This window comes from Rhodococcus sp. 14-2483-1-1, from assembly GCF_002259335.1.
In the GTDB taxonomy this organism is placed as follows: Bacteria; Actinomycetota; Actinomycetes; order Mycobacteriales; family Mycobacteriaceae; genus Rhodococcoides.
In genome coordinates this window covers 517,567-573,809 of sequence record NZ_NPFX01000014.1, presented here as the reverse complement: position 1 = coordinate 573,809, position 56,243 = coordinate 517,567, and the positions used below count along the sequence as shown (strand labels likewise).

General features: G+C 64.3%; 61 protein-coding genes and 2 riboswitches (2 of these 63 only partly in view). Of the genes, 22 read left to right on the top strand and 39 right to left on the bottom strand.

The genetic code is table 11. The features are described from left to right. Positions 1-579 carry the 3' end of an LLM class flavin-dependent oxidoreductase gene (locus tag CH294_RS14030; protein ID WP_094738277.1) on the top strand. 750 nt of this gene lie to the left of the window's left edge, so 579 of the gene's 1,329 nt are visible here — the last part of the coding sequence; the start codon falls outside the window, past its left edge; the stop codon is at positions 577-579. Between the two features lie 47 nt (positions 580-626). Here CH294_RS14030 and CH294_RS14025 read toward each other — a convergent pair whose 3' ends face one another. The 12 genes from CH294_RS14025 to CH294_RS13970 all read right to left on the bottom strand — a co-directional run bounded on the left by CH294_RS14025 (position 627) and on the right by CH294_RS13970 (position 12,808). Next, positions 627-1,073 (bottom strand): nuclear transport factor 2 family protein, encoded by a 447-nt coding sequence (locus CH294_RS14025; RefSeq protein WP_170944718.1) that lies wholly within the window; start codon positions 1,071-1,073, stop codon positions 627-629. Continuing rightward, positions 1,070-1,498: a nuclear transport factor 2 family protein gene (locus CH294_RS14020; protein ID WP_094738275.1), complete on the bottom strand. Its 429-nt coding sequence runs from the start codon at positions 1,496-1,498 to the stop codon at positions 1,070-1,072. The genes CH294_RS14025 and CH294_RS14020 overlap by 4 nt, the downstream gene beginning before the upstream one ends. Next, entirely contained in the window at positions 1,495-2,436 is a 942-nt protein-coding gene (locus CH294_RS14015; protein ID WP_094738274.1) for an NADP-dependent oxidoreductase, read from the bottom strand. Before CH294_RS14015 ends, CH294_RS14020 begins: the two co-directional genes overlap by 4 nt. A gap of 39 nt (positions 2,437-2,475) precedes the next feature. Beyond that, a complete protein-coding gene (locus tag CH294_RS14010) occupies positions 2,476-3,600 on the bottom strand; it encodes an LLM class flavin-dependent oxidoreductase (RefSeq protein WP_094738273.1) in 1,125 nt (374 codons plus the stop codon). After that, the gene (locus tag CH294_RS14005) at positions 3,597-4,337 is read right to left on the bottom strand and encodes a DUF1684 domain-containing protein (RefSeq protein WP_094738272.1); all 741 of its coding nucleotides are present in this window, start codon (positions 4,335-4,337) and stop codon (positions 3,597-3,599) included. The genes CH294_RS14010 and CH294_RS14005 overlap by 4 nt, the downstream gene beginning before the upstream one ends. Next, entirely contained in the window at positions 4,334-5,689 is a 1,356-nt protein-coding gene (locus CH294_RS14000) for an NtaA/DmoA family FMN-dependent monooxygenase (protein WP_094738271.1), read from the bottom strand. The genes CH294_RS14005 and CH294_RS14000 overlap by 4 nt, the downstream gene beginning before the upstream one ends. Further along, positions 5,686-6,762, bottom strand: coding sequence for an LLM class flavin-dependent oxidoreductase (locus CH294_RS13995; protein WP_094738270.1), 1,077 nt, complete (start codon positions 6,760-6,762; stop codon positions 5,686-5,688). The genes CH294_RS14000 and CH294_RS13995 overlap by 4 nt, the downstream gene beginning before the upstream one ends. Next, positions 6,755-8,353, bottom strand: a complete 1,599-nt coding sequence (locus CH294_RS13990; protein WP_094738269.1) for an ABC transporter ATP-binding protein — start codon at positions 8,351-8,353, stop codon at positions 6,755-6,757. The genes CH294_RS13995 and CH294_RS13990 overlap by 8 nt, the downstream gene beginning before the upstream one ends. Continuing rightward, complete coding sequence (locus tag CH294_RS13985; RefSeq protein ID WP_094738268.1) at positions 8,350-9,243, bottom strand: ABC transporter permease; 894 nt, start codon at positions 9,241-9,243, stop codon at positions 8,350-8,352. Before CH294_RS13985 ends, CH294_RS13990 begins: the two co-directional genes overlap by 4 nt. Beyond that, entirely contained in the window at positions 9,236-10,216 is a 981-nt protein-coding gene (locus CH294_RS13980; protein WP_094738267.1) for an ABC transporter permease, read from the bottom strand. The genes CH294_RS13985 and CH294_RS13980 overlap by 8 nt, the downstream gene beginning before the upstream one ends. Positions 10,217-10,220: 4 nt before the next feature. Then, positions 10,221-11,801 (bottom strand): ABC transporter substrate-binding protein, encoded by a 1,581-nt coding sequence (locus tag CH294_RS13975; RefSeq protein WP_249305299.1) that lies wholly within the window; start codon positions 11,799-11,801, stop codon positions 10,221-10,223. Between the two features lie 255 nt (positions 11,802-12,056). Next, positions 12,057-12,150: riboswitch (SAM riboswitch) on the bottom strand. 103 nt (positions 12,151-12,253) lie between these two features. Next, positions 12,254-12,808 carry a hypothetical protein gene (locus tag CH294_RS13970; protein ID WP_094738265.1) on the bottom strand — a complete coding sequence of 185 codons (555 nt, stop codon included), beginning with the start codon at positions 12,806-12,808 and terminating at the stop codon, positions 12,254-12,256. Between the two features lie 312 nt (positions 12,809-13,120). On the opposite strand from CH294_RS13970, the gene CH294_RS13965 reads away from it, so the two are divergent. Continuing rightward, positions 13,121-14,920 carry an HNH endonuclease signature motif containing protein gene (locus CH294_RS13965; RefSeq protein ID WP_094738264.1) on the top strand — a complete coding sequence of 600 codons (1,800 nt, stop codon included), beginning with the start codon at positions 13,121-13,123 and terminating at the stop codon, positions 14,918-14,920. Positions 14,921-15,070: 150 nt separating this feature from the next. Continuing rightward, positions 15,071-15,409, top strand: coding sequence for a TfoX/Sxy family protein (locus tag CH294_RS13960; RefSeq protein ID WP_094738263.1), 339 nt, complete (start codon positions 15,071-15,073; stop codon positions 15,407-15,409). Positions 15,410-15,480: 71 nt separating this feature from the next. On the opposite strand, the gene CH294_RS13955 is transcribed toward CH294_RS13960, so the two are convergent. The 7 genes from CH294_RS13955 to CH294_RS27480 form a co-directional block, all read right to left on the bottom strand. Next, positions 15,481-16,005: a GNAT family N-acetyltransferase gene (locus CH294_RS13955; protein ID WP_094738262.1), complete on the bottom strand. Its 525-nt coding sequence runs from the start codon at positions 16,003-16,005 to the stop codon at positions 15,481-15,483. A gap of 16 nt (positions 16,006-16,021) precedes the next feature. Next, positions 16,022-17,050 (bottom strand): FAD-dependent oxidoreductase, encoded by a 1,029-nt coding sequence (locus CH294_RS13950; RefSeq protein WP_094738261.1) that lies wholly within the window; start codon positions 17,048-17,050, stop codon positions 16,022-16,024. A gap of 7 nt (positions 17,051-17,057) precedes the next feature. Then, positions 17,058-18,035 (bottom strand): ABC transporter substrate-binding protein, encoded by a 978-nt coding sequence (locus CH294_RS13945; protein WP_094738260.1) that lies wholly within the window; start codon positions 18,033-18,035, stop codon positions 17,058-17,060. 34 nt (positions 18,036-18,069) lie between these two features. Next, positions 18,070-18,861 (bottom strand): amino acid ABC transporter ATP-binding protein, encoded by a 792-nt coding sequence (locus CH294_RS13940; protein ID WP_094738259.1) that lies wholly within the window; start codon positions 18,859-18,861, stop codon positions 18,070-18,072. Next, entirely contained in the window at positions 18,858-19,754 is an 897-nt protein-coding gene (locus CH294_RS13935) for an amino acid ABC transporter permease (RefSeq protein ID WP_230592365.1), read from the bottom strand. Before CH294_RS13935 ends, CH294_RS13940 begins: the two co-directional genes overlap by 4 nt. A 186-nt stretch (positions 19,755-19,940) precedes the next feature. After that, a riboswitch (SAM riboswitch) is annotated at positions 19,941-20,038 on the bottom strand. Between the two features lie 83 nt (positions 20,039-20,121). Beyond that, positions 20,122-21,486: an LLM class flavin-dependent oxidoreductase gene (locus CH294_RS13930; RefSeq protein WP_094738258.1), complete on the bottom strand. Its 1,365-nt coding sequence runs from the start codon at positions 21,484-21,486 to the stop codon at positions 20,122-20,124. Positions 21,487-21,584: 98 nt separating this feature from the next. Continuing rightward, complete coding sequence (locus tag CH294_RS27480; RefSeq protein WP_170944717.1) at positions 21,585-21,734, bottom strand: hypothetical protein; 150 nt, start codon at positions 21,732-21,734, stop codon at positions 21,585-21,587. Here CH294_RS27480 and CH294_RS13925 point away from each other — a divergent pair. The 4 genes from CH294_RS13925 to CH294_RS13910 all read left to right on the top strand — a co-directional run bounded on the left by CH294_RS13925 (position 21,733) and on the right by CH294_RS13910 (position 25,075). Then, positions 21,733-22,029, top strand: a complete 297-nt coding sequence (locus CH294_RS13925) for a WhiB family transcriptional regulator (protein WP_094738257.1) — start codon at positions 21,733-21,735, stop codon at positions 22,027-22,029. The genes CH294_RS27480 and CH294_RS13925 overlap by 2 nt on opposite strands. 120 nt (positions 22,030-22,149) lie before the next feature. Then, positions 22,150-22,908: an HAD-IIA family hydrolase gene (locus tag CH294_RS13920; protein ID WP_068053998.1), complete on the top strand. Its 759-nt coding sequence runs from the start codon at positions 22,150-22,152 to the stop codon at positions 22,906-22,908. After that, complete coding sequence (locus CH294_RS13915) at positions 22,908-23,981, top strand: isochorismate synthase (RefSeq protein WP_094738256.1); 1,074 nt, start codon at positions 22,908-22,910, stop codon at positions 23,979-23,981. Before CH294_RS13920 ends, CH294_RS13915 begins: the two co-directional genes overlap by 1 nt. A gap of 152 nt (positions 23,982-24,133) precedes the next feature. Continuing rightward, entirely contained in the window at positions 24,134-25,075 is a 942-nt protein-coding gene (locus CH294_RS13910; RefSeq protein WP_037148901.1) for a TauD/TfdA family dioxygenase, read from the top strand. A 5-nt stretch (positions 25,076-25,080) separates the two neighbouring features. Here the strand turns inward: CH294_RS13910 and CH294_RS13905 are convergent, their stop codons facing one another. Genes CH294_RS13905 through CH294_RS13890 form a run of 4 tightly spaced genes read right to left on the bottom strand, consistent with a single transcriptional unit; the run spans position 25,081 to position 28,218 of the window. Then, positions 25,081-26,295, bottom strand: a complete 1,215-nt coding sequence (locus CH294_RS13905; RefSeq protein WP_094738415.1) for an O-succinylhomoserine sulfhydrylase — start codon at positions 26,293-26,295, stop codon at positions 25,081-25,083. 41 nt (positions 26,296-26,336) lie between these two features. Continuing rightward, complete coding sequence (locus CH294_RS13900; protein WP_037172108.1) at positions 26,337-26,750, bottom strand: rhodanese-like domain-containing protein; 414 nt, start codon at positions 26,748-26,750, stop codon at positions 26,337-26,339. Positions 26,751-26,795: 45 nt separating this feature from the next. Continuing rightward, on the bottom strand, positions 26,796-27,323 hold the full coding sequence (locus CH294_RS13895; RefSeq protein WP_094738255.1) for a hypothetical protein: 528 nt from the start codon (positions 27,321-27,323) through the stop codon (positions 26,796-26,798). 34 nt (positions 27,324-27,357) lie between these two features. After that, complete coding sequence (locus CH294_RS13890; protein WP_037148919.1) at positions 27,358-28,218, bottom strand: TauD/TfdA family dioxygenase; 861 nt, start codon at positions 28,216-28,218, stop codon at positions 27,358-27,360. A 307-nt stretch (positions 28,219-28,525) separates the two neighbouring features. Here CH294_RS13890 and CH294_RS13885 point away from each other — a divergent pair, with 307 nt between their 5' ends. Beyond that, complete coding sequence (locus CH294_RS13885) at positions 28,526-29,911, top strand: FAD-dependent oxidoreductase (protein WP_032401549.1); 1,386 nt, start codon at positions 28,526-28,528, stop codon at positions 29,909-29,911. Positions 29,912-30,011: 100 nt separating this feature from the next. On the opposite strand, the gene CH294_RS13880 is transcribed toward CH294_RS13885, so the two are convergent. Next, on the bottom strand, positions 30,012-30,881 hold the full coding sequence (locus CH294_RS13880; RefSeq protein ID WP_242459121.1) for an SMP-30/gluconolactonase/LRE family protein: 870 nt from the start codon (positions 30,879-30,881) through the stop codon (positions 30,012-30,014). A 55-nt stretch (positions 30,882-30,936) separates the two neighbouring features. Here CH294_RS13880 and CH294_RS13875 point away from each other — a divergent pair, with 55 nt between their 5' ends. Beyond that, a complete protein-coding gene (locus CH294_RS13875) occupies positions 30,937-31,683 on the top strand; it encodes an amidohydrolase family protein (protein ID WP_032402007.1) in 747 nt (248 codons plus the stop codon). Between the two features lie 4 nt (positions 31,684-31,687). Here CH294_RS13875 and CH294_RS13870 read toward each other — a convergent pair whose 3' ends face one another. Both CH294_RS13870 and purT read right to left on the bottom strand, forming a co-directional pair. Then, on the bottom strand, positions 31,688-32,170 hold the full coding sequence (locus CH294_RS13870; protein WP_094738254.1) for a DUF456 domain-containing protein: 483 nt from the start codon (positions 32,168-32,170) through the stop codon (positions 31,688-31,690). Between the two features lie 24 nt (positions 32,171-32,194). After that, on the bottom strand, positions 32,195-33,391 hold the full coding sequence (purT, locus tag CH294_RS13865) for a formate-dependent phosphoribosylglycinamide formyltransferase (protein WP_094738253.1): 1,197 nt from the start codon (positions 33,389-33,391) through the stop codon (positions 32,195-32,197). Positions 33,392-33,445: 54 nt separating this feature from the next. Between purT and CH294_RS13860 the strand changes: the two genes are divergently transcribed. Beyond that, the gene (locus CH294_RS13860; RefSeq protein WP_170944716.1) at positions 33,446-34,564 is read left to right on the top strand and encodes a CaiB/BaiF CoA-transferase family protein; all 1,119 of its coding nucleotides are present in this window, start codon (positions 33,446-33,448) and stop codon (positions 34,562-34,564) included. Between the two features lie 13 nt (positions 34,565-34,577). On the opposite strand, the gene CH294_RS13855 is transcribed toward CH294_RS13860, so the two are convergent. After that, the gene (locus CH294_RS13855; RefSeq protein ID WP_094738252.1) at positions 34,578-36,059 is read right to left on the bottom strand and encodes a PLP-dependent aminotransferase family protein; all 1,482 of its coding nucleotides are present in this window, start codon (positions 36,057-36,059) and stop codon (positions 34,578-34,580) included. 91 nt (positions 36,060-36,150) lie between these two features. On the opposite strand from CH294_RS13855, the gene CH294_RS13850 reads away from it, so the two are divergent. Further along, the gene (locus CH294_RS13850; RefSeq protein WP_032402005.1) at positions 36,151-36,675 is read left to right on the top strand and encodes a methylated-DNA--[protein]-cysteine S-methyltransferase; all 525 of its coding nucleotides are present in this window, start codon (positions 36,151-36,153) and stop codon (positions 36,673-36,675) included. 68 nt (positions 36,676-36,743) lie between these two features. On the opposite strand, the gene CH294_RS13845 is transcribed toward CH294_RS13850, so the two are convergent. Together CH294_RS13845 and CH294_RS13840 are read right to left on the bottom strand one after the other, a co-directional pair. Next, positions 36,744-37,184 (bottom strand): LGFP repeat protein, encoded by a 441-nt coding sequence (locus CH294_RS13845; protein ID WP_032401544.1) that lies wholly within the window; start codon positions 37,182-37,184, stop codon positions 36,744-36,746. Between the two features lie 164 nt (positions 37,185-37,348). Then, positions 37,349-38,638, bottom strand: coding sequence for an adenylosuccinate synthase (locus tag CH294_RS13840; RefSeq protein ID WP_032380192.1), 1,290 nt, complete (start codon positions 38,636-38,638; stop codon positions 37,349-37,351). 202 nt (positions 38,639-38,840) lie between these two features. Between CH294_RS13840 and CH294_RS13835 the strand changes: the two genes are divergently transcribed. Both CH294_RS13835 and CH294_RS13830 read left to right on the top strand, forming a co-directional pair. Beyond that, positions 38,841-39,506, top strand: coding sequence for a hypothetical protein (locus CH294_RS13835; RefSeq protein WP_170944715.1), 666 nt, complete (start codon positions 38,841-38,843; stop codon positions 39,504-39,506). 16 nt (positions 39,507-39,522) lie between these two features. Then, positions 39,523-40,296: a site-2 protease family protein gene (locus CH294_RS13830; RefSeq protein WP_094738251.1), complete on the top strand. Its 774-nt coding sequence runs from the start codon at positions 39,523-39,525 to the stop codon at positions 40,294-40,296. A gap of 1 nt (position 40,297) precedes the next feature. On the opposite strand, the gene CH294_RS13825 is transcribed toward CH294_RS13830, so the two are convergent. Next, positions 40,298-41,239: a YafY family protein gene (locus tag CH294_RS13825; protein ID WP_094738250.1), complete on the bottom strand. Its 942-nt coding sequence runs from the start codon at positions 41,237-41,239 to the stop codon at positions 40,298-40,300. A gap of 53 nt (positions 41,240-41,292) precedes the next feature. Here CH294_RS13825 and CH294_RS13820 point away from each other — a divergent pair, with 53 nt between their 5' ends. Next, complete coding sequence (locus CH294_RS13820; protein ID WP_037148951.1) at positions 41,293-41,760, top strand: pyridoxamine 5'-phosphate oxidase family protein; 468 nt, start codon at positions 41,293-41,295, stop codon at positions 41,758-41,760. Here the strand turns inward: CH294_RS13820 and CH294_RS13815 are convergent. From CH294_RS13815 to CH294_RS13805, 3 genes are all read right to left on the bottom strand, one after another. Continuing rightward, a complete protein-coding gene (locus CH294_RS13815; RefSeq protein WP_094738249.1) occupies positions 41,750-42,673 on the bottom strand; it encodes a cation diffusion facilitator family transporter in 924 nt (307 codons plus the stop codon). The two genes, CH294_RS13820 and CH294_RS13815, sit on opposite strands and share 11 nt — an antisense overlap. 95 nt (positions 42,674-42,768) lie before the next feature. Then, positions 42,769-43,863, bottom strand: a complete 1,095-nt coding sequence (locus CH294_RS13810; RefSeq protein WP_032380739.1) for an FUSC family protein — start codon at positions 43,861-43,863, stop codon at positions 42,769-42,771. A 37-nt stretch (positions 43,864-43,900) separates the two neighbouring features. Then, positions 43,901-44,317: a DUF3151 domain-containing protein gene (locus CH294_RS13805; RefSeq protein ID WP_032380738.1), complete on the bottom strand. Its 417-nt coding sequence runs from the start codon at positions 44,315-44,317 to the stop codon at positions 43,901-43,903. A 148-nt stretch (positions 44,318-44,465) separates the two neighbouring features. Here CH294_RS13805 and CH294_RS13800 point away from each other — a divergent pair, with 148 nt between their 5' ends. Continuing rightward, positions 44,466-45,287 carry a hypothetical protein gene (locus CH294_RS13800; RefSeq protein WP_141216509.1) on the top strand — a complete coding sequence of 274 codons (822 nt, stop codon included), beginning with the start codon at positions 44,466-44,468 and terminating at the stop codon, positions 45,285-45,287. 88 nt (positions 45,288-45,375) lie between these two features. Here CH294_RS13800 and fbaA read toward each other — a convergent pair whose 3' ends face one another. Then, positions 45,376-46,416 carry a class II fructose-bisphosphate aldolase gene (fbaA, locus tag CH294_RS13795; protein WP_032380186.1) on the bottom strand — a complete coding sequence of 347 codons (1,041 nt, stop codon included), beginning with the start codon at positions 46,414-46,416 and terminating at the stop codon, positions 45,376-45,378. 161 nt (positions 46,417-46,577) lie between these two features. On the opposite strand from fbaA, the gene CH294_RS13790 reads away from it, so the two are divergent. Together CH294_RS13790 and CH294_RS13785 are read left to right on the top strand one after the other, a co-directional pair. Next, entirely contained in the window at positions 46,578-47,309 is a 732-nt protein-coding gene (locus tag CH294_RS13790) for a VTT domain-containing protein (RefSeq protein ID WP_032380736.1), read from the top strand. 73 nt (positions 47,310-47,382) lie between these two features. Next, on the top strand, positions 47,383-48,048 hold the full coding sequence (locus CH294_RS13785) for a DedA family protein (RefSeq protein WP_032380735.1): 666 nt from the start codon (positions 47,383-47,385) through the stop codon (positions 48,046-48,048). A 3-nt stretch (positions 48,049-48,051) separates the two neighbouring features. On the opposite strand, the gene CH294_RS13780 is transcribed toward CH294_RS13785, so the two are convergent. From CH294_RS13780 to CH294_RS13765, 4 genes are all read right to left on the bottom strand, one after another. Continuing rightward, entirely contained in the window at positions 48,052-49,188 is a 1,137-nt protein-coding gene (locus CH294_RS13780; RefSeq protein ID WP_037148952.1) for a glycoside hydrolase family 76 protein, read from the bottom strand. 61 nt (positions 49,189-49,249) lie between these two features. Then, positions 49,250-49,930 carry an RNA methyltransferase gene (locus tag CH294_RS13775; RefSeq protein ID WP_094738247.1) on the bottom strand — a complete coding sequence of 227 codons (681 nt, stop codon included), beginning with the start codon at positions 49,928-49,930 and terminating at the stop codon, positions 49,250-49,252. After that, positions 49,927-50,526: a DUF6636 domain-containing protein gene (locus tag CH294_RS13770; RefSeq protein WP_349290433.1), complete on the bottom strand. Its 600-nt coding sequence runs from the start codon at positions 50,524-50,526 to the stop codon at positions 49,927-49,929. Before CH294_RS13770 ends, CH294_RS13775 begins: the two co-directional genes overlap by 4 nt. A 146-nt stretch (positions 50,527-50,672) precedes the next feature. Then, on the bottom strand, positions 50,673-51,461 hold the full coding sequence (locus CH294_RS13765) for an SDR family oxidoreductase (RefSeq protein ID WP_032380733.1): 789 nt from the start codon (positions 51,459-51,461) through the stop codon (positions 50,673-50,675). 89 nt (positions 51,462-51,550) lie between these two features. Here CH294_RS13765 and CH294_RS13760 point away from each other — a divergent pair, with 89 nt between their 5' ends. Then, positions 51,551-52,003 carry a hypothetical protein gene (locus CH294_RS13760; RefSeq protein ID WP_094738246.1) on the top strand — a complete coding sequence of 151 codons (453 nt, stop codon included), beginning with the start codon at positions 51,551-51,553 and terminating at the stop codon, positions 52,001-52,003. Here the strand turns inward: CH294_RS13760 and CH294_RS13755 are convergent. Beyond that, positions 51,971-52,609: a lysoplasmalogenase family protein gene (locus CH294_RS13755; protein WP_037148953.1), complete on the bottom strand. Its 639-nt coding sequence runs from the start codon at positions 52,607-52,609 to the stop codon at positions 51,971-51,973. The genes CH294_RS13760 and CH294_RS13755 overlap by 33 nt on opposite strands. 131 nt (positions 52,610-52,740) lie before the next feature. On the opposite strand from CH294_RS13755, the gene CH294_RS13750 reads away from it, so the two are divergent. The 4 genes from CH294_RS13750 to CH294_RS13735 all read left to right on the top strand — a co-directional run. After that, a complete protein-coding gene (locus tag CH294_RS13750; RefSeq protein ID WP_094691067.1) occupies positions 52,741-53,340 on the top strand; it encodes a hypothetical protein in 600 nt (199 codons plus the stop codon). A 79-nt stretch (positions 53,341-53,419) separates the two neighbouring features. Continuing rightward, on the top strand, positions 53,420-53,881 hold the full coding sequence (locus CH294_RS13745) for a MarR family winged helix-turn-helix transcriptional regulator (RefSeq protein ID WP_052058227.1): 462 nt from the start codon (positions 53,420-53,422) through the stop codon (positions 53,879-53,881). Continuing rightward, the gene (locus CH294_RS13740) at positions 53,878-55,104 is read left to right on the top strand and encodes an MFS transporter (protein WP_094738245.1); all 1,227 of its coding nucleotides are present in this window, start codon (positions 53,878-53,880) and stop codon (positions 55,102-55,104) included. The genes CH294_RS13745 and CH294_RS13740 overlap by 4 nt, the downstream gene beginning before the upstream one ends. A gap of 274 nt (positions 55,105-55,378) precedes the next feature. Continuing rightward, a protein-coding gene (locus CH294_RS13735) for a hypothetical protein (RefSeq protein WP_094738244.1) crosses the window boundary here: on the top strand, positions 55,379-56,243 show its 5' end (the start). The gene runs 980 nt beyond the window's last position; the window shows 865 of its 1,845 coding nt (coding positions 1-865); it begins with the start codon at positions 55,379-55,381; its stop codon lies beyond the right edge, outside the window.

Below are 56,243 nucleotides of genomic sequence, written 5' to 3'. Positions count from 1 at the left end.
GCCCGGGCAGCCGCTGTCGGTCGAAACCCCGACCACATCAAGATCCTGCCCGGTATCGTCCCGGTCATCGGCTCGACCGAGGCCGAGGCTCACGCACTCGAACTCGAACTGGACCGGCTCATCGTGCCGGAATACGCGCTTGTTCAGCTCGCCAAAACGCTTAAAGTGGATCCATCGGCTCTGCATCTGGACGAACAGCTTCCTGAGCAGCTACTGCCCGAGGACGCTATCGAAGAGGCCAAGAGCCGCTACACCCTCATCGTGGAACTAGCTCGACGCGAACAGCTCACGGTGCGCGAGCTGATCGGACGCCTCGGCGGTGGACGTGGGCACCACACGTTCACCGGTACGCCGCTGCAGGTGGCCGACGCCATCGAACAGTGGTTCCTCGGCGGAGCCGCAGACGGCTTCAACATCATGCCGCCGGCGCTTCCCTCCGGGCTTGAGGTGTTCGTCGACGAGGTGGTCCCGATTCTGCGGGCACGGGGACTGTTCCGAACCGAGTACACCGGATCGACGTTGCGTGAGCACTACGGCCTGCCGCGGCCGGTGAACCAATTCGGTTTGGTGACTGTCTGATCGGCGGCTGGTGGGCCTCGGTCACCGTCCACCAGCCGCAGTTCCCGTCATCCCCTCCAGGACACGAAAGTGAATGTCCTGCTCGACGGACCACCGGGGTCGTCGCGTCGACGGTTTCCCCGGCTCGCGACTCGGTGCGCGATTCTCCAGCCACGGTCGGTGTGCACCAGCGTGTCCTGGTAGTCGCCGCTGCCCGCGGTGCCGTCGGTTCGAACGATGACGAACTTGCTCCACGCCCGGATGGTTCCGTCCGGGCGGCGGGTGAGGATGGTATTGGACGTGTGGTGTGGGTGATACGGCCGAACGTTCTCGACCATCTCTCGCACGGCCGAAATGCCCTGCAGTGCCGCCTCTCCGGCCCCGAAGACCACATCGTCGGTGAACACCGTCCGGGCCTGATCCCAGTCCCGGTTGTCTATCACCTGGGCGTAGCGGGAGAGGACGCCCAGGATCTCGGCCGCAGTGTCGGGATCGACGCGAACTTCCGTGGTCACGACCGAGCCCAGCTCGCGAACGACTCCGCCTCGTGTTGCACGACGTCCGGTCGATTGCGAACGGTGATGCGCCGTCGCGCGATGCGCGCACCGTCGGCAGTCGCCACCACCTCATCGACGTAATCACCGGTGAGAGAGGTGGCGTCGAACTCGACCACGATGAACCGACTCCACACCCGCGCTACATCACCGTCGATATCGGTGATGGTGTTGAGTGTGTGATGAGATCGCTTCGGATCGAACGACTCCAGATACCCCCGGATACCGTCGAGTCCGATGATCAGGTTTTTCTCTGCCTCCAGCGTTGCATCGGGAGTGAAGACCGACGCCAACTCTTCCCACTCCTGATTGTCCACCACGTGCGCGTAGCGCGCGAGTACCTCCGCGACGGCCCAATTATCAAGTCCATCAACATTTTCTGTCACGGAATCAACACGAACTTTCCGCGCGGGTGATCCCTTTTCAGTTCCAAGTGCGCTGTGGCTACATCGGCCAACGGGAACGTCTTCGCGACGACGACCTCGAAATCACCCTCACCTGCCTGTTGCACGAGTGACAGGGCCGCCGTCTTACGCCGTTCCGCGCTCTTCGGGTTACCGCCACCCACTGAGGGGAAACCCTCGTTGGCGGCCCTCTCGAAGGCAGCGATCGTGACCAAACGGGCTTTGTCCGTCAACAATTCGAGGGATACATCCACGGCCTCATCGGTGCCGACCGTGTCGATCGCCGCATCGATGCCGTCGGGTGCCACGGCCCTCACACGATCGAGCAATCCCTCGCCGTACTCGATCGTCACGGCACCGTATTTCTGCAGAGCGTCATGGTTCTCCGCACGCGCTGTGGCGATCACGGTCGCACCACGGGCCTTGGCCAACTGCACGACGATGGATCCGACTCCGCCGGCCCCGCCGTGTACGAGCACGGTGTCGCCGGTCGACACAGCGACCGTTTCGAGCGTGTCGTACGCAGTACCGGCGACGACGAGGAGGCCGGCAGCGACATTCCAGTCCAGAGAGGCCGGCTTCGGCAGTACCGCGTCCGCAGGAACGAGAATCTTCTCGGCGTATGCCCCCTTCGCGCCGGACACGATCACCTCGTCGCCCACTCCTATCGGCCCACCCGGGCCTTCCGCAGCGTTACCGACAGCGACGACGACGCCGGCCGCTTCGCTACCGAGCGACAGCGGAAGCTTCGACGCGTCGGTACCGAATGCACCGCTGTAGCTCTTGTAGTCGAAGGGGTTGACGCCGATTGCCCTGACCTCGACCAGAACCTGCCCTGCTGCAGGCTTGGGCAGAGCCCGATCGACGATCTCGACGACCTCTGGTCCACCAAATGATGTTGCTACCGCTACTCGAGTCATTCCGCCCTCAACTGTTCTCTCACATCGTTTTGTTCCCGACTACACGCGTAATCGCGGTAGTCCCCATTCCTTACCGAGCAGTTCGTACGAAAGCAACCGGTCGGCGTGGTCGTGGGTCATCGAGGTGACAACCAATTCGTTTGCGCCGGTAGCCTTCTGCAAACCGTCGAGCTTCTCGCACACCGTCGCCGCCGAGCCGGTGAATTGGGTGTCCACGCGATCGGCCACAAGTGCGTACTGCTCGTCGGACAGCGGTGTGACACTCCTGGGATCCGGATACTCGACGGCACCGTGACCGCTCCGAATGCTGTACACCCACTGGGGGAACGACGCCGCCAACTCATGCGCTCTGGAATCCGAATCTCCCACAACCACATCAGCTGACACTGCAACATACGGATGGGACAACGTGTCGGATGGCACGAATGTACTCCGGTACTCGTCGATTGCGTCGAGTGTCGTTCCGGGACTGACGTGGTAATTCGCGACGAACGGTAGTCCACGGGCACCCGCCTCTCGAGCACTGGGCCCTGCACTGCTTCCGAACAACCACACTTGCACCTGGGCACCCGCACCGGGACGGGCCGACAAGGGCACGCCGTTTCGCTCATAGGTATCGGACAGCAGCGCCACGATATCGTCGAGCTGATCACCGAAGTCCGGTGAGATCGCCTCGGGCTGCTGGAGGGCACCCAGCGAGGCTGCCAATCGGGCCGACTTCAGCAGTGCAACCGGTGAATACGGAACTGGAAACAGCACCCCGTCGATCGTTCGCGCAGCGCGAGGCCGCTCGGGTACCGGGGCACCGGACAACACTTCGGCACGCCGCTGCCCGGATCGACCCACACCCAGATCGATACGGCCCGGATACAACGCGTCCACCGTTCCGAAGGACTCCACAACGGCAGCAGCTGTGGTGAAACCGAGCTGGACCGCAGCCGATCCAACACGAATCCGGTTGGTGGCAGCGGCAATCAGACCGATCAACACTGCGGGTGAAGAACTGGCCGCCGCCACGAAGTGGTGCTCGGCCACCCAATAGCGCTCGTACCCCCACTCCTCGGTCTGGCGCGCCAGATCCAGGGTGTTACGAAGCGCTTGCTGGACGGTCGACCCCTCGCTGATCGGGGACAGATCGAGAACGGACAACGGAACTCGCGTCATCTCGGGTTCTTCTCCCCTGCCTCGACGGCGACGGTCAGTCTGTTCTCGGCCGGCGCGACGGGGCACGTCGCGTAGTCGGTGAACGCACACGGAAGATTCGATGCCCGGTTGAAATCGAGAACGACGGTTCCGTCTACCGGAGCGGGCACTGCCAGGATCCGCGCAGCCGGATAGGTCGTCACCCCGCTCGTGGCATCGGTGAACAGGACCTTCAGACCGTTGCCGATGCCGCCGAACGCAATCAGTTGCGCAGCGGTACCGGCCACCTCGAAGTCGAGAGTGCCCACAGCCGTGTGATGGTGTTCGAGTCCTTCCACCACGGCTCCGGTCGTGACGGTCACCGGCGAGTCGTACGGGGTGAACTTCCCGGTGGCGACGAACTTCTCGCTCGGCTCGTAGGCCGGGATACCGTTGTAGGACTGGAGGGTCTGAGCTTTCGGGTCGTGTACCCGCAGCGCGACAGAACCGGTCCGACGGATCACCTCGATACGTCGATCTCCGTCCTCGACCAGGATGCCCGGTGCGCCCTCCACCGGATTCAGAGTCGTCACGCCGTCGAACCCTTCGACAGTCACCGAATCGGCGTCCGCCTTCCACCGGCCGGGAAGGTCCGCGACGGTCTCGAATTCATCTGTCAGCCAATACAAACCGGTCAAGGAGACCCAACCCAGAGGATCACCGTAGGACGCCTCTCGGTCGGCATGCCATTGCTTCCAGTCCTGCCCGAAATCGCTCATGATGCTCGCACTCCTTCACGCTGTTCGTACGGGTGACGCAAACCGAGGTGGTCACGCAAGGTGGTTCCGGCGTATTCGGTGCGAAAGCTGCCGCGGTCCTGAAGTTCCGGAATCACCTTGTCGACGAATTCATCGAGGCCTGCTGGGGTGATGTGCGGGACGAGGATGAAGCCGTCGCTCGCGTTGTTCTGCACGTAGCTGTCGATTTCCTCGGCCACCTGCGCAGGGGTTCCGACGAACTGCTGCCGCGTCGTCATCGCGATGATCAGTTCACGAATGCTCAGGTTGTCTGCTTCGGCGCGCTCGCGGTACTGCTGGGCAATGGTTCTGGGGTCGCCGTGTCGCGCACGACCACGGGTGATGGACACATCGCCGCTGGGTTCGATATCCGGCAACGGACCGTCCGGGTCGTACGCGGACAAGTCCTGTCCCCACACCTGTTCGAGGAACGAAATAGCTGTCTTACCGCTGACCTGCTGATGCCGGATGTGGTCCGCCTTGTCGACCGCGTCCTGCGCAGAATCGCCGAGCACGAACGTCGCCGCGGGCAGCACCTTCAGGTCGTCGTGCTCGCGGCCGTACTTGGCGAGCCGACCCTTGACGTCGGAGTAGAACTTCTGTCCGTCCTCGAGCGTGCCGTGGATGGTGAAGATGGCGTCGGCCTTGGCCGCACCGAACTCGCGGCCCTCGTCGGAATCGCCCGCCTGCAGCAGAACCGGATGTCCCTGCGGACTGCGCGGCAGTGTGAAGCGACCCTGCACATCGAATTGCGGTCCGGAATGCGAGACTGCGCGGATCTCGGATTGGCGACCGAAGATCCCGCGCTCGCGATCGACGACGAACGCGTCGGACTGCCAGGAGTCCCAAAACTTTCGCGCGACGTCGATGATCTCGTTGGCCCGCACGTAACGGTCGGCACGATCGAGATAGCCGCCCCGCCGAAAATTCTCGCCGGTGAACGCGTCCGAGGACGTCACCATGTTCCATGCCGCCCTACCGTCGGACAGGTGATCCAGCGACGAGAACTGTTTGGCGAGCTCGAACGGTTCGTTGAACGTGGTGTTGATCGTCCCGGCAAGTCCGAGCTTGGTCGTCACCGATGCAAGCGCGTTGAGGACGGTGAGCGTGTCAGGTCTTCCGACCACATCGAGGTCGTGGATCTTGTTGCGGTGCTCGCGCAGTCGCAGCCCTTCGGCGAGGAAGAAGAAGTCGAACAGGCCGCGTTCGGCCGATTCGGCAAGGTGCACGAACGAGTCGAACTCGATCTGGCTCTTCGATTCCGGATCGGCCCAGACAGTGGTGTTGTTGACGCCGGGGAAATGGGCACCAAGATGTATCTGCTTCTTCGTCACAGGCTCTTCCCTTCGAGTGCAAAGCGATTGACGGGACGCGTCAGGCCGAGACGCTCGCGCAGAGTCGATCCGCTGCGGGTGTCGGTGGCCGGTAGTGCCGCCACTCCAGACGGCAGGGCGAGCGGTACCAGGGTGACCCCGTCCAGCCCGGCCGCTTCGATGGAACCGAGCAGGAGATGCAAGCCTGCTAGGTCGCCGACATGCGACACGCTCTCAGCGGCTCTGACGTGCCCCGCCCAGTTGTCGAGCTGAGCGAGTTCCTCAGCGGCAGAATCGGATACCGAGGTCTCCACGTCCAACAGGACGAACACCTCGGCCGGGTCACGGCCTTCGGCAACGACCGCCCGTCGAATGCGGGCGGCGGTCGTTGCCGCATCCTCGACCGAGTCGGCGACGATTCGGACGATGTCGGCACGCGCAGCGGCCACCGACACGGACTCCGTGGAGTCACCGCGAATCACGACTAACGACTGTCCTTGAGGAGACCTCGGAGTGATCGACGGACCCTTGACCGAGAAGTTCTCACCCTCGAAGTCGATGTAGTGCAGCTTGTCTCGGTCGATGAACCGCCCCGACTCGACATCACGGATCTCCGCGTCGTCCTCCCAGCTGTCCCAGAGCCTGGTGACGACCTCGATTGCCTCGTCCGCCTCGCGCCACAGGCTGCCGTTGTCCTGCTCAGCTTTCCGACCGAACAGCGCTGCCTGCTCGGCACCCGGACTCACCTCGACCTGCCATCCGGCCCGGCCGTGGGAAGCGAAATCGAGGCTCGCGATCTGCTTCGAGATGTGGAACGGCTCGGTGTGCGTGACGGTGATCGTGGGCACCAGCCCGATCTTCTCGGTGACGGCGGCTGCCCGTGCCGCGATGGCTGCGGCCTCGAGCGTCCGACTGGCAAACGAATCGCCCAGGAACGCGAGATCGATACCCGCTCGGTCTGCAGCCTGCAGCTGGTCGATCCAGAACCCTGCGGTGAACACCTCTTCCGCGCGAGAATCGGGACGACGCCAGGCCTGCGGATGTGCGCCGGTGCCTTTCAGCTCTATCGCGGTCAGGAACAGCTTGTCAGACACTGGTGCTCGCTTTCTCGTGCGCGCTTCCGGGAATGGCCCCGAGTAGCTCGCGGGTGTAGTCCTGCTGTGGATTGTCGAACAGTGCTGCGGTGTCGCCGTATTCCACGATGACGCCGGATTGCATGACGGCCACGGTGTCGCTGATCTGACGGACCACGGCCAGATCGTGCGAGATGAAGAGGTAGCTCAGACCCAGCTCGGACTGCAAGTCGTCGAGCAGCGTCAGGATCTGTGCTTGCACCGATACGTCGAGGGCCGAGACCGGCTCGTCGAGCACCACCAGTTCCGGTGCGAGAGCCAACGCTCGGGCGATGGCGACCCGCTGGCGCTGCCCACCCGAGAGCTCGGCCGGCCGTCGGGCCAGGTAGTCGCTGGTGAGTGCCACCTGATCCAGCAACGTCCGGGCACGCTCGGAACGCTCACGCGAGGAACCGACCTTGAACGCGTCCAACGGTTCTCGCACGATCTCGCCGACGCGCAGCTTCGGGTTCAGTGACGCGTACGGGTTCTGATAGACGATCTGAACACGCCGCCGCAGTTCACGCCTGGCCTTGCCACGCAGACCGGTGACGTCAACACCGTCGAACGTGACCGAACCCGACGACGCGGTCTCGAGACCGATCGCGATGCGCGCCAACGTGGACTTGCCGGACCCGGACTCGCCGACGAGCGAAACGGTGCGCCCACGTTCGACGGTCAACGTGGCTCCCTTGACCGCATCGAGGTGGACGCCTCGGCCTATGGTGAACCGCTTCGAGACGTCGCCGACCGTCAGGATCGGATCGACTGCCGTGGTGCGCGCGGGTCGTACGGTCGTATTCAGCGACGGCGCAGCGGCCAACAGTTGACGTGTGTACGCGTGCGTCGGGTTCGCCAGTACCTCTGCGGTGGGGCCGGTTTCGACAATCCGACCCGCGCTCATGACAATCAGGCGATCGGCTCTGTCCGCAGCCACGCCCAAGTCATGAGTGATCAGCAGGACAGCGGCACCGGTCTCGGCGATCCTGGCGTCGAGATGATCGAGGATGCGTCGCTGCACGGTGACGTCCAGGGCGCTGGTCGGCTCGTCGGCGATCACCAGTTCCGGGCGGCACGCGAGAGCGATTCCGATCAGTACGCGCTGACGCTGCCCACCGGACAGGTCCTGCGGATACTGCCGCGCCCGCACCTCGGGGTTGTCCAGACCCGCTTCGGTGAGGATGCGAATTGCCTCGACCTTCGCGGACCGGCGATCTGCGAGACCGTGCACCCGCAGCACCTCGGCAACCTGGTCGCCGACGCGAACCACCGGGTTCAGCGAGGTGGTCGGATCCTGCGGGACGAGCCCGATATGACGGCCGCGCAACCGGTTCAACGTCTTGTCCGAGGCTGTGTCGAGCCGCTGCCCGTCGAACGTTACCGATCCGCCCACGATGCGGCCGGAACCCGAGAGCAGACCGATGACGGCGTGGGCAGTCGTCGACTTTCCGGAGCCCGATTCACCGACCACGGCCACCACTTCACCGCGGTCGACGGTGAACCCGATGCCGGAGACGGCGGTCGTCTCACCGTAATTGACGTGCAGATTCTCTACTTCGAGAATGGGGCTCATTGTGATCGCCTCTCGAGTGCGTGCCCTAGGCGGTGCGCGGACACGACGACGGCCACGATCACCAATCCCGGCAGTGTGGTCATCCACCAGGCGGTGGCCAGGAAGTTGCGGCCCTCGGAAATCAGCGATCCCCACTCCGGGGTGGGCGGAGCAGCGCCGAAGCCGAGGAAGCTCAGCGCCGATACCGCGAGAACTGCCATACCGAATTCGACTGCAGCGAGCGCGATCACAGGGCCGTACGAGTTTCTGAGGATGTGCCTGCGGAAGACATCGAACCACCGCACACCCGAGGCGTAAGCCGCTTCGACGTACAGCGATCTGCGCACCCGCAGCACCTCCGAGCGCATCACTCTGGCGAAATTCGCGATCAATGTGACACCGACGGCGATAGCAACGTTGACGGTGCCGAAGCCCAGAGCGGTCACCAGCGCCAGGGAGAGCAACAGCGTCGGAATCGACAGCAGCACATCGACGATGCGCATCAGCACCGCGTCGACTACTCCGCCGACGGCCCCCGAGACCAGACCGATGATCGAGCCGACCACCAGGGCGATGCCGACTGCCAACAGCGTTGCCGTCAGCGACAATCCGGAACCGCGGACCACTCGGGTGAAGACGTCACGGCCGATGTTGTCGGTGCCGAACCAGTGCGCCGCGCTGGGTGCCTGCAGCTTGTCGGCCGGTGTACCCACCAGCGGATCGCCGCTCGCGAAGACGGACGGGAACAGCGCGAACCCGAGAGCCAGCAACAGCACGACCACGGAGGCACCGAGCCAGATGTGCTTCAGCACGTCTCGCGGACCCCTGCGCCGCGCGGGTGCCGGTGCTTCTTCGACTACCGGGGGAACTGCCGAATGGACGGCGGTCTCGCGAATCAGAATGTCAGACATGAGCTTTCTCCGGTTCTGCGCTGGCCTGCACGGGCCGGTATTCGCGCACGATGCGCGGATCGATCAGCGGATAGAGCAGGTCGACTGCGAGATTGACCAGGACGAAGACCAGCGAGGTCAGAACGACGATGCCCTGCACCACCGGAATGTCCTGGGCCAGAACCGATGTCTGGGTCAGCCGTCCGACTCCGGCGCGCGAGAACACCGTCTCGACCACCACCGATCCGGCCAGCAGGGTGCCCACCAGGACTCCGGCAATCGTGAAGGCCGGGATCGAGGACAGTCGCAGAACGTGTCGCGTCTGCACCCGAATGCGTGAGACCCCCTTGGCGCGAGCCACATCCACGAACGGCTGCTTCCACGTGGTGGCCATGCTGGTAGCCAGGACCTGCGCGATGACAGCACCGGTCGGCAGAGCGAGCGTCACCGCAGGCAGCACCAACGACGCTGCCCCGTCGTCACCGAACGCCGGGAACCAGCGCAGTCGGAACGAGAACAGTTGCAGCAGCAGTAGTCCTACCCAGAACGTCGGCACCGCCACCCCGAGCGGTGGAAGCGCCAGCAGCAAGTTCTTCAGCCATACGATCTGGGTGTACGTGGCGGCGTAAGCCACCGCGGATCCGAACACGACCGCCAGCACCAGGGCTGTCCCCGCCAAGCCGAGTGTGCTGGGCACCGCGTCGAGAATGGCCGTCGTCACCGGCTGGCCGGTGGCGATGGATAGTCCGAAGTCGCCCTGCACGGCCCCGACCAGCGAGTGCCAGTACTGCACCAGCACCGGCTGATCGAGACCGTAGCGGGCCTGGAGTTCAGCGATGGCCGCAGCGTCGGCCGGGGTGCCCGAGCCGGCCGAGTCCACGGCAAGACTGACCGGGTCCGAGGGAAGGAGGAAGAGCACGATGAACGAGATGGTGAACGCAGCCCACAGCACTGCCAGTGCCTGCAGTACTCGCTGTCCGATGTAGCGGGTCATGGCTCTACTGCCCGCTCAGCCAGGTGTCGAAGAACTGCAGGCGAGCGGAGGCCTCGAATTTCAGATCCTGTACTTTCGACGCCGCGCCGACTGCCTGCGACAGCTCGATCGTGGGAATCCACAATCCGTTGTCGAGCACCTGCTGCTGCGCGGTTGCGAGGATCTCGTTGCGGGCCGCCACGTCGGTGGTCGAGAGCTGCTCCGTCAACGATGCATCCAAATCCGGAATCGGGCCGCGCGCGTTCAAGTTCCGACCGTCCACGGCAAACGAGGTGCGCAGAATGTCACCGTCGGCGCGGGTGCTGTTGTAGTACGTCGCGTCGTAGTCCTTCGTGCCTTGCCGTGCCGTCGCCTCCGAAGTGGAGACCAGTTCGAGCTGTAGGTCGACGCCCACTGCACGCAGCTGCTGTTGAGTCAGCTCCAGAATCGCCTGGTTGCCGGCGAACACCGCCGAGTACATGACCTTGAAACTCAGCTTCTGCCCGTCCTTTTCACGGATGCCGTCTCCACCGGGAGCCCAGCCTGCGGCGTCGAGCAACGACTTCGACTTCTCGGGATCGTAGGTGACGTCGGCGAGTTCGACGTAACCCGGCGTGGCGCTGGCCAACGTGCTTGTCGCCGTTCGGAAGTCCGGTCCGAGGACCGTGTCGACGAGTTCCTGACGGTTGATCGCCGGTACAAGGGCCGTCCGGACGGCGGGGTCCTGTAGCGCACCGCGAGTGACGTTGGGCTGAATGCCGAACGGAACGCCCGGGTTGGATGCCGTCAGAATCCGGCCACCGGTCGCCTCGATCTGCGGAGCGTCCTGCGGTAGCGCGTCGCTGACGGCGTCGAGCTGGTCGGAGGAAAGACTGCCGGTACGTACACCCGATTCGGGCACGATGGTGAACTCGATACGGTCCAGGTATGCCTCGCCCTCGTGACCGAATACCGCAGAGCCCCAGTCGTATCCGCTTCGCTTGGCCAACGCGACGGAACGGTCCTGCTGGTAGTCCGCATAGGTGAACGGTCCCGATCCGATGTTGGTACCCAAGCACCGCGACTCCGCCGACTGCGCCGAGGTGGCGACGGCCTGGATGCCGAGCTGAGGCGTCGAACTCGCTTGCAGGAACTGCGCATTGGGTGCCGAGAAGTCGATGCGGATGGTGAGCGGGTCGACGACCGTGGCACCTTGATATCCGGTCAGGTAACTCGCAGCCAGCGGTGCCTTGGCGGCACCGAGGGTGCCGGTGATGGCGTCGAAATTGTCCTTGACGGCGGTGGCGTCGAGCGGGGTGCCGTCACTGAACGTCACACCGTCCTTCAGCTGGAAGGTGAAGGACTTAACGTCGGCACCGACCTCCCAACTCTCGGCCAACCATGGCTCGACTTCTCCGGTTTCAGGGTTCTGGTCGGTAAGCGAATCGACCACCTGCCGGGTGACGTAGATGGTTTGATTTGTACCCGCCTGAGCCGGGTCGGAGCAGGTAGGAGCCCCGGACAGGCCGTAACGCAGCGTCCCTCCGGACTGCGGTGGGCCCGCGTCGGCGGCCGAGGTGTTGGCGCTACCTGCGCACCCGGCGAGCAGTGTGGTGGTGGCGGCGATTACTCCGGCCACCAGAAGAACAGGGCGAGTGGACACGTGGGTGTCTCCGGTATCTGGTCGATCGCAGGCGAACTCCCGCGTCCGAGCCAGGTGCGCCCAGGAAGGAGTTCGTGCAGATGATGAGGTGTGGTGTCGAAAAGTGCGGTGCCGAAATGTCAGCTAAGACAGGTCGAACCGTTCAGACGGCACAGATCGACATGAATCCGACGGCATCCGTCGACGAAACCTGAGGCGACTCGAGTGTTCACGTGTATTCCTCCATCGGTCCCGGCGGTAGCACCCTCACCCGACGAGCGGGGGGTTGCTGCGACGTCAACGAGCCAGGTCTCTCGGTCGCTCTGGATGGTCCTACGTGTCCGATACTACGAGAGGGTCGGCGCACTTGCCAACTGGGGTAGAAATCCCACACCGACTGAAGCCTCGAAGAGTCCGGACAGGACCAATCCTACCAATCAGACGGCCACTGTCAGCTCAGCGTTCTCGCTTTCGATTGGGACCGAATCAAGCTGCTGCTCAGCCATATTCGATACCCGAGCGTTCACACGATGCACCCAATACCCGACCGTTTCGTCGGCCGAGGCAAACCGATCCAGCACGTCCATGCACAGCCAGGTCGCAACCGAGAAATCCTGTTCCGCCCCGTCGAGGCCCATGAGTGCCAACTCGTCGCCCACGGCGATGAGAGCGCGATCGACACCGGAACTACCGCGCTCGAGCCATCCCAACGCCCGCCGGAGATACTCCCAGTCGGCCGCGGGCACAGACTCGGTGGCCGATTGCCTGCACAATTCCGCCGTCGCAACGAGCGCGTCCACAACCGGTGTCGACAGTGCACCGTCGAGTTCGACGAGCATGCCTCGATCGGAATCGATCAGATCGGCCATGTAGCGCCAACGGGTCGGAAGGGCGACTTCCTCTGGCCACAGGTCCGTCGTACCGAACTGAAGTCGAGTGATCAGTTCCTTCGGTGAACTGCACGAAGCGGCGAAACGAAATGCGTCGTTCATGTCGATCGTCCCCACTGGGTCAACACACAACATTGGACACCGACCCGACAGTCGAGTTCGGAGGTACTGACAAGCAGCGGCTTTCGTCACCGAAACAAGCAACGCTGCTGAGGTCGTTACGTCCGCCTTGGGGGATATTGAACCCCGCCACCAGCATCTACGCGACCCCTCGTTACGCGAGATCGACAACGTCACACTTTCGATCGATGTGTAATCCCCCACATAGTGCGATGCTCCGCCGGTTTCGACGGACAAATACGACCGGGAACGTGTGTTCGAATACTTGTCGGTGGGTCGCGATAGATTCTGTCCATGCTTTCGGGGGACGGCGGATCAGGGGTGGACGGCATCGAAACGGTGCCGCCCGCCCCTGAGGTGTCCGATCCCGACCTGTCGGTGCTGGTGGACCGTGTCGAGTCCGCGTTCGCCGAGTTGGCCACGCAGGCATCGGCGTCGTGGACCAATGCCGACCGGCGTGCGGTGATCCAACGCATGGAAACACTCACCCGATCGGTGACGGCGTACTCGTACACCTGCCTCAACGAGTTGATCGCTCAGCACGGCCTCGATGTGTATCCGGGGTCGGTGCCGTCGTCGGTGGCGTGGATGCTGCGGATCACCCCACGAGCAGCCGGTGCACGGGTGCGTCTGGCTGCGGAGTTGGGTGATCGCACCGCACTGTCCGGTGAAGTCCTCCCTCCGCTGCTGCCGCACACCGCGGCAGCACTACGGGCGGGGTTGCTCGATACCAAGCATGTGCAGATGATCCGCGAATTCTTCAAGCACTTGCCGGCCAGTGTCGACCCGCAGACCCGGGATCTCGCAGAACAGCAGTTGGTGGGCTACGCCTCGACCAGACTCCCCGACGACTTCGCACCGCTGGTGGCGCACCTGGACTCGATCCTCAACCCCGACGGCGACTACGACGAGGACGAGGACGAGGACGAGGACGAGGACGGTAAGCCCAAGCCACGCAAACGACGCGACGCGTTCTTCTACCTCGGTGAGCAGGGTGCCGACGGGATGTCGGAAGGCAACTTCTGCGTCGACCCCGAACTACGCGCCTACCTCGAAGCCCTGTTCTCGAAAGCTGCGAAACCCGGCCAGAACAACCCGGCAGACCCCACGTCGGTCGACAACGAGAACGACGCTGACAGCAAGTCCACTGCATCGCAGCCCGAGCCGACGTCCCGCGATGCAGGGTCGAGCGATGCAGGCCTGTGGGATGGAACGGACTGCAACGATAACGATGCCTGCGGTGAGGGCGACTGCAGCGACGGTATCGACTGTGGTTGCGGCACAGAGCCCGACGACACGCGCGACTCCGACGGATACGACGGCTCCGACGACACTGCAGGCGCTGCCGACCCCGGCGGTCACTCCGGATCCGACGCCGATGATGACGACGACGATGACGCGGATAAGGCAGCAGCGCGGGATGCTGCCGCAGCGCGGGATCGACGCACCCAGAACGAACGCCGTCACGACGCCCTGAAACTGGCACTGCGGCACACACTCGCCTCCGGGACCCTCGGCACCCACCGCGGCCTGCCCGTCACCGCGATCGTCACCATGACCCTGAAAGATCTCGACGCCGGTTGTGGTTACGCGATGACCGGCACCGGATCCCGAGTGTCGATCCGCGATGCGATCCGTATGGCGTCCCACGCCCACCACTACCTGACCATTTTCGACGACGACGGCAGAGCCCTCTACCTCGGCCGATCCAAGCGGATCGCTTCCGCCGACCAGCGCATCGTGCTCATCGCCCGAGACCGGGGCTGCAGCTTCCCCTCCTGCACCCGGCCGGCTACCTGGTGCCAAGCCCACCACCTCGACGACTGGACCGACGGCGGCTACACCGACATCGACTCCCTCACCTTCGGCTGCGACATGCACCACGCACTCGTCGGCACCGGCCCCGGCAAGTGGGCAACCACCAAAACCGGAGCAGGACATCGCTACCCAGGCCGCACCCTGTGGCATCCACCATCGGGAATGGACCCCAAGCGCCGTGGGCTGATCAATCACGCACACCACCCAGAAGAAGTCCTCTACCCACCCGAACAGCACGGCGACACCGGAGACGAGGAACCACGACAACCCGCATGACGACCCACACCAGCCTCAGGGCACAGCTCTGCTTGCTGCACAGACATGCGCTGAAGCCAAGGGCATGCCACACGGCGAGTGATCTACTCTTGCGCCCACTACCGATCAGGTCTTCGATAAGGGCAACGACCATCGAAGGGGCGCAAGCACATGGCGTACGACGAGCTACTTGCAGACCGCGTTCGCGACATCCTCTCCGATCAGGAAAGTCTGCGCGAGCAGAAAATGTTCGGCGGTCTGGCCTTCATGGTGCGAGACAAGATGGTGGTGTGCGTCGGCACCGGGAATCGTGCTCTGCTGGTTCGGGTGGACGGAGTTCGCGAACCCGAATACCTCGAGCGCGACGGAACAGACCATGCCGTGATGGGCCAAGCTCGGTCGATGGGCGCAGGGTGGATCACCGTCGATGCGAACGCACTGACGGGCGAAACAGCGCTGGAATTCTGGATCGCCGCGGCGCTCGAACACAACACCACCGCGGCCGGCTGACCGGCACCGAAACGCTCCTCGGCTGTGCCGCACCCACCTACGGAGTAAGCCGGGAACTCACTGCCGCGGATTCATTCGAGACTCTTCTCGAAGGGATGTGATCCGACAGTCTTGGACGGCAAGCTCCGGTCGAACAATGGGGTGTATCCGGCTGCCAGGTACAGGGCAACTGCTTCAGGCTGATTCCAGCCGGTTGTCAGATACACCCGGCGATATCCACGATCGCGTGCGCTGCGTTCCAACTCGGCCACAACGAGTTTTCCGAATCCCCTACCGCGGTGCGCTTTCGAGGTCCAGATTCGCTTGAGCTCGGCGGTAGTCGAGTCGTACTGCCGGTACGCGCCGCCGGCAACCGGAACACCGTCGTCCAACGCCATCACCAGCACACCGCCCGGAGGGGCGAACTCTCGAGCGGGATAGGACTTCAATTCTTGATATTGAACGCCGGGACTGCGGCCGTACCTGGACGCATACTCGGCCGCCAGCTCCTGCAGCAGAGGCGTCGCAAGGGGATCGTTCTGATCGACCTCGACGAAGTTCAGCCGTACTGGACCGGTGTCGCCACTGCGAGTGTTCAGATCGAACGTTGCGCTCATATGCTTCCTGTCTCGATTATCCGTCGACCAGATCTGCGACCAATTCCCCGACCGCAGGGGCGAACTTGAATCCGTGGCCCGAAAATCCCGCAGCCACAACGGTTTTGCCACTGCGTCCGATGGAGAAGTTGGAATCGGGAGTACTGGTGTACAGACACGTCAGCGGGTCGGCCGTATCGGCGTTCACTCCAGGAAGCCACGTCCGTGCGTACTCGATCAGGCGATCGACTCCCGCGGGATCGGCCACGAAGTCGCGGGTGTGCGGATCGACGACCGGTCCGGTGGCATGCTCGCCGATCTTGACGCCGTCGGGCGACGACAACCCGTAGATGCCGGCAGTATCGAGAAGTGCACCGGGGTGGTGGATGAAGCTCGGCCACAATTCGTCGGAAAGCAACGGCGCGAAATGCGCCGGCTGCTCCTGCGTGGTGACCAACGGCGGAGTGGCACCGTACGGCGCGAACTCGGCCGTCCATGCTCCCGCCGCGAGAACGACCACGTCCGCACCGTAGGTGTGGGTATCCGTCACCACGTCGGAGCCGGAGATCTCACGCACGGGCGTCTCGTATTCGACCGTCGCACCGCGTGAGCGAGCTGCCGCTACAGCTGCGGCGACGCTGTGATCGGCGTGAAGTCGCCCGGCCGCAGCATGGAACAGCACTGTGGTGTCGAATCGTAGACCGGGCCACCGCCGCTGCGCAGCAATGGGTTCCAACACTTCGAACTCCAGACCCGTCCGCTCGAGTGCGCCGATCCTCGGATTCACCGTGCTCGGATCTCCATGATCGACGGCTCCCGTGATGTCCAACAATTCTGAGTCGGTAGCGGTTTCGAGCTCACGCCAAAGTCCGTGTGCCCGGGCGGCCAGTGCCACGTAGTAGTCGTCGGCATATGCGTGCCGAAAAATTCGCGAGCTGCCGTGCGAGGCACCGTTCTTGTGCCCCGGCCCGAACTGCTCGAGCAGGGTGACGTCATGACCGCGTCGCGCAATCTGCCACGCCGACGACGCTCCCATGATGCCGCCACCGACGACTACTACTTTCACCGTCTGCCTACGCTGCGGGCTTGCGGGGCAGCCCGGGCGGGTTGATGACCGACTCGGACACAGCCTCGGACTGCAGACCCCAGCGGTCGATCACCTTCTGGTAGCTGCCATCGTCGATGGCATGTTGGAGCGCCTCGCGGACCGCCTCGATGAGACCGTTGTCCTTCTTCGTCAGCACCGCGATCTCACCCTGCAGCGCGTCACCGGCCCCAGAGAAGGTGCCGACAACCTTCGATTCGCCACTGGTCGCGGCGTGGTAGACAGCAGAGGGGTTCGGCCCGAGATAACCGTCGATGCGCTTGGATCCCAATGCCAAATAGTAGTCGGAGGTGTTCTGGTAGTAGGCCAGCTCAGCCGGCGCGAGACCCTCGGCCACGTTCGCCTCGTTCCAGTCCACCAACAGCTGTTCCTGGTTGGTGCCGGACCCGACGCCGATCTTCTTGCCGGCGATGTCCTGACGCTTCTCCACCTTCCAGTCGGTGTCCTTCTGGGTCTCGAACGCAAGATTGTCGAGCCGGTAGGTGGCGAAGTCGTACTTGTCTTTTCGCTCCTCGGTGACCGTGACGTTGGAGATGAACACGTCGTTCTCACCGGAGTCGATCTTGACGAAGTTCTGCGACCAGTCGGCAACTTGCAGATCGACGTCCAGCCCGAGAATATCTCCGACGAGGTAGGAGAAGTCGACCTCGGATCCGACGATGGTGGTGTCGTCGGTGGCGTAGAAGCGCAGCGGCGGCGCAGTTCCGCCCGCGCCGGTGACGATCAGCGTGCCTCGATCTCGAATGGCCTGTGGCACTTTTGCGGCGATCTCGTCTACCTTGTCGACTCGGACTCTTTCGGTCTGCTCGGGTGTGAGGTCGAAGCTTTGCCCGCCCTCGGTCACGACCTGCGACTCGGCCTCGGGTTCGCTGCAGGCGGTCGCGGTGAGCGCCACGATGGCCATTGCTGCGGCTATGACCGTCAGCCTGCGTGATGGTTTCGACATGAGTGTTGTCCGTCTTTCGCTGAAGTGAGGTGGTTTACAGAACGTGGGAGAGGAAAGCTTTGGTCCGCTCGTGCTGCGGGGAGTCGAGAAGTGCTGCAGGAGTTCCCTGTTCGACGATGACGCCGGCGTCCATGAATACAATGGTGTCGGCGATGTCGCGGGCGAAGGCGACTTCGTGGGTGACGATCACCAGCGTGGCACCATCGCGGGCAAGTCCGCGGATGACTTCCAGTACCTCGCCGACGAGCTCCGGATCGAGCGCCGAGGTGGGCTCGTCGAACAGAATCACTTTGGGGCGCAGCGCCAGTGCCCTCGCGATGGCCACTCTCTGCTGCTGGCCCCCGGAAAGCCGACGCGGGTAGTCGTGCGCTTTCGCGCCGACACCCACCCGCTCGAGCAGCGCAAGCGCCTCGGGCTCGACGTCGACGCGCTTACGCTTCTGCGCCGAGATGGGAGCCTCGACGACGTTCTCGAGCACGGTCAGGTGCGGGAAGAGGTTGAAGTTCTGGAATACGAACCCGATCTGCGAACGCTGACGCAGAATCTCACGGTTGCTCAGCTCGTGCAGCTTGGCACCCTTGCGTTCGTAGCCGACCAGATCGCCGTCGACCCGGACAGTCCCCTGGTCGACTTTCTCGAGGTGGTTGATGATGCGCAGCAGAGTCGATTTACCCGATCCGGACGGGCCGATGACTGCGGTGACCTCCCCGGGCCGGACGACGAGGTCGACGCCTCTGAGCACTTCGAGGGAACCGTAGGACTTGTGTACGCCGCGCACCTCGACGGCATAGGTCTTCGCGGACGTCGTGGCATCGAGTGTGGTCATCGTGTCGCTCCTCGCGGGGCGAGAGTGATCTCGGCCAACTTCTTTCGCAGCTTCTGGACGGGAGTGAGTTCGATGGTGCGGACCGCTCCCTTGGCGTAGTGCCGCTCCACGTAGTACTGCACCACCGACAGAATCGAGGTGAGAATGATGTACCAGACAGTGGCCACCATCAGCAGCGGTACCACTCGGCCGCTTCGGCCGTAGATGACCTGAACCTGGTAGAACAGCTCGGCGATGGCCATGACGGAGACGATCGAGGTGCCCTTGAACAGGCTGATCACCTCGTTGGCCGCGTTGGGGAGAATGCCTCGCATCGCCTGCGGAAGAATGATCTTGAAGAACTCTCGCCTTTTCGGAATACCCAGTGCTGCAGACGCTTCCAGCTGTCCCTGATCTACGGAGATGATGCCGGCGCGGACGATCTCAGCGGAATATGCAGCCTGATGCAGAGCGAGTCCGACGATCGCAGCCGTCGACCCGCTGATGACGTTGTTGACGTCGAACTCGAAGAAGCTGGGTCCGAACGGAATTCCCACCGACAGGGTTTGGTAGAGATACGCGATGTTGAACCAGAACAGCAGCTGCACGATCAGAGGAATGGACCGGAACGCCCAGATATAGAACCACGCGATCACCTGTAGGACAGGATTGTTCGACAATCGCGCGACCGCCAAGGCGATACCGAGCGCGAAGCCGATCAGGGTTCCCCAGAACGTGAGCTGGATGGTGAGCCACAGGGCCGAGAGCACCGATTGCGCGGTGAAGTACTGGGCGAACGTACCCCAGTCCCAACCCGGATTGGTGGCGAAGCCGTGCAGAAACTGGGCAACCACGACCAGGGTGGCGATGCTGATCACCCACCGCCACGGATGCCACTTCTTCGCTACGACCAGCTGCTCGTCGGGGACCTGCGCGTCATCACCGGGGTTCGAGGCCGCAGGTCGAGCTTGTAGTTGAGTCACCGGAACCGCCGGGTCGGATGGGCAGCGATCATCGCCGTATTGCCTTTCGGAGAATTAGAGCTGTGGGTACGCGAATCGGTCAAGCGTGCGTACAGGTACAGATGTTCATCAGGCGTGCCTCCATCGGTCCTGGCGGTAGCACCCACACCTTCGGCGAGGAAGGGGGTTGCTGCGACGTCATCGAGCCAAGGTCTCTCGGTCGCTCTGGATGGTGACAGGAATGTATAGAACTTCGGATTGAAAAGTCAAGTGCGCGTGTTACTTCGGGTTGTAATCACGCTGATTTCAACTCTTGCCGTCAGAGCGATCGGCCGAATGCTCCCCGAAAGCGGGCGGCGGGATGCGCGTCGGGCAGGCGATCGACACCGGTCAGCTTGCGCCTGACAGTGCCGGTCTCGTATTCACGCTTGGCCAACCCCCGCTGCTGCAGGACCGGCAGTACGTGTTCCACGAACTCGACGTAGCTTCCGGGAAGGGTGGAGTTGATGACGTTGATGCCGTCGACACCGGCGTTGCGCCACTGTTCGAGACGATCGGCGATGGACTCGGGCGTTCCCACCACCCGGCCGCTCCGAGTCCGCATGTGCGCGAGATCGCGAACGGTGGGTTCTCTGTCGGTGATCGCTTCGCGAAGCCACGCCAACGTGCTCTGCGACCCCTCCCCCTGCACTTCGCCGATCGGGGTGTCCAGATCGTAGGAGCCCAGATCGATGCCGATGCCGCCGGCCGCATGCGCGATCATCGCCTCGTCGTCGACGAACTCGTCCAGCTCCGCTTCCTTCCGTCGCGCTTCGTCATCGGTGCTCCCGATGACGAACGACAGCCCCTGATAGAACTCGAGATCGTGTGCTGCTCTGCCATTGTCGACCACCAGCCGCCGCGTGTCGGCAATCAGCGCATGGGCGGCTTCGGGTGACGGGGACGCAATGAACTGCGCTTCGGCATTTCGGGCCGCGAAGCGTCGACCCGTCGGCGAGGAACCTGCCTGGAACAGCACCGGCGTGCGCTGCGGCGACGGCGCAGACAGATGCGGCCCTTCGACGCGGTAGCGCTTGCCCACGTGATCGATCGTGTGCACTTTGGAGAAGTCCGCGTGCACCCCGGTCTCTTTGTCCTGCAGCAGAGCTCCGTCGTCCCAGGAACCTTCCCAGAGCTTGTAGACCACCTCGACGTACTCGTCCGCCCAGGCGTATCGGTCCTCGTGCAGGGCCAGATCGCCGAAGCCGAAGTTGCGCCACGCGTTGGCCGACATGCTCGTCACGATGTTCCAGGCGATCCGACCCTGCGACGCGTGATCGAGGGTGGACATCTTGCGAGCGAAGTTGAAGGGATGCTCCTGCAGGATCGACGACGTGATCGCAATGCCCAGATGTTCTGTCGCATAGGCGATCGCCGATGCAACTACGGATGGATCGTGGCTCGGGATCTGCAATCCGGACTCGACGAACTTGCGCGACGAGCCTCGGTGGTCGTTGTACAGGCCGACGACGTCCGCGAAGAAGATGAAGTCGAACTTCCCCTGCTCGAGCAGTCGGGCCAGCGAGACCCAGTGTTCGAGGGACGCGAAATTCGTCTGCTCTGCTTCCGGCTTGCGCCACGCACCGTGCACGATGTGCGAGGTGGTGTTCATGACGAATGCGGAGAACCTGAGCGGCCGAGTCATACCGCCACCATGCCACGAACACACACGACCCGGCGATGCTGGAACACTCCGCGGACGGCAGCAGCGCACCGAGCACAGCCCCTCGAATCAGCCTGATTTCAACCATTGCGTCGCGCCCTGGACGCGGCGAGCCTTTTCGGTAGCGAATCGTTCTGTGCGGGCTGGGTCTCGCGCAGCGTCGACGAAAGGAAATGGGTCGCCACGATGCCGAACAGCTCTGCCACGTCGAAGAACACCGCAATCGCCATGATCGAACGCAGAATCTCCTCCACCGCCGAATCCTGGGACTGGCAGATCGATGCACTGTGCCGAGGTCAGGACTCGGAGATCTTCTTCTCCCCGTCGGGTGAGGGGCGAACGGCACGTCGCCAACGCGAGGATCGCGCCAAGCAGGTGTGCGCCGGCTGCGGAGTGCTCGACGCATGCAAGCGGTTCGCGTTGGCAGCCAACGAACCGTTCGGAGTGTGGGGCGGCATGACGGCCCGCGAACGGCTGGTTCACCGCGCGAATTCGCGACGTGCCGACGAACGGCAGGCGAGTTAGTAGCAGGAGCGAAGCCGGCGGAACGACCCGATAGTTCAGCAGTCGACCTTGCGGCTCGACCCGGTAGTTCACAATGGACGGGTGAGCGAAACCGAGAAGCCTCAGCAGTGGACGTATCTGATGGACATGGACGGTGTCCTGGTGCACGAGGATCACTTGATTCCCGGTGCCGACACGTTCCTCGCCGAGCTCCAGGCCAACGAGATTCCGTTCATCGTGTTGACGAACAATTCGATTCGCACCCCTCGTGACCTGCGCGCACGCCTCGCATTCACCGGTCTGGACATTCCGGAGAAGTCGATCTGGACTTCCGCTCTGGCCACCGCGACGTTCCTCGGCAATCAGCGTCCCGGCGGCAGCGCCTATGTCGTCGGCGAGTCGGGTCTGACCACGGCCCTGCACGACATCGGCTACACCCTCACCGATTCGAGCCCGGATTACGTGGTGCTCGGTGAGACCCGGACGTACTCGTTCGAGGCCATCACCACCGCCATTCGTCTCGTCGAGAAGGGTTCGCGCTTCATCGCCACCAACCCCGACGCCACCGGCCCGTCCCGTGAGGGCTCGCTGCCGGCGACCGGTTCGGTCGCCGCGCTCATCACCAAGGCCACCGGCAAAGAGCCCTACTACGTGGGCAAGCCCAACGCGTTGATGATGCGGTCGGCTCTGCGTGCGATCGGCGGCCATTCCGAGAACACACTGATGATCGGCGACCGGATGGACACCGACGTGCTCTCCGGTCTCGAAGCCGGACTGCAGACCATCCTGGTTCTCACCGGAATCTCGACGGTCCAGTCCGTCGAGCAGTATCCGTACCGACCGACCAAGGTCCTCGATTCCGTCGCAGACCTGGTGGGCCGCACTCAGAACCCGTTCTGATGACACTCGAATTCGTCCTGTCCCGGCAGGATCACCACGTCGTCGGACTGGGCGTCCGGCACGCTTTTCCCGATGTCGCCGACGCGGTGGCCGCGGTGCGGGAGGGCCGAAACGTCGTCGGCGCAATTCCTTTCGACATGTCCGACGCCACCGCCCTCATCGAGCCGGAGGAGTTCTACCGACTCGACGGGCCTTGGTCGACGGTCGATGCTCAACCGCCGTTACCGGCGGTGACCGTCGCGCGCCAGATTCCCGATCCTGACGTCCATGTGCAGCGAGTGCGCGATGTCGTCGAGCAGCTGAAAGCCGGTGTGGCCGAGAAGATCGTGCTCGCTCGGGCCATCGAAGTGACCGCAGATGCACAGATCGATCCCGCCTCCGTGTTGAGCGCGCTGGTCACCCGAGATCCGATGGGCAACGGCTTTCTGGCGGATCTGTCGCCCGCAGGTAAGACCGGCAGGCACATTGTCGGCGCGAGCCCGGAACTGTTGGTTCGCAAGCGCGGCAACGTCGTCACCTGCCATCCGTTTGCCGGAACGGCTGCGCGTTCCACCGATCCCGTCGAAGAAGCACGCATCTCCGCGGCGTTGGCGGCTAGCGCCAAGGATCAGGCCGAGCACCGATTTGTCGTCGACGAGATCCGTGCTGCGTTGGAGCAGTACTGCGAGACGCTCGATGTGCCCGAGTCACCTCAACTCAGCAGCACTCCGCAGCTGTGGCACCTGTCGACACCCATCGTCGGCACCTTGGCCGATCCCGCGACCTCGGCGCTCGACCTCGCGCTGGCGCTACATCCCACCGCTGCCGTCGCGGGCGTACCCCGAGCCGCGGCCATGGCTGCGATCGCAGACGTCGAGGGCTCCCGCGGCTTCTACGCCGGAGCCGTCGGGTGGACCGACGGCAGCGGCGACGGCGAGTGGATGGTCACGATCCGCTGCATCGAACTCGCTGCGGACGGACTTTCTGGAACGGCCACAGCGGGCGGCGGCATCGTCGCAGATTCCGACCCCGACGCCGAACTGAACGAAACCACGGCCAAGTTCCGCACGGTACTCAGCGTTTTCGAGCACTGAGGTCGCTCCGGACACCGCTACCGATCGCCCGTCGCGTTGAGATCACGGTGAATCGAACTGTGTACATCGACGATCGACAATGGTCAGCTTGTTGAATTCCGCACTGCACCGGCGCAATTCGGGCAGTTCTTCAACCAGCGAAAGGTACCGACATGTCGGTGGACACTCTTGTCGAGAATGACACAGCTCTGCGTGCGATCAAGATCGGCGGCAATCTCGGTGCCCGCATCGAGGGAGTACGACTCGGTGGCCACCTGGATGCGAACACCGTCGAGTTCGTTCGGCGCGCTCTGCTCGAACACAAGGTGATCTTCTTCAGCGGCCAGCACCACCTCGACGACGAAAGCCAGTATGCGTTCGCGGAGCTACTCGGATCGCCGACCACTCCGCACCCCACGGTCACTTCTCGCGGCACCAGAACGCTGTCCATCGACTCCGATTACGGCAAGGCCAACAGCTGGCACTCGGATGTGACCTTCGTCGACCGCATCCCGAAGGCCTCGATCCTGCGTGCGGTCAGCCTCCCGGAGTACGGCGGGAACACCACGTGGGCGTCACAGACTGCCGCCTACGCGCAGCTGCCGGATTCGTTGAAGGCGTTGGTCGACAACCTCTGGGCCACCCACTCGAACACCTACGACTATGCGGCGACAGCGGCAGAGAAAATTCAGAACTCGAAGACCGAGGAGTACCGGAAGGAATTCCAGTCCACCTACTTCGAGACCGAGCATCCGGTGGTGCGAGTACACCCCGAGACCGGTGAGAAGACCCTGGTTCTGGGCCACTTCGTCAAGAACTTCATCGGATTGTCGACCAAGGAGTCGCAGACGCTGTTCGATCTCCTACAGAATCGAGTGACCAAGCTGGAGAACACTGTTCGCTGGACATGGAGCCTCGGCGACGTCGCCATCTGGGACAACCGCGCCACCCAGCACTACGCCGTCGCAGATTGGGACGATCAGTACCGCCGCCTCGAACGCATCACCCTGGCGGGCGACGTGCCGGTACACCCCAACGGAGAGAAGAGCCGAGTGGTCGCCGGCGATGCCGCGCACTACTCCCTCATCGACAAGCCGGTACCGGTGACACTCTGACCCAGCTACTTCAGCGCCTGGTCCAGGTCTCCGATCAGGTCCTCGGTGTCTTCGAGGCCGATCGAGATGCGCACGACGCCGTCGGTGATGCCCACTGCCGCACGACCTTCCGGCCCCATCGCGCGGTGCGTGGTGGTGGCCGGATGGGTGATCAGTGTCTTCGAGTCGCCGAGATTGTTGGAGATGTCGACGATACGCAACGCGTCGAGCACCTCGAAGGCGCGCTTCTTGCCTTCACCCTCAGGTGCTTCGAGCTCGAAGGTCACGACGGTTCCGCCGCCCGACATCTGCGACTTCGCCAGCTCGTACTGCGGATGTGATTGCAGGAAAGGATATTTCACCCAGCGCACCGCAGGGTGAGCTTCGAGGAACTCGGCAATCTGCAGCGCGGAGTTCACCGAATGCCGCACCCGCACCGGCATCGTCTCGAGCCCCTTGAGCAGGGTCCAGGCGTTGAACGGGCTCAGTGCAGGGCCGGTGTGCCGCATCAGAGTCTGCACCGGGCCTTCGATGTACTCCTTCGAGCCCAGGATCGCCCCGCCGAGTACCCGGCCCTGGCCGTCGATGTGTTTGGTGCCCGAGTACACGACCACGTCGGCCCCGAGTTCGAGGCTGCGCTGCAGCAGTGGCGTCGCGAACACGTTGTCCAACACCACCGTTGCGCCGGCAGCATGCGCCAGCTCGGAGACGCGCCTGACATCGACCAACGACTGCATCGGGTTGGACGGGGTCTCGAAGAACACCGCCGTCGTCGGCACCGACAGCGCCTGCTCCCACTGCTCGAGGTCTTCGCCGTCGACGAAGACGGTCTCGACGCCCCAGCGCGGCAGAATCTCGTTGCACACCACGAAGCACGACCCGAAAAGGCTACGCGCAGCGACCAATCGGTCGCCGGCTTTCAGCAGCGCACCGAGCGCGGTGAACACCGCGGACATGCCGCTGGACGTCCCGAAGCATGCCTCGGCACCCTCGATCAACCGCAGTCGCTCCTCGAACATCTTCACTGTCGGGTTGCCGTACCGCGAGTAGACGAAATGATCGATGTCGCCGGTGAAGGCCTGCTCGGCCGCGCCGGCACTCTCGTACACGAAACCCGAAGAGAGATACAGCGCTTCGGCGTTCTCGTCGAACCCGGATCGCATCAGGCCGCCGCGAACTCCCAGCGTTCCCTGACCCACACCCTCGGGCAAGGGCTTGTTGAATCCGCCGCCTTTGGGAATCCCCTTGTCGCTGCGCTCCTGCCCGCCGCCTGGATTCCCGCTCACGATTGCCTCCAGGGCAACCCGACCGCACGCCAACCCGTGGCTCCGCGGTGGCCGTCGGCGTCGGTGGCACCCTCGAAACCGTCGAGCACGTTGTAGGACGGACCGATGCCCGCTGCCGTCGCGGCTTCCGCGGCACCGATGGACCGCTGACCGGAGCGGCACAGGAAGACCACCGGCCGATCGCCGTCCACCCCTGCGGCTTTCAGGTCATCGACAAAATCGGTGTTGCGCGCACCGTCGGGGTAGCTGACCCACTCGATCAGGTGCGTCGGACGGTCGATACCGGAGGTGTCCGGAACACCGACGTACTGCCACTCGGCGCGCGTACGAACATCCACGAGCACGGCCTCGGGGTTGCTCTGCAACAACTCCCACGCCGCTTCCGGGGTTATGTCACCTGCGTAGGTCACTGGATCAGCCTTCCGTCACTTGCCAATACATCACACGAACCGAGATCAGACATTGCAGACCAGCCACTTGTCGTCGACGCGGACGAACTTCCACTGGTCGTCGGTCTGCACTCCGGATTTCTCTTCCTTCAGCGGGACCTTCACCACACCGCGGTCGCCGTTGACCTCGTACTCCGACGGCACCCCGTCGATCGACGTCTCGCCGTTGCGCTCGACCTCGCCTGCTCGATCGGTTCGGTACTGCGCGTCGTCGCCGGGAACGAGGAGCGCAACCTGGTCGAAGCAGGTGTTCTCGCGCAACAGATCCGCATCGCCGGTGTTCTGTGCTTCGAGGAATCCGTCGACGGCGTCGGTGAGCAGCTGCGCCTGCGTCACATTGTTCTCGGCGGGAGCGAACTTCGACGCCGCGAAGATACCGACGAGCAGAACGACGACGATTCCCGCGGCGATGATGAACGGCCACGCGTTGGGCGGACGCTGCTCACCGGAGTCGGCGGCCGCTTCGGACGCGTTGTTACGCGCTTCCTCACGACTGTCGACCCACTGCTGCCTACGTTCACTCCACGACGCCATGTAGGCAATCTTCCTCGATCCAACGGGCCCGGAACTACCGGGGTCCGACGGGAATGTCTCCGCGCAACGTGATGCGGTGCATCTTGCGGTGCTCGGTGCCGTAGTCGCGGTTGGCGTAGTGCGAGGTGCTCCGGTTGTCCCACAGCACCAGATCACCGAGACGCCAGCGGTGTCGCACGATGTGCTCGGGCTTGGTGAGGTGCGCGTAGAGCAGGTCAAGAATTCCGCGGCTCTCCGCCTCCGACACGCCCACGATGTGGGAGGTGAAACCAGGATTGACGAACAGCCCCTTGCGGCCGGTTTCCGGATGCACCCGCACGACGGGATGTTCGACGGGGACCAGCGCGGTGACTTCCTTGCCGTCCCACACGTTGCCCTTACCGCCGCGCTTCTGCGCGAGGTAGTAGCCGAATTCGCGGTTGCCGTCGTGAATCGCGGTGAGCCCGTCGATCATTCGGCGTACCGGTGCCGAGAGGGACTCGTAGGCGAGCTGGCTGTCGGCCCAGTTGGTGTCGCCGCCGTGTGGGGGCAGGACGACGGGGCGCAGGATCGACCCCATCGGCGGACGTTCCATGAAGGTGACGTCGGTGTGCCAGACGTCGGCGAACCCGTTGTCCTGACTGTCGAGCGCGTACACCTCGGGGGCGACGTGGCCACTGTCGTGTACCGGGTGACCGGCAGTGAGGTCACCGAGACGGCGGCCGAATTCGACGTGTGCCGCGTCGTCGAGCGTTTGCCCGCGCAGCACCAGAACCTTGTATTCGACGAGGGCTCGGCGCACGGCGTGGATCTGCGCATCGGACGCCGACGCGACGTCGAGGCCGATGACCTCGGCCCCGAACGACGGGCCGAGCTTGTCGAGCGTGAGGGTGGCGGTCTGTTCCAGAGTGGTCATGTGTCCTCGAATCTGTGCACGGCGAAAGGGCTGATTCAGGCAGCGCTGCCGTCGAAAGAGGGATCCCGTCCCAGCGGATCTCGTCCGGAAGGAGGGGAAGGGCGTCGGGTCAGGTCACCGACAACACATGTTGGTGCAGGTACGACAGAAGTCGACGGTGAACCGTCGGACCAGGTATGTCGTCTCCACGGGTCAATTCCTACCGGAAACCGGGAAATACGGCAAGTTGCCCACTGCCCCAGCTCAGGTGATGCTTAATTTATGCTGGGGTGTCCGCACTTCCCTCGAAGAAGGTAGCTCGCTGCACATGACTGATCAGACTCGTCCACTCCGCGTCGCCATCGTCGGTGCCGGACCGGCCGGCATCTATGCCGCCGACGCGCTCATGAAGTCCGACCACAATGTCAGCGGACCGGGCGTGAGCATCGATCTCTTCGAGCGGATGCCTGCACCGTTCGGGCTCATTCGCTACGGCGTGGCCCCCGACCACCCGCGCATCAAGGGCATCATCACCGCCCTGCACAAGGTGCTCGACAAGCCACAGGTCCGCCTGCTCGGCAACATCGACTACGGCACCGACATCAACCTCGACGACCTGCGCCGCTTCTACGACGCCGTCATCTTCTCCACCGGTGCCAACGCAGACCGCGCACTGGACATCCCCGGTATCGATCTCGACGGCAGCTACGGCGCCGCCGACTTCGTCTCCTGGTACGACGGCCACCCGGACGTCCCACGCACCTGGCCGCTCGAGGCCGAGAAGGTCGCCGTCCTCGGAGTCGGAAACGTCGCCCTCGACGTCGCACGCGTCCTCGCCAAGACCGGCGACGAACTGCTCCCCACCGAGATCCCAGCCAACGTCTACGAAGGTCTCAAGGCCAACAAAGCCATCGAGGTGCATGTCTTCGGACGTCGCGGACCGGCTCAGGCCAAGTTCACCCCGTTGGAACTGCGCGAGCTCGACCACTCACCGAACATCGAGGTCATCGTCTCCCCCGAGGACATCGACTACGACGAGGGCTCCGAGCAGGCCCGGCGTAGCTCCAAGCAGATCGACATGGTCGCCAACACCCTGCAGGACTGGGCCATCCGCGACGTCGGCAACCGCCCGCACAAGCTGTTCCTGCACTTCTTCGAGTCGCCCAGCGAGGTACTCGGTGAAGACGGCAAGGTCGTCGGACTGCGTACCGAACGCACCGAACTCGACGGCACCGGCAACGTCAAGGGCACCGGCAAGTACAACGACTGGGATGTCCAAGCCGTCTACCGCGCCGTCGGCTACCTCAGCCAGAACATCAGCCAGCTCCCGTTCGACGAGCAGGCAGGCACCATCCCCAACGAGGCCGGACGCGTCGTCGAGTCACCGCACTCCACCACTCCCGTCCCCGCCACGTACGTCACGGGCTGGATCAAGCGCGGACCCGTCGGCCTCATCGGTCACACCAAGGGCGACGCCAACGAAACCGTCGCGAACCTGCTCGAGGATGCGCCGAACTTCGCCGGTGCGGCCGAGCCGGATCTCGATGCCGTCACGTCGTTCCTCGAAGGCAAGCAGGTGCCCTTCACCACCTGGGACGGCTGGTACCGCCTCGACGCCCACGAGCGTTCACTCGGTGAGCCCGAGGGCCGCGAGCGCGTGAAGGTCGTCGAGCGTGAGGACATGCTGAAGGCCTCCGAGCCCGACAAGGCCTGAGTGCCTGCGGCAGTGGTGTGGTTGCGCCTGCGGGTCGTTCCGCAGGCTCCACTCCCGTGTGCCCTCTGCGGCACATGACCACACCACTGCGCGAAGCGCTCTACACCCGAACCGCCAGCAGCTTTCCCTCCGTCTCGATCTTGCGCTGATGCTCGTTGAAATCCGGTGCAGCGCAGACGAACAGCGTGCGGCCGTCGGATCCGCCGAGGCCGCAGGCGAATACTCCGAGATCGAAATCGAGCTGATCGAGTACCTCTCCACCCTGCGCGACGTGCAGCACCCGCTGACCCAACGCATCGGCGATCCACATCGTGCCGTCGGTGTCGATGCAACATCCGTCGGCAGCCACTTTCACCTCGCCCAGAGCCGTCGCCATGTCCGTCGACGACGGCAGCTCACCGAACGTCGCCCAGTCACGCCGCTCCCCCAGTGAACCGTCCTCGGCGATGTCGAACGCACTCACCCGGTTGCCGACCGTCTCGTCGACCAGCAGTTCACCCGAACCCGTGAACGCCATCCCGTTGGGGAAGTACAGATCCGATGCCACGACGTGTGCAGAACCGTCCGGGTCGACGCGAATCAGATCGGCCGTCTCGACGGGAGCGAAGTTCATCAGGTCGAACCCGAAATTCCCGATGTAGGCGCGGCCCTGGGCGTCCACGAGCATGTCGTTGAGGTTTGCCGTCACGTACGTCGACAGGTCGGCGTGGACGGTCAGCGAACCGTCGTGCTCGCGCAGCAGCAGTTTGTAGTCGCGCATCGACACGATCAGCAGTCGGCCGTCGGGCAACCACCCCAGGCCCGACGGCTGATTGGGCACCTCGGCTTCGACTCGCACGTCGGATCCGTCCTCGAGGGCAGAGACGACGCGATGCGAATAGAAGTCCGATACCCAGATCCTCCCTTCGTGCCAGCGCGGACATTCGAAATAGGTGTAGCCGTCGAGAACGACAGTGGTCTCCGGTTTCATGTTTCGCATTCAAACACCGCGACACCGGGCCGCGACGGCGAATCAGCGAGCTGGCATGCTGAGACCCGTGTTCGACGCCCACTTGCACATCATCGACCCCCGTTTTCCGCTGATCGAGAACCACGGATTCTTGCCCGATCCCTACACCGTCTCGAATTATCTGTACGACGTGGACGGGCTCGGCATCACCGGCGGTGCGGTGATCTCGGGATCGTTTCAGGGCACCGACCAGAGCTACCTGCTGGCCGCTCTGGAGACTCTCGGGCGCGGCTGGGTGGGCGTCACCCAGATCGATCCGGACTGCTCCGACGAGGACATCGTCGCGCTCGACGAGGCGGGCGTGCGCGGTATGCGGTTCAACCTCAAACGCGGCGAGACGGATGTCGAGATGCTCACCACCCAGGCACGTCGTGTGCACGAACTGGTCGGATGGCACGCCGAGCTGTACGTCGACGCGTCCCTGCTGCTCTCGCTCGAACCCATTCTCGCGAAGCTACCGGCCGTGAGCATCGACCACCTGGGGCTGTCGACCCAGGGTCTGCCGTACCTTTTGAATCTCGTCGACCGCGGAGTACGCGTCAAGGCAACGGGATTCGGCCGAGTGGATCTCGACATCGCCGACACACTCCAGCAGATCCATCGAGTCAACCCCGCGGCGTTGATGTTCGGCACCGATCTGCCGGGCACCCGTGCCCCACGCCCGTTCTCGGAGAACGACATCGACATCATCACCCATGCTGTCGGCGGCGACCTACCCGCCGTGCTCGACGGTAATGCCCGGGCTTGGTATCGGGTCCCCTAGGCCCTCAGACGAGTACTGCTCCCCCGAGCCACACCGCTGAGGCGAGCAGCGCGCCGAACAGTTCCACCAGGATCGACAACCCCGCGGCCTCGGTGGCGTGCACCGTCGATCGCCTGGCCTCGGAATGGTTTCGGTGCCTGGGCACTTCGGCCACGTAGACGCCTGCGATGAAACCGATGAAGAGCCCGACGACGGGGATGACGAAAAATCCGATTATGCCGAGCAGGCCGCCGACCATCAACGACCGCATCGGCACGCCCGCCTCCCGCATACGACGGCCCGGCCAGGTGTATTTCACGACGCCGCTCAGCACCAGCAATACCGTCACGATCGCGAACACCGTCCACGCGGCCGCACCGCCGGTGAGCCACGCCCACACCGCGACCGCCGCGAAGATCAAGATGGTGCCGGGCAGAATCGGGACGACGATGCCGACGAGGCCGACCAGAATCACCAGGCCGACCAGGACTTCTCCGAGCGTGCTCATGAGCTCAGTGTGCCCTGTGCCGGGTCAGACGACAGGACGAACCTTGCCTGCCGCCTCGCGGGCCCGGCTCCGCGCCGTCTCGATGTCCGACGCGGTCGACACCGCGACACCCATCCGGCGCCGGACGAAACTCGTCGGCTTACCGAACAGGCGCAGGTCGGTCTCGGGAACCGCCAACGCATCGGCGACGCCTTCGAAGGAAATGCCGTCCGAATCGACACCGCCGTAGATCACGGCCGACGCGCCGGGCGAGAGCAGCGTCGTGTCGATCGGCAAACCGAGCACGGCGCGGGCATGCAGCTCGAACTCCGAGAACCGTTGCGTCCGAAGCGTTACCAGACCCGTATCGTGCGGCCTGGGGCTGACCTCGGAGAAGTACACGGTGTCGCCCTGAACGAACAACTCGACTCCGAACAGCCCGCGCCCACCGAGCGCCGTCGTGATGCGCTCGGCGACGTCGCGGGCACCGGCGAGGGCCGCGTCGGACATCGGCTGCGGCTGCCAGGATTCGATGTAGTCGCCGGATTCCTGCAGGTGGCCGACAGGCTCGCAGAAGAAAGTTCCGTCGACGGCTCGCACGGTGAGAAGTGTTATCTCGTAATCGAAGTCGACAAATCCCTCGACGATGACGCGGCCGAGGTCGACGCGACCACCCTTCAGGGCGTACTCCCAGGCCGCCTCGACATCGGCGTCACTGCGAACAACGGACTGACCCTTGCCCGACGACGACATGACCGGCTTGATGACGGCCGGAAAACCTATGGTGGACAATGCTTGTCGAACGTCGTCCAGCGAATCGGCGAAAGCGTAGGGCGAGGTCGGCAGCCCGAGTTCCTCGGCTGCCAATCGCCTGATGCCCTCGCGGTTCATCGTCAACTGCGTCGCCCGAGCCGTGGGAATCACCACGCTTCGGCCTCGGGCTTCCACCTCGGCGAGGGCGTCGGTGGCAATGGCCTCGATCTCCGGAACCACGAAGTCCGGCTGCTGCGAATCGATCAGTGCCAGAAGCTCTTCCGGGTCGCTCATATCGATGGTGAATGCGTGGTGGGCCACCTGATGGCCGGGAGCATTGTCGTAGCGATCGACGGCGATCACCTCGACACCGAGGCGTTGGAACGCGATGATGACTTCTTTGCCCAGCTCACCTGAGCCGAGCAGCATGACCCGGGTCGCGCCGGGAGTCAGTGGAGTACCGATGCGGACGGGATCTGGGGCAGTCACAGCCCTATTATCCACACCCACATTACTTGGACGACCTAGTACAAGTTAGTCTCCATGCACAATCGCAGCGCACAACGTCGGAACGAGGCAATCAACGTGTCGAACACTGGTGGACCGCTCGCAGGGCTCCGCGTCGTCGAACTCGCAGGGATCGGGCCCGGCCCGCACGCGGCACTGCTGCTGGCAGACCTCGGCGCAGACGTCGTGCGCGTGCAACGCGCCGGACAAGTGTCTCCCCACGACCACCAGCTGCGCAGCCGCACCATCGTCGAGGCGAACCTCAAGGACCCCGCCGACATCGAGAAGGTCCTCGGCCTCGTCGAGCGCGCCGACGTGCTGATCGAGGGATTCCGCCCCGGTGTCACCGAGCGACTCGGCCTTGGACCCGACGACGCCCTGGCCCGCAACCCGCGCCTGGTCTACGGCCGCATGACCGGCTGGGGCCAGGAAGGCCCCTGGGCCCAGACCGCGGGCCACGACATCAACTACATCTCCGTCACCGGGGTGCTCAACGCGATCGGCCGTGCGGGCGAACGCCCGGTGCCGCCGCTGAACATGGTCGGCGACTTCGGCGGCGGCTCGATGTTCCTCGTCTTCGGCATCATGGCGGCGCTCTACGAGCGACAGAACTCCGGGCAGGGCCAGGTGGTGGACGCGGCCATGGTCGACGGCACCGCCGCACTCTCGCACATGATCTGGTCGTGGCGCGGAGTCGGAGCCTGGAGCGACGACCGCGGCACCAACCTTCTCGATACCGGCGCACCGTTCTACGACACCTACGAGACCTCCGACGGCCAGTACATGGCAGTCGGCTCACTCGAGCCACAGTTCTACGCTCAGCTGCTCACCGGACTCGGCCTCTCCGATGCGGACCTACCGTCGCAGATGGACAAGTCGCGCTGGCCGGAATTGCGCGAGAAATTCACCTCGACATTCCTGACCAAGACCCGCGACGAATGGGCCACGATCTTCGACGGCACCGACGCGTGCGTGTCGCCGGTCCTCACCTTCGCCGAGGCCCCGAACCACCCGCACATGAAGGATCGAGACTCGCTCATCGACGTCGGCGGCGTCACGCAACACCGTCCGGCACCGCGGTTCTCCCGCACCGAGAACGGAGTCCCGACGCCACCGCCCGCCGCCGCTACCGACATCGCGTCGGTCTGGGTGTAGCTGTTTGTTCCGCTCAGAACACCAGGGCCGGCTGCTCCGCTTCGGCACTCGGGGCCAAGGCTCGATATGCCGCGGCCGTCGCCGCAACAGCGGCCCGAAGTTCTTGCGGCTCACGGGTGTACGGCAGCCTGAGGTAACGCTCGAAGGCACCCTCCACGCCGAATCGCGGTCCCGCTGCCAACACTGCTCCGAATGCGGGAGCCGTGGCGGCCAACGCACTCGATACCGGAGCGGGCAGCTGCAACCACAGCGACATGCCACCCTCGGAACGGCGATAGCGCCAGTCCGGAACATGTTCGGCCAGAGCATCTTCGAGAATGTCCCGACGCTCACGCAGTTGGGATCGACGCAGATCCAGGGCCGGTTCCGCGTCCTGGAGCAGAAACGACGACGCCAACTGGTCCATGATCGACGTACCCAGGTCGTGTGCTGCCCGCGAACCCGCGAGCTGAGAGACCAGCGACGGGTGTGCCCTGATCCACCCGATGCGCAGGCCACCCCAGAACGACTTGGACGCCGAACCGATCGTGACGATATCGGAACCGGAGACTCGCCCGAACGATGCGACCGGCGGCGGCGGCGGCGCGTCGAGCCACAGGTCGACCATGGTCTCGTCGACGATGAGCGTCATTCGGGTGTCACGGGTGATGCGCGCGAGTTCGGCCCTCCCCTCGGCACTGAGCACCTGCCCGGTCGGGTTGTGGAAGTCCGGAATCAGATAGGCGACCTTGGCTGCCGTTTGTCTAGCAGCGCTGCGGATTCCGTCGAGATCCCAATCGCCGTCCGCGGGGCGCACCGGTACCGGCACGGGCCGCGCGCCGACTCGCCTGATGGCCTCGAGAGCATTGGGATACGTGGGGTGATCGATCAGGACGCGATCGCCGGGCGAGGTCAATGTGCCCAGCAGAAGCCGAACTGCCTGCTGCGCACCGGAGGTGACCATGATCTGGTCCGCGGTTGTCGGCAGTCCACGTTCGACGAAGCGCTGCGCGATCGCCTCCCGCAGCAGCGCGAGACCGATGGGCTCCATACCGTGCGTCGGCAGGTACGCCGGAAGTGCCTGCAGCGCAGACTCGTACGCGGCCGTCATGGTGCCGTCCGCGGCCGACATCGCCGCGTGCGACATGTCCACCACCGGACCCGACGGTGACGTCGACTGAATAAGCAGCCCGTTCGGGCTGGGGGCGGAAGGCAGAGCGACCGTACTGCGTGAGCCCTGCTTGCTGATCAGATATCCCTCGTCACGCAGCACCGAGTACGAGGAGGTGATCGTCGTGCGACTCAGGTCGAGAGCAGCAGACAGATCGCGCTCGCTCGGCAGCCCTACGCCGAGCGGAATCCGGCCGTCGTGAATCAGCAGACGCACGCCGTCTGCCAACGCGCGATACGTCGGACGCGAGGCCTTGCGCTTGCCGGATCCATCTGCGGAGGCGTCGGCGCGCCAGCTACCGAGATCGCGGGCCAGTGACGTTGCATTGAGAACTCTCGAGGCCATGCTCCCCAGTATTCGCGCACTGGTATCGAACATTCAAGTCCATTCACCGATCAACTGGACTGCTCCAAGGCAACGGGTGGATACTGGATCCATGCCGAGCAGCACGCTCTTCGACACCGCCATCGGACGCTGCGGTATCGCGTGGACCGAGGACGGAGTAGTCGCCGTTGCGTTGCCCGAACCGTCGGACGAGGCAATGGAGGATTACCTGGCCGGCTTCGGCGCGGCGCACGGGCAGGTAGATGCACTCGCCGCCGATGCGATCGACCGTATTGTCGGCCTGCTGGGCGGACGTAACGTCGATATGAGGCCGATTCCGCTGGTTCTCGACGTCTCCGAGTTCGACGCCACGGTATACACCGTGTGCAGCGAAATTCCCCGGGGCTCGACCCTCACCTACGGCGACATAGCCCGCCGACTCGGCCATCCCGGTGCGGCCCAAGCGGTAGGCGGAGCACTCGGCCGCAATCCCGTGCCGATCATCGTTCCGTGCCATCGAGTACTCGGCGCGGGCACGGAAGTCGGAGGCTTCTCGGCACCGGGCGGAGCGAACACCAAACAACGAATTCTCGGCATCGAGGGAGTACCGGGGTTCGACGAGCCGACATTGTTCTGAATTACCGCGGTCGTAATTCGGACTCCACGATCGGATAAGAGGCGTGAAACAGGGAAGAGGAATAGTTTTCAGGCAGAAACTTCCAGCGAAGAAAGAGGGCCGTCGACTGCCGATACCAATACAGCGTCCGGCCCGGGGCTGACGTCCGATTCATCCGATCGACCACCGATGGTGAACGCACCCACTTCCGGCAACCAGCCGATGGCTCCACGCTGAAAAAGGTTGTATCTACCTGAACCGGTGGGTGTCGGGCGCTCGTTGCTGATCGGATAGCCAAGTGCGCCATAGGGTCCCCCATGTCCCAGGTACCAGTCCAGAATGGGACCGTGCACCTCGTGCGCGCCACCTTCGGGTAGCGCGAACACGGTGGCGTGCGTGAAATCGAGCATTCCCCCGCCTTCGGGCCCGAGCATGAATTCACCGGTCTGCGCGCCGATCCAGGGATGTTCGTAAGCGAACCGATCGAATTGGTAGCTGAAAACTTCCAATCCGTTGTAATTTTCAGTCATCGCCCGACCTTCCGTCGCCCAACCTGGTCGCAATTATCCACGCCGACGAGTGGCGGCGCCCTCCAATTTCGACATATATGTGAATTCGCGCTATTGGAGTGCGATCGGGAAAGAAGAAGGCCCCGAGGCATTGCGCCTCGGGGCCTGTCATTTCACCGAAATGTCTACCGCAGAATGTCCCGGCGAACGATGGTTTCGTCGCGACCCGGTCCGACGCCGATGCACGACATGTACGCACCCGACAGCTCCTCGAGACGCAGGACGTAGTTCTGCGCGTTGATCGGCAGTTCCTCGAACGTACGGGCACCGGAGATGTCTTCCCACCAACCCGGCATCTCTTCGTAGATCGGCTTCGCGTGATGGAAGCCGGTCTGCGTCATCGGCATTTCGTCGTGCCGCACACCGTCCACGTCGTACGCAACGCAGATCGGCACCGTGTCCAGGCTGGACAGCACATCGAGCTTGGTCAGGAAGTAGTCGGTGATGCCGTTGACGCGGGTGGCGTATCGCGCGATGACGGCATCGAACCAACCGGTGCGCCTGGCGCGACCGGTGGTGACGCCCACCTCGCCGCCCTGCTTGGCCAGGTACTCGCCGTGGTTGTCGAACAACTCCGTCGGGAACGGACCCGAGCCGACACGCGTCGTATAGGCCTTCAGGATGCCGAGCACGGTCCCGATCTTGTTGGGGCCGATGCCGGAGCCGACCGATGCGCCTCCCGCCGTCGGATTCGAGGACGTGACGTAGGGGTACGTGCCGTGATCGACGTCGAGCAGCGTGCCCTGCGAGCCTTCGAGCAAAATGGTCTCGCCGCGCTCGAGCGCCAGGTTCAGCTGCAGCCTGGTGTCGGTGATGCGGTGCTTGAAGCCCTCTGCCTGCTCGAGCACCTCGTCGACAACCTGCTGCGAATCCAACGCCCGCCGGTTGTAGATCTTCGAGAGCACCTGGTTCTTGAATTCGAGTGCGGCCTCGACCTTCTGGGTCAGAATTTTCTCGTCGAGCACATCGGCCGCTCGGACTCCGACGCGGGCGATCTTGTCCTGGTAGCAGGGCCCGATACCGCGTCCGGTGGTACCGATCTTCTTGGCACCGAGGAAACGCTCGGTCACCTTGTCGATGGCCACGTGGTACGGCATGATCAGGTGCGCATCGGCGCTGAGCAGCAGGTTCGAGGTGTCGACGTCGCGCTTTTCCAGCCCGTCGAGCTCGGTCAGCAACACACCGGGATCGACGACGACGCCGTTGCCGATGACGTTCTTCACGCCCGGCGTGAGGATTCCCGACGGGATCAGATGTAGCGCGAACTTGTCGCCGTTCGGAAGCACAACGGTGTGCCCGGCGTTGTTTCCGCCCTGGTAACGAACGACCCACTGGAGGCGTTCGCCGAAAAGGTCGGTGGCTTTGCCTTTGCCCTCGTCGCCCCACTGGGCGCCGATCAGGACTATCGCCGGCATGTGCTCTCCTACGTTGCTTTCGTGCGAGGACGTGCTGCAGATTTGCTCGAACGAATGCAGCAGTCACCATTTGTCGCAGGCGCGACAGTGGCCGGGAGAACAGTCTAGCCGAGCCGGTGAGCTGGCCCGCATGCCGCTACGGTGGAACCGAAACGAGGGCACTATGGTCGTGACGAGGTTCGACCGAAGACCGAGGAGCGCCGTGACACCGTTCGTTCTGCACTGCGGAAGTCCGCTGCTGCCGATCGCGCTGACCGACGTCCCGCTGCGTAGCGCCGATGCCGTACCGACCGACGACGACTGCAGCGCGCTCTTCTCCGACATCGAGTCCGCTCCCGCACCCCGCATCATCGTCCTGGGCGACGACGCCTCCCTGGCCGCAGTACTGACCCGACTGATGCGTACCGACCGCCTGCACGTCGAAGTCGCCTTCGTACCGGAGACCGCGACCAACGCAGCCCACATCTACAAGCTCGGTACCGGATCGCGCGCCGCCAAAGTGGCGCTCACGGGGACGGCGTCGAGCACACCCCTGATTCGCGACGACGCAGGCAAAGCCGTCGTCGGTCGGGCGCTCCTCGGCGGTGCCGACGGAGCAGAACTCGAGGGCGAGGCGTACGTCGACGACACTCGCCTGTTCTCCGGCGTCGTACCCGGCGTCGAGGTGGCACCCACACCGGAGCTGCCGGGCCTGCGCGCGCGAGTCATCGGCCGTCGACGTCTGCTGCCCCGCCGCTGGGTGAGCGGGCGGGCAATGCAACTCGGCTCCCCCGCAGCTCAACTGCTGCGCGACGGCATCGCCGGCGACAGAACGGTGAAGAGATCCACGTTCTACCGCCACGATCAGGAGTGGTTGCTGGTCCGATGACCGTCCCACTGATCCGATGACCGTTCCGCTGCGGCGCAGTCCCGTTCTGCCGAGCCCGGTGTTCGTCGCCGTTCTGGCTGTCGCAGGAGTGGGCGGCGCGCTGGCCTGGACGGCCGAGGACGTCACGTCGTTCACGGCGCGGCTCGGGGTATTCGTTCTGGTCCTTGCCGGCTGGATCGCCTCGGTCTGCCTGCACGAGTTCGGTCACGCCTTCACCGCATTTCGCGCCGGCGATCGCGAAGTCGAACTCCGCGGCTACCTGACGCTCAACCCGCTGAGGTACACCCACCCGTTGCTCTCGATCATCCTGCCGGTGGTGTTCATCGCGATCGGCGGAATCGGACTGCCGGGCGGCGCCGTGTACCTGCGCACCGGCCAGTTCTCGGCGTCGACGCAACGGCGCATCGCCCTGGCCGGCCCGTTCGCCAATGCCGTTGTCGCCGTAGCACTTCTGGTCGTCATCAGACTGTTCGGCACGGACGGCACTCACCCCGCGTTCTGGTACGGGCTCAGCTTCCTGGCGTTCTTGCAGATCATGGCCACCATCCTCAACCTGATTCCGGTACCGGGACTCGACGGATACGCCGCGCTGGAGCCCTCGCTCTCACCCGCGACGAGGGCATCGCTGGCGCAGTTCAAGACGTACGGTCTGCTCGTACTCGTGGCCTTGCTGTTCGTGCCCGCAGTCAACTCTGCATTCTTCGGAGCGATCTACACCCTGTTCGGGCTGTCCGGTGTTCCCGAGTTCTTCGCCGGTAACGGCAACTACCTGATGCGATTCTGGGTGTAGCTCAACCGTTGTCGAGTGCGATGTTCGACGCGAGGTCGCGCAGAGATATACGCAGAGAGGTCGGCTCGAGCACCCGGACTCCCCCACCGAGCGCGATCAGCTGTCCGAGCGCCACCTCCTCGCTCTCGAGCATCAGGTCCACGGTGGTCCAGCCGTCGTCGTCGGGCGGCGCAGTCGCCGGCATCGCCGTGGCACCGATCACCCGGGGCAGAGCGCGAATTGCGGAGTCGGACAGACGCACACGACATGCATACGTCAGCAGCGACCGATCGAACTCCGCCATCGACGCGTTCCACCACTGCGCGAGGTCGAATCCCTCGGGCCGAACGACCGGAGTTTTCGACTCCGTGACGCTGCCGATCCGGTCGACCCGAAACGACAGGACGCGCTCGCCACGCGTGGCCACCAGGTACCAGACCGACGCCTTCACCACGAGACCGAGCGGCCCGACGACCCGTCTCGCACCGCGGTAAGCCATCTCGATCTCCCGACCACCGAGCACAGCACGAGCCAGCACCGGCACGACATCGTTCGCGGCGGGCACGGTGAACCACCCGGGGACGTCCACGTGCACGCGGTCACGCCACAGTTGCGCGCTCGCCCGCAACGGAACCGGCAATGCGCCGAGAAGCTTGCTCTCGGCCGCAGCGGTGACATCGGACAGACCCAGGTCGGCAGCGATCGAGGGCATCCCGAGAAGCATCAGCGCCGACGTTTCGGTCCCGGTCATACCGGTCAGTGCGGACTGCCACCCGTCGAGCAGCCGGATGCCGCCGCCGGGGCCGGTTTCGGTCCACAAAGGCACTCCGGCCGCACCGAGTGCGCCGATGTCGCGGTAGATGGTTCGGACGGATACCTCGACCTGGTCCGCCAGGGACTGTGCAGTCGCCGTTCGCCCCTGCTGGAGCAGCAGCATGATGCGGAGCAACCGCGCGGAACGCATGTCTCGATATTACTGACACAAGGTGTCAGTAATAGTGGCGAATACTCGTCACCATGACGACGTGGAACGAGTTCTCGACAGCAGCACCGAACCTGGCCTCGGCGGTGCGGGCCAGATTCACCGCTCACAAGCACCATGTTCTTGCGACGCTACGAGCAGACGGCTCACCGCGCGTGAGCGGAACCGAGGTGGAATTCGACGCGAGCGGCGTAGTGCGCCTCGGGTCGATGCTCGGTGCGGTCAAGGCGCGGGACCTCCAACGCGACGGACGGTTCGCGCTGCACAGCAATCCGGGGCACCATTCCATGGAGGGCGGTGATGCGAAGATCGGCGGAGTGGCCGTAGAGATCACCGATCCCGCTGTGCTGCAACCGATATTCGACGCCGCGCCGGGCGAACTGGTGCCGTACCACGTGTTCGACCTCGACATCACCGAGGTCGTGCTGACGTCCCTGGTGGACGATCACATGCAGATCGACGTCTGGCGTCCGGGCAGCGAGGTTCGCACCGTCACCAGGTGATCTCTTCCTTGCACGTTCGTCCGTGTGCCGCCGGCTCGACCTGCACCGTGGCGTGGTCGAGTCCGTAGGTGGACAACAACGACTTGGCACGATCGAGCACCATCGACGACGAACCCTCGCACTCGAGATGCACTGTGGCCACATCCATTCCGGTGGTGAGCGTCCACACGTGCAGGTCGTGCACCCCGGTCACTCCGGGAAGTGCGCTCAGGTCCCCGGTCAACGCGTCCACGTCGACGTCCGCCGGACTGGCCTGGGTGAGAATGCGTAGCGCAGAGCCGGCCAGCTTGATCGCTCGCGGGATCACCCACAGGGAAATCAACACACCCACGACGATGTCCACCCAGGTCCACTGGAACAGCAGCATCAGCACACCGCCGACGAGCACCCCCACACTGCCGACCGCATCGGCCAGGACCTCCATGTATGCGCCGCGGACTGCGAGCGAGTCCTTGGCGTCTCCGCGAATGAGCAGCATGACAACGATGTTGGCCCCGAGACCGGCGGCCGCAGTGAGAATGAGTGGTAGGCCCGGGATTTCGGGAGCGTCACCGATCCGCGATACTGCCTCGTACATGATGAAGGCCGCAACACCCAGCAGCAGAACAGCATTGGCGATGGCGGTCAACACCTCAGCGCGGTGCCAACCGAAAGTTCGTGCCGCGGCAGCGCTTCCCTTACGTGCCAACAGAAGTGCAATCAAACCCATGGACATACCGAGTACGTCGGTCAGCATGTGGCCGGCGTCGGCGAGCAGTCCGAGCGAGCCGATCGCCAGCGCCACGGTTGCCTCGACTACGAGGAACACCACCAGAATGGCGAGAGCGACAACCATCTTGCGTACGCGGGACTTGGGTGGCCCTGCGGGCGAATGACCGCCCACACCGTGACTGTGCCCGTGACCGGCGCCCATGACTCCCCCTTGCGTGCCTGCATCTGCTTCCGGCAGTCACCATATGCGTACATACGCATATATGCAATGGTGCCGTGCGGCCTACAGGCTCCGGTTCACAACTCCGGCGGGACGTGCGGATGCTTCACCGTCGGCGGAAGCGTCGCCAACGCAGAAATGCGCTTGAGCCCGGCGACCTGCAGCAAGTCGACGATGATCGACCGCAACTGCGCCAGCACCACCGTTGCCGACAGACCGGCATTCGAGATCAACTCCGGTTTGGCACCGGCCGCAACCGAACGCAACACCCGCGCAGCCTCCGCCGCATCCGGCTTCTGTCCCGGATCGGCCAGAATCATCTGGCGTAGAACTTCCACCGCGTGCGCCAGCTTCTCCACCTCGTCGACGACACGTGGATCGAGAATCTCGTCGTCTCGCACCAGTGTCAGCGACCGCCGAGCGAGCACCCGAATGTTGCGGACGGCATTGTCGATGGGATCGGCCGTCGCCGCGAGCGCGGCCAGACGATTGCGGTGATTCCAGTACATCGGCGAGATCCGGGCAATTTCCCGGCCGCCCTTGAGGTCGGTTCGGAGCGCGTCGATACCCGACTGCGTTGCACGCGCCTTACGCAGCGCCTCCTCGATCGGTTTGGGATCGTTCGCCACCAAACCGTCGGCCACCTTCTGCAACACACTTGCAGCCGTAGCCAGGACGTTCGCGGCATCCTTGCGGGCCCGCCAGACCGGATGCGTCGGAATCAACGCCACGATCGCGATACCGACCAAACCGCCGACCAACGCGTCGACCATGCGGTTGGGGCCACCCATGTTGCCCGGCGGGATCAGGGTCGCCACCAGCACGGCGGACGACCCGGCCTGCATCGCGATGATCGGACCACCGTCGAGGAACACCGCGGCCGACATCGCCAACACGACCACCAACGCGATCTGCCACGGCCCGCTCCCGATCAGCGAGATCAACAGATCGCCGATGCCGATTCCCACCGTCACTCCGACGACGAGCTCCGCCGATCGGCGCAGGCGAGCGCCGAGCGAGACGCCCAGCGAGACGACAGCGGCGATCGGCGCGAAGAACGGACTCTCGTGACCGACGATGTCCGTCGCGACGAACCACGCCACACCTGCGGCCAACGCGCACTGAATGATGGGCAGCAGCGACAACTTCAGCCGAGCACTGCCCGATTTCAGCCGGGTGCGCCCCCGCGAGCGGCTGGCGCGGGCTCGATCAGCCCAGGCCGAGCGCTTCTGCTGCCTTGGGGTCACAGTCTTCGAGGAGGTCGAGGCAGCGGGCGTACTCGTCGTTCTCGTTGATGTCGCGGGCGGCTTTGGCGAGGACTGCGACGCATCGGAGGAATCCGCGGTTGGGCTCATGGCTGTACGGGACCGGCCCGAATCCCTTCCATCCATTACGACGCAACTGGTCCAGACCTCGGTGATATCCGGTACGCGCATAGGCGTAGGCGGTGATGGTGGCACCCGATTCGAGCGCGCCCTCGGCAAGATATGCCCACGCGATGGACGCGGTCGGATGCGCAGCTGCGACCGTCTCGGGGGCCTCGTGATTCAGCAGTGCGGATTCGGCCTCGTCGTCGCCGGGCAACAGTGTGGGTTGGGGTCCGAGCAGATCACCGAAAGAAGTCATGGCGCTCATTGTGCCCCTACGTCACCGAATCGTGTCCGAACACCCCCGCATCGCTCGTGCCGGACCGCAGATGCGGTCGATAGGCTGCCAGCTGACGAAATTTCAGACATACCGCTCTTGCAAGAATTCGGTGAACGAGGGAGAACGCATGCCGGACGAAAAGAAGAATGCACCCTCCGAGGCCGACGCCGCCACCGAGAACGACGCCGCCACCGAGAAAATCGATCTGGGCAAGAAGAAGCCGGTCGACGAGCCCGCCGACACTCCGACCGAGAAGATCACCACTGATCCAGCCGAGGTACCGGCAGCCAAGCCTGTCGCAAAACCGACCGCAGCACCGCGTCGTATTCCGCCACGAGACACCGCTGCTGGTTCCTCGAAAGCTGTTGCGGCAGAAAAGAAAGCACCGGCAGTGGTGCCGCAACCGGTCGGGCCCCGCAAGATCGAGCCGCAGCAGGTCGGTGCCAAACAGGTCGGTGCCGGTGCCAAACAAGCAGTTCCCCAGCGCGTCGGACCGCCGCCGGCGGAGCCGAGGAAGCCGAGCCACAAGAAGTGGTGGGCGGCACTGGTGTCCGCGGTGGTCGTGATCGCAGTGGTTGCCGCTGGGGCGTACCTGCTGATCGACCGCACGAGCGAGGACAACTCACCGGAGGCGCAGATCCGGTCGACCGTCGAATCGTTCACGAGGGCGCTGGCCAGCGGTGACCTGGCCACGCTTCGCAGCACCTCGTGCGGGGATCTGGCGACCTTCTACCGCGATATCCCGGACACCGAGTTCGCCGACGTCCACCGTGTCTCCTTGGAGCAGGGCAGCATTCCGACCGTCGACAGCATCGACGCCATTCAGGTCACCGACGCCACCACCGCGATCGCGCAGGTGATCGCGCACACCGATGCCAATCCGAACGATCGGTCGCCGCGCACCTTCGACCTGAGCCTGGAAGGCGATCAGTGGAAGGTGTGCAGCTGACGCTGCAGTGGCGCGAGGGAGCCTGCGGGTCGCTCCGCAGGCTCCGCTCCTATGTGCCCCAGGGGGCACTTATCCACGCCACTGCCGGCTAGCCGGCACTCACGCTGCGACCGGCGGACTTGAGGTCGTTGCATGCCTCGACGACACGGGCCGTCATGCCGGCCTCGGCCTTCTTGAGGTAGCTGCGCGGGTCGTAGGCCTTCTTGTTGCCGACCTCGCCGTCGATCTTGAGCACACCGTCGTAGTTGGAGAAGAAGTGTCCGGCGATGGGACGGCTGAACGCGTACTGGGTGTCGGTGTCGACGTTCATCTTCACGACGCCGTACTCGAGAGCCTCTTCGATCTCGCTCTTCGCCGAGCCCGATCCGCCGTGGAAGACGAAATCGAACGGCTTGGAACCCGAAGCCAGACCGAGCTTCTCCGTCGCGACCTTCTGCCCGTCGGCGAGCACGGAAGGCTTGAGCTTGACGTTGCCCGGCTTGTACACGCCGTGCACGTTGCCGAAAGTGGCCGCCAGCAGGTACCGCGAGCCCGCATCGCCTGCACCGAGCGCCTCGACGGTCTTGAGGAAGTCTTCGTTCGAGGTGTATAGCTTGTCGTTGATCTCGGCCTCGACGCCGTCTTCCTCGCCGCCGACGACACCGATCTCGACCTCGAGAATGATGTTCGCTGCTGCAGCGCGGGCGAGCAGATCCTTGGCGATCTCGAGGTTCTCGTCGATCGGGATGGCCGAGCCGTCCCACATGTGCGACTGGAACAGCGGGTTCTTGCCTGCGTCGACGCGTTCCTGCGAGATCGCGATCAGCGGACGCACGTACGTGTCCAGCTTGTCCTTGGGGCAGTGGTCGGTGTGCAGAGCGATGGTGACGTCGTACTTGGCGGCGATCACGTGTGCGAACTCGGCGAGCGCCACGGCACCGACGACCATGTCCTTGATACCGAGTCCGGAGCCGAACTCGGCGCCACCGGTCGAGAACTGGATGATGCCGTCGCTACCAGCGTCGGCGAAGCCCTTGATAGCGGCGTTGATGGACTCGGAACCCACACAGTTGATTGCCGGAAAAGCGAACTTGTGTTCCTTCGCCCGGCCCAGCATCTCGGCGTAGACCTCGGGAGTTGCGATAGGCACGGCGTCATTCCTCCATTGAAAGTTCGATTGTGTCCCGTGCAGTATGGCAACTACCGGGCTCGGTGTCGTGCATACCCGCATCACCCCGGTCATTCCGCAGGCTTCACTCCCGCTCACCGACTGTTCAGGAGTTACCAGTTTCGGCCGGTAGTGTGGGCGCGGTGAGTCTTCTAGCTGCCTCGGAATCGGTGACGACCAATCTGGCCCTGTTGCCCGGATTCCTCGACCCGGTGAACCTGCTCAACTCTTTCGGACACTGGGTGCTCATCGGGCTCCTGCTGGTGGTGTTCATCGAGTCGGGCCTGCTGTTCCCGCTGCTACCCGGCGATTCCTTGCTCTTCACGGCCGGATTGATCGCAGCGTCGAAGTCCACCGAGATCGAGCCGTTCGCATCGATCTGGACGCTCGTGATCCTCATTCCGATCGCGGCGATTCTCGGCGACCAGGTCGGCTTCCTCATCGGAACCAAGGGCGGTGCCGCTCTCTTCAAGAGCAACGACGCTCGATTCTTCAAGAAGAAATACATCGACGAGTCGCACCTGTTCTTCGAGAAGCACGGTCCGATCACCATCATCCTCGCGCGCTTCGTTCCTATCGTGCGGACGTTCGCGCCGGTCGTCGCCGGTGCGTCGCACATGAAGTACTCGCTGTTCCTGACCTACAACGTCGTCGGCGGCATCCTCTGGGGCGCGGGCGTGACGGTGTTGGGGTACCTGCTCGGGCAGATCGCGTTCATCCGCGAGCACGTCGACATCATCTTCCTGATCATCGTGGCCGTCTCCGTACTGCCCATCGTGATCGAGGTCGGCAAGCGAATGATCAAGGCCCGTAAGACTCCGCTCGGCGAGGCAACCGACGCGATCGAAGCCGACGCCCCGGACACCAAGTCCTGATAGTGATCTTCCGAAAGTGATCGAGCCTGTGCATTCGATTACCACCGCTCTGAGCGCAACGGCGCTGCAGGACGTGTCCACGCAAGCAGCCGGTAGCTTCGGCCCACTGCAGACGGCAGGCCCCCTCGTCGTCTGGGTCGTCGTGATGACTTTCGTGTTCATCGAATGCGCCGTCATCATCGGCCTGTTCCTCCCCGGGGACTCGATGCTGATCACAGCAGGAATCGTCATGGCGACGCACGCGTCGGGAACCGGTCACATCTGGGCACTGTCGGTCGGTGCGATGGTTGCCGCCATTGCCGGTAATCAGGTGGGGTACATGATCGGCCACCGAACCGGCTCGACGCTGGTGGCCCGCAAGAACGGCAAATACCTCAACACCAAGAACCTGCACAAGGTGAATCTCCTGCTCGAGAAGCACGGATTCTGGGCGGTGCTGGTCGCACGATGGATCCCCTGGGTGCGCACGCTGTGCCCGCTCGTCGCAGGCGCGGCAAAGATGGATCACCGCCGCTACACCATCGCCAGCACCCTCGGCGCGATCATCTGGGCACCGGTGCTGTTGCTGATCGGTTTCTACTTCGGGTCGTTCCTGGAGAAGATCCCGTGGCTGCTGCCTGCGGTTCTCATCAGCATGATCGTGCTGCTGGTGGTCGGAACCGGCTTGGGAATCTGGCAATACCGCAAGGAAATGGCACGGCCCGAGGAGACCATCGAGGTCGAAGAGGTCGTCGAGTAGGCCCTAGAAACCTGCTGCGCTGACGCGGTAGGCGGCTTCCATCAGCATCCAGCCGCCGAGTTGGACCGACAGATCTCGCTCGGGTACGTCGGACGGTCGGACGGTGCCTTCGGCGAAGGTGGCGATGTGCAGTCCCTGGCCCGGGAATCGCGCTTCGCGGGTCCAGTCGGCTCCGAACAGCGGGTTGTCTTCCACTTCGAGTCGGTTTTCCCACGCGGCCTCGGCCGAGTGCAGCACGATTGCCGCGGCGAGTTCGCGGGCACGATCGTCGGCGTCGGAGTCTCCGGGGAGCTCCACCGCGACCACGGCCAGGTAACGCGCCAGGATGGAGTTGAACAGTCCGCCGTCTCCCCCGCCGCCGCCGGTGATGACGAGGTTGCGGGTCAGGTGATTCTCCACGGCGTCGACCAGTGTGTGGACTCGCTTCGCATGCCGGGGCTCGCCGAGTCGGACCGCGAGTTCGGTCTCGAGGCCGAGCGTAACTCCCTGACAGTAGCTGTAGATCGCACGTTCCAGCTCGGCCTGTTCACCCGCGTCGACGATCGCACGAGTGGAGTGCACTCCGTCGATGATCAAGCCGGTTCGCGGGTCCCGCAGAGTCCGATTCATCCAGTCCGACATCTCCTGGGCACGCCACAGTCGACCGGTACGCGCGAGCATGATCGCGGCCGGACCGTTGGCCGGGGCGTTGTAGAAGTCGTCCTTCTTGCGCCACGGAATGCCGCCACCCTCGGCCGGAGCCCAGGCGTCGAACAGCTCCATCTCGATCTGCTGAATGCCACCGCGATTGCCGACGAAGTGCTGCCGCTGCGCGCGTTCGAGTGCCAGCCCGAGCCAGGCCATGTCGTCGTAGTAGCTGTTGGTCCATCCGCTGATGTTGCGGGTGCGATGCGCTCGGGTGATCTTGTTCAGTCTGCGACGGCGCTTGGGAGTGAGTTCGCGATCTGCGGCGTCGACCGCGCAGTCGAGCAGATGGGCCTGCCACCAGTAGTGCCAACGCAGGAACAGCCGCTCACGGCGGACCGGAGGCCAGGCGACGACTCCGAGCGTCGTGCCCGGCAGCCCCCACAGCCGACGCATGTGCCGCGCGACGACGGCCCCCTCCGCAGCGTCCGCACGCTGCGACCACAACTCCTGCATATCGAAGATCCTGCCACTACCGTTGCTGATTCGTTACATCCCGCCCCGGATCAGCGCGCTGTTACCAGGCAGCGTCGAGGTCGGCATGCTGGCGAATCCATGCATGCATGGCGATCCCAGCGGCGACACCTGCATTGATGCTGCGTGTGGAGCCGAACTGGGCGATCGATACCGTCATCGACGACGATTCGCGGGCTCCGTCGGTGACGCCCGGTCCCTCTTGGCCGAACAGCAGCAGGCACTCTCGCGGCAGCTCGGCCGTCTCGATCGGTACCGATCCCGGGGTGTTGTCGACGGCGACGACCACCAGGCCCTGCTCGGCGGCGAACGCCATCAACGCCTCCACCGAATCGTGGTGATGGAGATGCTGGTAGCGGTCGGTGACCATGGCGCCGCGGCGATTCCATCGACGTCGCCCGACGATGTGCACAGCCTGGGCGGCGAAGGCGTTCGCAGTACGCACCACCGTGCCGATGTTCGCGTCGTTGGTGAAGTTCTCGATAGCGACGTGCAGCGAGTGGCGTCGAGTGTCGATGTCTTCGACGATGGCCTCGCGCCGCCAATAGCGGTAGGCGTCGACGACGTTTCGACGGTCACCACCGGCGAGAAGCTCGGGATCCAACCGCGGATCGTCGGGTGGCGGTTCGGAGTGGGAATCGGCCCAGGGGCCGACGCCGTTGGGGTTGTCGCCCCACTCGGTGGGTCCGATGTCCTCCGACGGAGTTGCGCTGTCGCCGCTCAATGGACTTCGTTGCTGTCCGGTGCGATGCGGAATCCGTGGCCGGTTGCGTCGTCGACGCACGAGATGCCGTTCTCGGCCGATGTACAGGTGAAGCCGGCCTCCGCGATGGTCGCGCCCACAGCCAACGGTGGATCGATCGTTTCCCCGCCCGAGGTGTACACCACTCCGCCCGAGCACATGAATGCCGCGGGACCCTCGTTGGTGACTCGAATTCCGTTGCCCCAGTTGATCATACAGTCGTCAGGCCGTGGCGGAACCGGGTTGGTGGTGCCCTGGCACCCGGCCTCGGTACGGCTGGACAACGGCACGATGCCGCACTGGAACAGACCGTCGGGAGAACTGAAGTAGTACGCACCACCGATGGCGGCGTACGTCGTCTGCGGTTCGGCGGTGGGCGGCGGTTCGACCGGCGGCGGAGGCGGAGGGAGCGGCACCTCGGTTGTCGTCACCGGAGCGACGGTGGTGGTGGGCGCGGTCGTCGTCGGGGCAGGCGTTGTGGTCGACGTCGGCGGTGGGGGCTGAGCGGCCGACTCACCGCTGCAACCGGAGAGAACGAGGGCCGTGGCCGCCCCGATCCCGACCAGCCAACCTCGCACCGAACGAATTTTCTCGGCCCTGCTCGAACCCAACTTGCTCGAACCACACGTGCTCAGCATGAAAAAACCCCGACCCACCTTTCGACACCGATTGCTCGAAAGACCGACGATACCGGCGTGCCGCCGGCATCGTTCGGTGAGAAGTCCTAGGTGTGGCTCAGGCGCCGGTTGACCTCACGAGTGAGCCATGCGGGCGAGAAGCGTGACCCGAGCGAGAGCGCCTTGGACGGCAAGCCGACCGGGAAATGCACCTTGTGCAACCGCCGCTTCACCGGACGGGTCGCGGCGAAGATCGCGTCGGACACGTCTTTCACTGTGAGCTTGATTCCCAACGAACTGGTTGTGCCCGTCGAGACACCCTGGGTCATCGCCGTCTGAACGAACAGCGGCCACATGGCCTTGACCGAGATGTCGTACTTGCTCCACTCGAGATCCAACGCCTCGGTGATGCCGCGCACCGCGAACTTGGACGCACCGTAGGTCACCAACTCGGGCTGACCGTAGATGGCCGACGCGGAGCACAGGTTGACGACCTGCGCGCCTGGGGTGTCCTTGAGGTAGGGAAAGGCCGCGAGGGTGCCGTAGATGACCCCGTTGACGTTGATGTCGATCTGACGACGGTGCACCGACAGCGGCATGTCCTCGAAGGCACCCGCGGCAAGGATTCCGGCGTTGTTGATCAGAATGTCGAGTCGACCGTCGCCCTCCCCGACGAACTCCTTCAACCGGGTTTCCCACTGGTCGGAGTTGGTTACATCCAAGACGCCGGTAACTACACGGCCGCTGAGCGAGGCAGCTTCCTTGCCGAGTGATGCCAAGCCGGTCTCGTCGATGTCGTACGCACCGACGAGGTAGCCACCGGCCGCGAACTTGAGAGCAGTTGCGCGGCCGATACCTGCTGCCGCGCCTGAGATGAAGACAGTTGGTCGAGTCACATCGAACACCGTACATGTAACCCTACTTACCGGTAACCCCCTATCGTCGAATATCGAAGCACCGCTGCAGGCGGCCCAGGAGTGTCGAAGTGAACAACACGAGAATCGTGCGTGCCGTCGTCGTCGTGACGGTCGTGTACGCGGTCGTGCTGGCAATCTGGATCGGCTGGCTGAACCCTCGAACGCCGCCCGGAACGCTTCCGTATCAGCTCGCTGCCCTGGTCGCCGGATTCGGCGCGGCTCTCGGACTGGCGATGATGATCGCCGGCCGCCCGACGCGCGAGCAGAAGGAACTGATCGAACACGGCGTCGAAGGCTGGGCGACGGTGGATGCCATCCGCCGGATCGACCACGACACGGCCGAGCTGGATCTGGAATTCACCGTGCCGGGCTCGAGCAGCTACTTCGGCAAGATCGTCTACGGCATCCCAGAATCCGATACCGCCCGGTTCGAGCCGGGGACGGTGATCGCGGTCCGCGTCGACCCGGCCCATCGTGAACGGGTGCTGCTATTGCCCCGACCGCAGAGCCTCGACGAGTAGCACCTGCGCCGCTACGTACGTCGACAGGATGATCGCCTCCGCCGTCCTGCGATGACGTTCCTCGGACAGGAACAGTCGCCGGAACACGATCAGCGCATCGGATGCGGTGAACAGCGCGCCGCCGATCATCAGCCGTCGATCGCCGCCGCGCGCCGGGGAAACGGCAGAGAGCGTCGACGTGGTCGCCAGCACCGCTCCGTACGCCGACAAGGTCGACGCCACCGCCGGCTGCCGTCGGGCCAGCAGTACCGCCGCGGCCGCCCATCCGGCGTACCTCGGAATCGCGTCGATCGGTGCCGGTCGTGCACCCCGGCGAAGAAGCAGACACGCATAACTTCCTTGCATCACCGCGAATGCACGCGCGCCCCATTCCAGCGCGGAATCGTCGTCGGGATCGATCAACAGAACATCACCCGCCGTCGCCGCGGCGAGACCGGCCAACAGCACTCGATCGCGAGCCGGATCGAGCCCGGTCGCCAGCGCAGGCACGATCAGCGGCTTGGCGATGCGTTGCAACGGCGTCGAGCCGGTCCAGGCTCCGACCACCGTCACGGCCCCGGCAACCAGAGCAGCACCGCGGGCACGACGCACCCGGTCGACAGTCATTCCACTCCTTTCACCGAGCCCATCACAACGGACATCACATGTGACGCTGACCCCTCCTGCTTGATACTCGCAGGTCGGCTCGTCATCGTGGAAAGGTCGGTCGGAATCATTTCGAAGTAGTGGGGACCATCATGCGCCGTAAACTCACCGGGCAGGCCCGCTCGGCACACACCGACTTCTCCGGCTACCCCAACCCGTTGCTCCGGGACTGCGACGTCCGTCAGGCCCGCATCAAGCACTGGGTCACCGCGTTGCTGATCGTCATGATTCCGGTGTCGCTGTGGCTCGGGCTGAGCGCCCACGCCGATCAGCAACAACGCCTCGAGAATCAGAGCAGCTCGATCCACCAGGTCACCGCAACCACTACGGCAACCGCGGAGACGACGTCCGTTGCCTCGACCGAGTTCGGCTCGTCCGGGGCCGCCGCTGCCACTGCCGTCGACTCGCGCTGGGTCTATCGGGGCGTCGAGCACACCGGGCGCGTCAGCGTCGACACCGGTTCTCCGGCGGGCACCACCACCGAGATCTGGGTCGACAACAGCGGCAACCTGAGCTTGCGACCACTGACGTCGGCGGACGTCGTCGCCGCATCCATCTTCAACGCAGTCGGTAGCTGGGTGCTGGTCGCGGTGGTTCTCATCGGCTTCTACCACGTGATGTGCTTCCGGTACGACGGTCGGCGTAATGCCGAGTGGGATCGCGACATCGCCGATCTCCTGAGCCGACACTGACTCGCCCCCTGGCTCCCCCGTTATCCCCGGGGTCAGCCCCGCGTTGCGATAGATAGTTAGTGTATGTAACAATAAATCGGTGAGCCACTCCGACGAAGACATCCGGGACCTCCTCTCGCAGCTGGTCACCAGTTCGTCGCGCTTCGTCCGACTGGCCGCCCGGTTCGGCAGCGACGAATGGCCGCGAGCATGGATGCGGGCCCTGTCGTTGCTCGAGGAGTATCAGCCACTGCGCATCAGCACCTTCGCCGAGCTGGATCGATGCTCCCAACCATCGGCGACGGCGTTGCTCGCCAAGCTGAGCAACGCCGACCTCGTCACCAGACGATCCGACCCCGACGACTCGCGCGCCGTGCTAGTCGAGATGACCGAGGCCGGCCACCGTTGGCTCGCCGACGGTCGACGTCACCTCGTCGACGGACTGGTCCCCTACCTGTCCGACCTCGACCCAGAACAGATCCAGAAACTGACCGACGGCTTGGGCGAGCTTCGCAGCATCCTCGAGCCCGTCGATCACGGAATGAGAGGAACTCTTTCGTGACCACCAGCACCTCCCCCGACAGCCTGCTGAAGCAGCCGCGCGCGGTATGGGCAGTCGCATTCGCCAGCGTCATCGCCTTCATGGGCATCGGCCTCGTCGATCCCATTCTCAAGCCCATCGGTGAGCAACTCGATGCCTCGCCGTCCCAGGTGTCACTGCTGTTCACCAGCTACATGCTCGTCACCGGCGTCGCCATGCTGATCACCGGAGTGGTGTCCAGCCGCTTCGGCCCGAAGCGGACATTGCTGGTGGGCCTGGCGATCATCGTCGTCTTTGCCGCGCTGGCCGGCACGTCCGGATCGGTCGGCGAGATCATCGGCTTCCGCGCCGGCTGGGGACTGGGCAACGCGCTCTTCATCGCCACGGCGCTGTCGACCATCGTCGGTGCCGCGTCGGGTGGAGTCGCGCGCGCGATCATCCTCTACGAGGCCGCGCTGGGTATCGGCATCGCGACCGGCCCCCTCGTCGGCGGTGTCCTGGGTGGATTCAGCTGGCGTGGACCGTTCTTCGGCGTCGCGGCCCTGATGGCCGTCGCGTTCATCCTGCTCATCGTCATGCTCCCGGACACCCCCAAGCCCGCGCACACCACGTCGATCCTCGATCCGTTTCGTGCGCTTCGGCACCGCGGATTGTTGACCGTCGGGATCACTGCTCTGCTCTACAACTACGGCTTCTTCACCTTGCTGGCCTACACGCCGTTCCCGCTGGACATGGGCACCTACTCGATCGGATTCATCTTCTTCGGCTGGGGCCTGTGCCTGGCCGTGGCGTCGGTGTTCATCGCACCGAAGCTGCAGCGGGCCTTCGGAACGCTGAACATGATGATGCTCGCGCTCCTGCTGTTCGCCGTCGACCTGGCCGTCATGGCGATGTTCACCGAGAACAAGACGGTCCTGATCGTGGGCACCGTCGTGGCCGGGTTGTTTCTCGGCGTCAACAACACCCTGATCACCGAGACGGTCATGATCTCGGCACCGGTCGAGCGGTCGACGGCATCGGCTGCCTACAGCTTCGTTCGCTTCACCGGTGGAGCAGCGGCGCCGTACCTGGCAGGCAAGCTGGGCGAGTCCAACGTGCACGTGCCGTTCTGGGTGGGTGCCGCGTGCACCGCGCTGGCGATCGTCGTCCTTGCCACCGGACGGAAGGTGCTCGCTCACGTCGACGACCACGAACCTGCACCTCACAGCATCGACGAGGCCCGGGCTGTGACGGTCGGCGACTGAATTACGTTCATCCGAAAGCCTTTTCGCGACGGTCGAGATCACGGATCTCGGCCGTCGCGTCGTATCTGCGGCCCCTTTCGTCACATGAGCCTCATCCGTAACACTTTTATAACCAAACCACTGGTAAAGCCCTTTTCTGTTTGCTGGACCGGACGGTTGGTTTACGGTTCCCCCATCACGGTTGTTCGTGTGACTCACCAACAACACTCGTTCCGCGTGGGAGGACGGGTGCGCGCAGCACGATGCTGCCACTGACCGAAGGGCCACAATCTTCATGTCGCAGAAGTCGATCGCCAGGTCCAAGAAGGCGCGCCTCGCCGCTGCCGGGGCCGCCATGGCACTGTCCCTCTCCATCGCCGCACCGGGAATTGCCAGTGCGCAGACTCCAACGCCGGAAAGCCCCGCTGTCGAGCAGCCGGCCACCGAAGGCAGCACCGAATCCGGAGCCCCCACAGCCGAAGAGGGTGCGACCGTCGACGGATCGGGCACAGCCTCGGTCGAGGGGCAGATCCAAGCACCCGCTCCGGCCGTCACCCCCGAGGATGCAGCGGCGGCCGCCGCTGCCGCCGCAGCCGTGCCGGCTCCCGCGGCCCCGTCGGACATCCGCCCGATGCCGCAGATCACCGGTGGCGTCGTGTTCAACGACGACGGCACCGCGACCGTGAACGTCGACATCATTCCGCAGCTGTCCGACGCCGAGAAGCAGGCGATCACCGACGCCGAAGCCGCCAGCAAGCTCGCCGCTGAAGCATCAGCCGCCGCTCAGGTGCGCCTCGACACAGCCAAGGCCGCCGACACCGCCGCGAGTAGCGACGCCACCAAGGCCGAGGTTGCTGCCGCCGAAGCCGACGTCAAGGCAAAGGCCGCCGCCGCGGAAGCCAAGAAGGCCGGAGTCGCCAGCCAGGCCGCGAGCGCCGCGGTCACCGCAGCCAAGAACGACGCCGCTGAGCTGAAGACCACGGCCGACGAGGCCCAAGCCGCAGCCGATCAGGCCGCAGCCGACGCCGCAGCAGCCGAGAAGATTGCCGCCGACCTCGAAGCAGCCGCCGTCTCGGGAGACCCCGAAGCGACAGCAGCAGCCGAGGCCGCTCGCGCCGACGCCACTGCAAAAGCCGAACTGGCCGCAACCGCCAAGGCCG

Bases quoted from the DNA above. Each gene is read 5' to 3' on its own strand.
- CH294_RS13875 (WP_032402007.1), top strand. From the start codon at position 30,937: ATGCTGAGACCCGTGTTCGACGCCCACTTGCACATCATCGACCCCCGT.
- CH294_RS13815 (WP_094738249.1), bottom strand. From the start codon at position 42,673: ATGGGCGCCGGTCACGGGCACAGTCACGGTGTGGGCGGTCATTCGCCC.
- CH294_RS13840 (WP_032380192.1), bottom strand. From the start codon at position 38,638: ATGCCGGCGATAGTCCTGATCGGCGCCCAGTGGGGCGACGAGGGCAAA.
- CH294_RS13955 (WP_094738262.1), bottom strand. From the start codon at position 16,005: ATGAGCGCAACGTTCGATCTGAACACTCGCAGTGGCGACACCGGTCCA.
- CH294_RS13945 (WP_094738260.1), bottom strand. From the start codon at position 18,035: ATGTCGAAACCATCACGCAGGCTGACGGTCATAGCCGCAGCAATGGCC.
- CH294_RS13820 (WP_037148951.1), top strand. From the start codon at position 41,293: ATGACGACGTGGAACGAGTTCTCGACAGCAGCACCGAACCTGGCCTCG.
- CH294_RS13880 (WP_242459121.1), bottom strand. From the start codon at position 30,881: ATGAAACCGGAGACCACTGTCGTTCTCGACGGCTACACCTATTTCGAA.
- CH294_RS14005 (WP_094738272.1), bottom strand. From the start codon at position 4,337: ATGAGCGATTTCGGGCAGGACTGGAAGCAATGGCATGCCGACCGAGAG.
- CH294_RS13800 (WP_141216509.1), top strand. From the start codon at position 44,466: ATGCCGGACGAAAAGAAGAATGCACCCTCCGAGGCCGACGCCGCCACC.
- CH294_RS13990 (WP_094738269.1), bottom strand. From the start codon at position 8,353: ATGAGCCCCATTCTCGAAGTAGAGAATCTGCACGTCAATTACGGTGAG.
- CH294_RS13870 (WP_094738254.1), bottom strand. From the start codon at position 32,170: ATGAGCACGCTCGGAGAAGTCCTGGTCGGCCTGGTGATTCTGGTCGGC.
- CH294_RS13780 (WP_037148952.1), bottom strand. From the start codon at position 49,188: ATGCAGGAGTTGTGGTCGCAGCGTGCGGACGCTGCGGAGGGGGCCGTC.
- CH294_RS13985 (WP_094738268.1), bottom strand. From the start codon at position 9,243: ATGTCTGACATTCTGATTCGCGAGACCGCCGTCCATTCGGCAGTTCCC.
- CH294_RS13860 (WP_170944716.1), top strand. From the start codon at position 33,446: ATGCACAATCGCAGCGCACAACGTCGGAACGAGGCAATCAACGTGTCG.
- CH294_RS13890 (WP_037148919.1), bottom strand. From the start codon at position 28,218: ATGACCACTCTGGAACAGACCGCCACCCTCACGCTCGACAAGCTCGGC.
- CH294_RS13910 (WP_037148901.1), top strand. From the start codon at position 24,134: ATGTCGGTGGACACTCTTGTCGAGAATGACACAGCTCTGCGTGCGATC.
- CH294_RS13930 (WP_094738258.1), bottom strand. From the start codon at position 21,486: ATGACTCGGCCGCTCAGGTTCTCCGCATTCGTCATGAACACCACCTCG.
- CH294_RS14015 (WP_094738274.1), bottom strand. From the start codon at position 2,436: ATGACTCGAGTAGCGGTAGCAACATCATTTGGTGGACCAGAGGTCGTC.
- CH294_RS13830 (WP_094738251.1), top strand. From the start codon at position 39,523: ATGACCGTTCCGCTGCGGCGCAGTCCCGTTCTGCCGAGCCCGGTGTTC.
- CH294_RS13755 (WP_037148953.1), bottom strand. From the start codon at position 52,609: ATGACTGTCGACCGGGTGCGTCGTGCCCGCGGTGCTGCTCTGGTTGCC.
- CH294_RS13960 (WP_094738263.1), top strand. From the start codon at position 15,071: ATGGCGTACGACGAGCTACTTGCAGACCGCGTTCGCGACATCCTCTCC.
- CH294_RS13940 (WP_094738259.1), bottom strand. From the start codon at position 18,861: ATGACCACACTCGATGCCACGACGTCCGCGAAGACCTATGCCGTCGAG.
- CH294_RS13895 (WP_094738255.1), bottom strand. From the start codon at position 27,323: ATGGCGTCGTGGAGTGAACGTAGGCAGCAGTGGGTCGACAGTCGTGAG.
- CH294_RS13845 (WP_032401544.1), bottom strand. From the start codon at position 37,184: ATGACTGAAAATTACAACGGATTGGAAGTTTTCAGCTACCAATTCGAT.
- CH294_RS13750 (WP_094691067.1), top strand. From the start codon at position 52,741: ATGCGCCGTAAACTCACCGGGCAGGCCCGCTCGGCACACACCGACTTC.
- CH294_RS14010 (WP_094738273.1), bottom strand. From the start codon at position 3,600: ATGACGCGAGTTCCGTTGTCCGTTCTCGATCTGTCCCCGATCAGCGAG.
- CH294_RS13805 (WP_032380738.1), bottom strand. From the start codon at position 44,317: ATGACTTCTTTCGGTGATCTGCTCGGACCCCAACCCACACTGTTGCCC.
- CH294_RS13915 (WP_094738256.1), top strand. From the start codon at position 22,908: ATGACACTCGAATTCGTCCTGTCCCGGCAGGATCACCACGTCGTCGGA.
- CH294_RS13850 (WP_032402005.1), top strand. From the start codon at position 36,151: ATGCCGAGCAGCACGCTCTTCGACACCGCCATCGGACGCTGCGGTATC.
- CH294_RS13920 (WP_068053998.1), top strand. From the start codon at position 22,150: ATGGACATGGACGGTGTCCTGGTGCACGAGGATCACTTGATTCCCGGT.
- CH294_RS13980 (WP_094738267.1), bottom strand. From the start codon at position 10,216: ATGACCCGCTACATCGGACAGCGAGTACTGCAGGCACTGGCAGTGCTG.
- CH294_RS13965 (WP_094738264.1), top strand. From the start codon at position 13,121: ATGCTTTCGGGGGACGGCGGATCAGGGGTGGACGGCATCGAAACGGTG.
- CH294_RS13925 (WP_094738257.1), top strand. From the start codon at position 21,733: ATGATCGAACGCAGAATCTCCTCCACCGCCGAATCCTGGGACTGGCAG.
- CH294_RS13970 (WP_094738265.1), bottom strand. From the start codon at position 12,808: ATGAACGACGCATTTCGTTTCGCCGCTTCGTGCAGTTCACCGAAGGAA.
- CH294_RS27480 (WP_170944717.1), bottom strand. From the start codon at position 21,734: ATGGCGATTGCGGTGTTCTTCGACGTGGCAGAGCTGTTCGGCATCGTG.
- CH294_RS13855 (WP_094738252.1), bottom strand. From the start codon at position 36,059: ATGGCCTCGAGAGTTCTCAATGCAACGTCACTGGCCCGCGATCTCGGT.
- CH294_RS13885 (WP_032401549.1), top strand. From the start codon at position 28,526: ATGACTGATCAGACTCGTCCACTCCGCGTCGCCATCGTCGGTGCCGGA.
- CH294_RS13825 (WP_094738250.1), bottom strand. From the start codon at position 41,239: ATGCGTTCCGCGCGGTTGCTCCGCATCATGCTGCTGCTCCAGCAGGGG.